The organism is Citrobacter sp. CK191, from assembly GCF_030333435.1.
GTDB classification, from domain to species: Bacteria; Pseudomonadota; Gammaproteobacteria; order Enterobacterales; family Enterobacteriaceae; genus Citrobacter_B; species Citrobacter_B koseri.
Genome location: NZ_JAOWFX010000032.1, coordinates 57,672 through 115,342, shown reverse-complemented (window position 1 = coordinate 115,342; position 57,671 = coordinate 57,672). Strand labels below are relative to the sequence as shown.

The 57,671-nt window shown below is 53.8% G+C and carries 52 protein-coding genes and 2 pseudogenes (2 of these 54 cut by a window edge); 26 read left to right on the top strand and 28 right to left on the bottom strand.

Annotation, left to right across the window (positions count from 1 at the left end):
- Positions 1 to 189, top strand: the end of a protein-coding gene (gene hemN, locus OGV82_RS17250; RefSeq protein ID WP_101744345.1) for an oxygen-independent coproporphyrinogen III oxidase. The gene continues 1,185 nt to the left of window position 1, outside the view; 189 of the gene's 1,374 nt are visible here — the last part of the coding sequence; its start codon lies beyond the left edge, outside the window; it ends in the stop codon at positions 187 to 189.
- A 90-nt stretch (positions 190 to 279) separates the two neighbouring features.
- Here the strand turns inward: hemN and OGV82_RS17245 are convergent, their stop codons facing one another.
- The 4 genes from OGV82_RS17245 to glnA form a co-directional block, all read right to left on the bottom strand.
- Positions 280 to 390 carry a YshB family small membrane protein gene (locus OGV82_RS17245; RefSeq protein WP_096753919.1) on the bottom strand — a complete coding sequence of 37 codons (111 nt, stop codon included), beginning with the start codon at positions 388 to 390 and terminating at the stop codon, positions 280 to 282.
- Positions 391 to 501: 111 nt separating this feature from the next.
- Positions 502 to 1,911 (bottom strand): nitrogen regulation protein NR(I), encoded by a 1,410-nt coding sequence (gene glnG, locus OGV82_RS17240; RefSeq protein ID WP_101744347.1) that lies wholly within the window; start codon positions 1,909 to 1,911, stop codon positions 502 to 504.
- 11 nt (positions 1,912 to 1,922) lie between these two features.
- Positions 1,923 to 2,972: a nitrogen regulation protein NR(II) gene (glnL, locus tag OGV82_RS17235; protein ID WP_047459914.1), complete on the bottom strand. Its 1,050-nt coding sequence runs from the start codon at positions 2,970 to 2,972 to the stop codon at positions 1,923 to 1,925.
- A gap of 279 nt (positions 2,973 to 3,251) precedes the next feature.
- Entirely contained in the window at positions 3,252 to 4,661 is a 1,410-nt protein-coding gene (gene glnA / locus OGV82_RS17230) for a glutamate--ammonia ligase (RefSeq protein WP_024130676.1), read from the bottom strand.
- A 377-nt stretch (positions 4,662 to 5,038) separates the two neighbouring features.
- Here glnA and typA point away from each other — a divergent pair, with 377 nt between their 5' ends.
- Entirely contained in the window at positions 5,039 to 6,862 is a 1,824-nt protein-coding gene (gene typA, locus OGV82_RS17225) for a ribosome-dependent GTPase TypA (RefSeq protein WP_012133937.1), read from the top strand.
- A gap of 111 nt (positions 6,863 to 6,973) precedes the next feature.
- On the opposite strand, the gene ompL is transcribed toward typA, so the two are convergent.
- From ompL to yihU, 7 genes are all read right to left on the bottom strand, one after another.
- A complete protein-coding gene (gene ompL / locus OGV82_RS17220; RefSeq protein ID WP_024130675.1) occupies positions 6,974 to 7,666 on the bottom strand; it encodes a porin OmpL in 693 nt (230 codons plus the stop codon).
- Between the two features lie 88 nt (positions 7,667 to 7,754).
- A complete protein-coding gene (locus OGV82_RS17215; RefSeq protein ID WP_047459910.1) occupies positions 7,755 to 9,149 on the bottom strand; it encodes an MFS transporter in 1,395 nt (464 codons plus the stop codon).
- 45 nt (positions 9,150 to 9,194) lie between these two features.
- Positions 9,195 to 10,577: an MFS transporter gene (locus OGV82_RS17210; RefSeq protein ID WP_047459908.1), complete on the bottom strand. Its 1,383-nt coding sequence runs from the start codon at positions 10,575 to 10,577 to the stop codon at positions 9,195 to 9,197.
- Between the two features lie 45 nt (positions 10,578 to 10,622).
- Positions 10,623 to 12,647 (bottom strand): alpha-glucosidase, encoded by a 2,025-nt coding sequence (locus OGV82_RS17205; protein WP_047459907.1) that lies wholly within the window; start codon positions 12,645 to 12,647, stop codon positions 10,623 to 10,625.
- Positions 12,648 to 12,757: 110 nt separating this feature from the next.
- A complete protein-coding gene (yihS, locus tag OGV82_RS17200; RefSeq protein WP_047459905.1) occupies positions 12,758 to 13,999 on the bottom strand; it encodes a sulfoquinovose isomerase in 1,242 nt (413 codons plus the stop codon).
- A gap of 15 nt (positions 14,000 to 14,014) precedes the next feature.
- Positions 14,015 to 14,893: a sulfofructosephosphate aldolase gene (yihT, locus tag OGV82_RS17195; protein ID WP_047459903.1), complete on the bottom strand. Its 879-nt coding sequence runs from the start codon at positions 14,891 to 14,893 to the stop codon at positions 14,015 to 14,017.
- Between the two features lie 22 nt (positions 14,894 to 14,915).
- Entirely contained in the window at positions 14,916 to 15,812 is an 897-nt protein-coding gene (gene yihU / locus OGV82_RS17190) for a sulfolactaldehyde 3-reductase (RefSeq protein ID WP_047459898.1), read from the bottom strand.
- 166 nt (positions 15,813 to 15,978) lie between these two features.
- Here yihU and OGV82_RS17185 point away from each other — a divergent pair, with 166 nt between their 5' ends.
- From OGV82_RS17185 to fabY, 7 genes and pseudogenes are all read left to right on the top strand, one after another.
- Positions 15,979 to 16,875: a sugar kinase gene (locus tag OGV82_RS17185; protein WP_047459895.1), complete on the top strand. Its 897-nt coding sequence runs from the start codon at positions 15,979 to 15,981 to the stop codon at positions 16,873 to 16,875.
- Between the two features lie 32 nt (positions 16,876 to 16,907).
- Entirely contained in the window at positions 16,908 to 17,711 is an 804-nt protein-coding gene (locus tag OGV82_RS17180; protein ID WP_047459893.1) for a DeoR/GlpR family DNA-binding transcription regulator, read from the top strand.
- 436 nt (positions 17,712 to 18,147) lie between these two features.
- Complete coding sequence (locus OGV82_RS17175) at positions 18,148 to 20,886, top strand: autotransporter outer membrane beta-barrel domain-containing protein (RefSeq protein WP_101744344.1); 2,739 nt, start codon at positions 18,148 to 18,150, stop codon at positions 20,884 to 20,886.
- A 437-nt stretch (positions 20,887 to 21,323) separates the two neighbouring features.
- Positions 21,324 to 21,923: a glucose-1-phosphatase gene (gene yihX, locus OGV82_RS17170; RefSeq protein ID WP_047459890.1), complete on the top strand. Its 600-nt coding sequence runs from the start codon at positions 21,324 to 21,326 to the stop codon at positions 21,921 to 21,923.
- A complete protein-coding gene (locus OGV82_RS17165) occupies positions 21,917 to 22,789 on the top strand; it encodes a virulence factor BrkB family protein (RefSeq protein WP_012133924.1) in 873 nt (290 codons plus the stop codon). The genes yihX and OGV82_RS17165 overlap by 7 nt, the downstream gene beginning before the upstream one ends.
- Positions 22,786 to 23,223: pseudogene (gene dtd / locus OGV82_RS17160) on the top strand (D-aminoacyl-tRNA deacylase). Before OGV82_RS17165 ends, dtd begins: the two are co-directional and overlap by 4 nt.
- A 44-nt stretch (positions 23,224 to 23,267) precedes the next feature.
- Positions 23,268 to 24,209, top strand: a complete 942-nt coding sequence (gene fabY / locus OGV82_RS17155) for a fatty acid biosynthesis protein FabY (RefSeq protein WP_024130670.1) — start codon at positions 23,268 to 23,270, stop codon at positions 24,207 to 24,209.
- A gap of 19 nt (positions 24,210 to 24,228) precedes the next feature.
- Here fabY and OGV82_RS17150 read toward each other — a convergent pair.
- A pseudogene (locus OGV82_RS17150) lies at positions 24,229 to 24,436 on the bottom strand (helix-turn-helix domain-containing protein); the annotation flags it as partial.
- A gap of 29 nt (positions 24,437 to 24,465) precedes the next feature.
- The gene (locus OGV82_RS17145; protein WP_101744343.1) at positions 24,466 to 25,377 is read right to left on the bottom strand and encodes an alpha/beta hydrolase; all 912 of its coding nucleotides are present in this window, start codon (positions 25,375 to 25,377) and stop codon (positions 24,466 to 24,468) included.
- A 204-nt stretch (positions 25,378 to 25,581) separates the two neighbouring features.
- On the opposite strand from OGV82_RS17145, the gene OGV82_RS17140 reads away from it, so the two are divergent.
- Together OGV82_RS17140 and OGV82_RS17135 are read left to right on the top strand one after the other, a co-directional pair.
- Positions 25,582 to 25,827 carry a ribbon-helix-helix domain-containing protein gene (locus OGV82_RS17140; protein ID WP_162790489.1) on the top strand — a complete coding sequence of 82 codons (246 nt, stop codon included), beginning with the start codon at positions 25,582 to 25,584 and terminating at the stop codon, positions 25,825 to 25,827.
- Positions 25,824 to 26,198: a type II toxin-antitoxin system VapC family toxin gene (locus OGV82_RS17135; protein ID WP_047459878.1), complete on the top strand. Its 375-nt coding sequence runs from the start codon at positions 25,824 to 25,826 to the stop codon at positions 26,196 to 26,198. The genes OGV82_RS17140 and OGV82_RS17135 overlap by 4 nt, the downstream gene beginning before the upstream one ends.
- 36 nt (positions 26,199 to 26,234) lie before the next feature.
- On the opposite strand, the gene fdhE is transcribed toward OGV82_RS17135, so the two are convergent.
- The 4 genes from fdhE to fdnG are packed head-to-tail and all read right to left on the bottom strand — an operon-like array spanning position 26,235 to position 31,758.
- Positions 26,235 to 27,164, bottom strand: coding sequence for a formate dehydrogenase accessory protein FdhE (gene fdhE / locus OGV82_RS17130; protein WP_047459875.1), 930 nt, complete (start codon positions 27,162 to 27,164; stop codon positions 26,235 to 26,237).
- On the bottom strand, positions 27,161 to 27,796 hold the full coding sequence (fdoI, locus tag OGV82_RS17125) for a formate dehydrogenase cytochrome b556 subunit (protein WP_012133917.1): 636 nt from the start codon (positions 27,794 to 27,796) through the stop codon (positions 27,161 to 27,163). The genes fdhE and fdoI overlap by 4 nt, the downstream gene beginning before the upstream one ends.
- Positions 27,793 to 28,695, bottom strand: a complete 903-nt coding sequence (fdoH, locus tag OGV82_RS17120) for a formate dehydrogenase O subunit beta (protein WP_012133916.1) — start codon at positions 28,693 to 28,695, stop codon at positions 27,793 to 27,795. The genes fdoI and fdoH overlap by 4 nt, the downstream gene beginning before the upstream one ends.
- Positions 28,696 to 28,707: 12 nt before the next feature.
- Entirely contained in the window at positions 28,708 to 31,758 is a 3,051-nt protein-coding gene (gene fdnG / locus OGV82_RS17115; protein ID WP_081353215.1) for a formate dehydrogenase-N subunit alpha, read from the bottom strand.
- A 642-nt stretch (positions 31,759 to 32,400) separates the two neighbouring features.
- Here fdnG and OGV82_RS17110 point away from each other — a divergent pair.
- The 6 genes from OGV82_RS17110 (at position 32,401) to OGV82_RS17085 (ending at position 38,246) form a co-directional block, all read left to right on the top strand.
- The gene (locus OGV82_RS17110) at positions 32,401 to 33,108 is read left to right on the top strand and encodes a DUF1120 domain-containing protein (RefSeq protein ID WP_047459869.1); all 708 of its coding nucleotides are present in this window, start codon (positions 32,401 to 32,403) and stop codon (positions 33,106 to 33,108) included.
- Between the two features lie 73 nt (positions 33,109 to 33,181).
- Positions 33,182 to 33,865, top strand: coding sequence for a fimbria/pilus chaperone family protein (locus OGV82_RS17105; RefSeq protein ID WP_047459866.1), 684 nt, complete (start codon positions 33,182 to 33,184; stop codon positions 33,863 to 33,865).
- Between the two features lie 36 nt (positions 33,866 to 33,901).
- The gene (locus OGV82_RS17100) at positions 33,902 to 36,325 is read left to right on the top strand and encodes a fimbrial biogenesis outer membrane usher protein (RefSeq protein WP_047459861.1); all 2,424 of its coding nucleotides are present in this window, start codon (positions 33,902 to 33,904) and stop codon (positions 36,323 to 36,325) included.
- A complete protein-coding gene (locus tag OGV82_RS17095; RefSeq protein ID WP_012133910.1) occupies positions 36,325 to 36,936 on the top strand; it encodes a DUF1120 domain-containing protein in 612 nt (203 codons plus the stop codon). Before OGV82_RS17100 ends, OGV82_RS17095 begins: the two co-directional genes overlap by 1 nt.
- 216 nt (positions 36,937 to 37,152) lie before the next feature.
- Positions 37,153 to 37,935 (top strand): formate dehydrogenase accessory sulfurtransferase FdhD, encoded by a 783-nt coding sequence (fdhD, locus tag OGV82_RS17090; RefSeq protein ID WP_320337724.1) that lies wholly within the window; start codon positions 37,153 to 37,155, stop codon positions 37,933 to 37,935.
- 98 nt (positions 37,936 to 38,033) lie between these two features.
- Positions 38,034 to 38,246: a YdgH/BhsA/McbA-like domain containing protein gene (locus OGV82_RS17085; RefSeq protein ID WP_012133908.1), complete on the top strand. Its 213-nt coding sequence runs from the start codon at positions 38,034 to 38,036 to the stop codon at positions 38,244 to 38,246.
- A gap of 88 nt (positions 38,247 to 38,334) precedes the next feature.
- Here the strand turns inward: OGV82_RS17085 and OGV82_RS17080 are convergent, their stop codons facing one another.
- Positions 38,335 to 38,658 (bottom strand): AzlD domain-containing protein, encoded by a 324-nt coding sequence (locus tag OGV82_RS17080; RefSeq protein ID WP_012133907.1) that lies wholly within the window; start codon positions 38,656 to 38,658, stop codon positions 38,335 to 38,337.
- Positions 38,658 to 39,317, bottom strand: coding sequence for an AzlC family ABC transporter permease (locus OGV82_RS17075; RefSeq protein ID WP_047459858.1), 660 nt, complete (start codon positions 39,315 to 39,317; stop codon positions 38,658 to 38,660). Before OGV82_RS17075 ends, OGV82_RS17080 begins: the two co-directional genes overlap by 1 nt.
- Positions 39,318 to 39,418: 101 nt before the next feature.
- Here OGV82_RS17075 and OGV82_RS17070 point away from each other — a divergent pair, with 101 nt between their 5' ends.
- Positions 39,419 to 39,967: a helix-turn-helix domain-containing protein gene (locus tag OGV82_RS17070; RefSeq protein WP_012133905.1), complete on the top strand. Its 549-nt coding sequence runs from the start codon at positions 39,419 to 39,421 to the stop codon at positions 39,965 to 39,967.
- 138 nt (positions 39,968 to 40,105) lie between these two features.
- Here OGV82_RS17070 and rhaM read toward each other — a convergent pair whose 3' ends face one another.
- From rhaM to rhaB, 5 genes are all read right to left on the bottom strand, one after another.
- Positions 40,106 to 40,420, bottom strand: coding sequence for an L-rhamnose mutarotase (gene rhaM / locus OGV82_RS17065; RefSeq protein ID WP_012133904.1), 315 nt, complete (start codon positions 40,418 to 40,420; stop codon positions 40,106 to 40,108).
- The gene (gene fucO / locus OGV82_RS17060) at positions 40,417 to 41,565 is read right to left on the bottom strand and encodes a lactaldehyde reductase (RefSeq protein WP_047459853.1); all 1,149 of its coding nucleotides are present in this window, start codon (positions 41,563 to 41,565) and stop codon (positions 40,417 to 40,419) included. Before fucO ends, rhaM begins: the two co-directional genes overlap by 4 nt.
- A 118-nt stretch (positions 41,566 to 41,683) precedes the next feature.
- Positions 41,684 to 42,511 carry a rhamnulose-1-phosphate aldolase gene (rhaD, locus tag OGV82_RS17055; RefSeq protein WP_012133901.1) on the bottom strand — a complete coding sequence of 276 codons (828 nt, stop codon included), beginning with the start codon at positions 42,509 to 42,511 and terminating at the stop codon, positions 41,684 to 41,686.
- Positions 42,512 to 42,654: 143 nt separating this feature from the next.
- Entirely contained in the window at positions 42,655 to 43,914 is a 1,260-nt protein-coding gene (gene rhaA, locus OGV82_RS17050) for an L-rhamnose isomerase (protein WP_012133900.1), read from the bottom strand.
- A complete protein-coding gene (rhaB, locus tag OGV82_RS17045; protein ID WP_047459849.1) occupies positions 43,911 to 45,380 on the bottom strand; it encodes a rhamnulokinase in 1,470 nt (489 codons plus the stop codon). Before rhaB ends, rhaA begins: the two co-directional genes overlap by 4 nt.
- Positions 45,381 to 45,680: 300 nt before the next feature.
- Here rhaB and rhaS point away from each other — a divergent pair, with 300 nt between their 5' ends.
- Positions 45,681 to 46,517: an HTH-type transcriptional activator RhaS gene (gene rhaS, locus OGV82_RS17040; RefSeq protein ID WP_012133897.1), complete on the top strand. Its 837-nt coding sequence runs from the start codon at positions 45,681 to 45,683 to the stop codon at positions 46,515 to 46,517.
- 153 nt (positions 46,518 to 46,670) lie between these two features.
- Positions 46,671 to 47,519 (top strand): HTH-type transcriptional activator RhaR, encoded by an 849-nt coding sequence (rhaR, locus tag OGV82_RS17035; RefSeq protein WP_047459845.1) that lies wholly within the window; start codon positions 46,671 to 46,673, stop codon positions 47,517 to 47,519.
- Here rhaR and rhaT read toward each other — a convergent pair.
- The gene (rhaT, locus tag OGV82_RS17030; protein ID WP_012133892.1) at positions 47,516 to 48,550 is read right to left on the bottom strand and encodes an L-rhamnose/proton symporter RhaT; all 1,035 of its coding nucleotides are present in this window, start codon (positions 48,548 to 48,550) and stop codon (positions 47,516 to 47,518) included. The two genes, rhaR and rhaT, sit on opposite strands and share 4 nt — an antisense overlap.
- Before the next feature lie 288 nt (positions 48,551 to 48,838).
- On the opposite strand from rhaT, the gene sodA reads away from it, so the two are divergent.
- Complete coding sequence (gene sodA, locus OGV82_RS17025) at positions 48,839 to 49,459, top strand: superoxide dismutase [Mn] (protein WP_024130664.1); 621 nt, start codon at positions 48,839 to 48,841, stop codon at positions 49,457 to 49,459.
- Between the two features lie 389 nt (positions 49,460 to 49,848).
- Entirely contained in the window at positions 49,849 to 50,832 is a 984-nt protein-coding gene (gene kdgT / locus OGV82_RS17020; RefSeq protein WP_012133890.1) for a 2-keto-3-deoxygluconate transporter, read from the top strand.
- Positions 50,833 to 50,884: 52 nt separating this feature from the next.
- Here the strand turns inward: kdgT and OGV82_RS17015 are convergent, their stop codons facing one another.
- Positions 50,885 to 51,775, bottom strand: coding sequence for a dihydrodipicolinate synthase family protein (locus tag OGV82_RS17015; protein WP_286462744.1), 891 nt, complete (start codon positions 51,773 to 51,775; stop codon positions 50,885 to 50,887).
- A gap of 153 nt (positions 51,776 to 51,928) precedes the next feature.
- Here OGV82_RS17015 and yiiM point away from each other — a divergent pair, with 153 nt between their 5' ends.
- Entirely contained in the window at positions 51,929 to 52,600 is a 672-nt protein-coding gene (gene yiiM, locus OGV82_RS17010) for a 6-hydroxyaminopurine reductase (RefSeq protein ID WP_047459839.1), read from the top strand.
- A gap of 268 nt (positions 52,601 to 52,868) precedes the next feature.
- Here the strand turns inward: yiiM and cpxA are convergent, their stop codons facing one another.
- Complete coding sequence (cpxA, locus tag OGV82_RS17005; RefSeq protein ID WP_012133887.1) at positions 52,869 to 54,242, bottom strand: envelope stress sensor histidine kinase CpxA; 1,374 nt, start codon at positions 54,240 to 54,242, stop codon at positions 52,869 to 52,871.
- A complete protein-coding gene (gene cpxR / locus OGV82_RS17000) occupies positions 54,239 to 54,937 on the bottom strand; it encodes an envelope stress response regulator transcription factor CpxR (RefSeq protein ID WP_012133886.1) in 699 nt (232 codons plus the stop codon). The genes cpxA and cpxR overlap by 4 nt, the downstream gene beginning before the upstream one ends.
- 150 nt (positions 54,938 to 55,087) lie before the next feature.
- Between cpxR and cpxP the strand changes: the two genes are divergently transcribed.
- The 3 genes from cpxP to pfkA all read left to right on the top strand — a co-directional run.
- The gene (gene cpxP / locus OGV82_RS16995; RefSeq protein WP_012133885.1) at positions 55,088 to 55,588 is read left to right on the top strand and encodes a cell-envelope stress modulator CpxP; all 501 of its coding nucleotides are present in this window, start codon (positions 55,088 to 55,090) and stop codon (positions 55,586 to 55,588) included.
- A 148-nt stretch (positions 55,589 to 55,736) separates the two neighbouring features.
- Positions 55,737 to 56,639 carry a CDF family cation-efflux transporter FieF gene (gene fieF, locus OGV82_RS16990; protein WP_012133884.1) on the top strand — a complete coding sequence of 301 codons (903 nt, stop codon included), beginning with the start codon at positions 55,737 to 55,739 and terminating at the stop codon, positions 56,637 to 56,639.
- A gap of 190 nt (positions 56,640 to 56,829) precedes the next feature.
- Positions 56,830 to 57,671, top strand: partial view of a 6-phosphofructokinase gene (gene pfkA, locus OGV82_RS16985; protein WP_012133883.1) — the 5' portion only. 121 nt of this gene lie beyond the right edge of the window; 842 of the gene's 963 nt are visible here — the first part of the coding sequence; it begins with the start codon at positions 56,830 to 56,832; its stop codon lies off the right edge, out of view.

Genomic DNA, 57,671 nt, shown 5'->3' with positions numbered 1-57,671 from the left:
TTTGCGGCGTACTTTGCGGAAGATTTAGCGCTGTTGGCGCCGCTGGCGAAAGATGGGCTGGTGGATGTGGATGATAAGGGGATTCAGGTTACGCCGAAAGGCCGTCTGCTGATCCGTAACATCTGTATGTGCTTTGATGCTTATCTGCGCCAGAAAGCGCGGATGCAGCAGTTCTCACGGGTGATTTAGTGGCGTTGCCCGGTGGCGCTACCGCTTACCGGGCCTACAAGTTAACATCAACCGTAGGTCGGATAAGCGGTAGCGCCATCCGGCACGCATTTAGCTAAACAGCCCAACCAGCGCTGCACACAGCACTGCGGCAACCGCAGTTTGTGGCGTGTGGCTGTCGACCGCTCCGCTCGATACCAGATTAATTAATGATTCCAGCATGATGATTCCCCCTGTTTGCCGGGCATGATCATACTCAACTCATCGGAACAGTAAAGCGCAAAATAACGGCAATTTGCGCTTAAATATTAATCTTTACACAACGACGAATCGTCACTCCATACCCAGCTCTTTTAGCTTGCGAGTCAGGGTGTTACGACCCCATCCCAGCAGCCGAGCCGCTTCCTGTTTGTGCCCCTGGGTATGACGCAGCGCGGTGGTTAACAGCGTACGCTCCAGCTCAGGCTGCGCTTCAGAAAGCAGGTTTTGATGACCGGAACGCAACGCGCGATCCGCCCACTGTGCCAGCAATGTGGCCCAACTGTCTGACTGTATGTGCGACTGGCTGTCTGGCACCGTGGCTTCAAACAGCTCGCCGGGTAAGTCCTGAATCAGAACCTCCTGTCCGGCGGCCATCACCGTTAACCAACGGCAGGTATTCTCCAGTTGACGCACGTTGCCAGGCCAGGCCAGACGCGTCAGCGCCGCTTCGGTTTCCGGGTGGAGCAATTTGGCTTCGACGCCCAGCTCGCGGGCAGCCACTTGCAGGAAATGCCGCGCCAGGCGTGGAATATCTTCCCGGCGCTCGCGCAGCGGCGGTAAATGTACGCGAATCACGTTCAGGCGGTGGAACAGATCTTCACGGAACTTACCTTCCTGTACGCGTAATTCCAGGTTCTGATGGGTGGCGGCGATAATCCGCACATCAACCTTCACCGGCGCATAGCCACCAACGCGGTAAAACTGTCCATCGGCTAAGACGCGTAGCAAACGCGTCTGCACATCCAGCGGCATATCGCCGATCTCATCGAGAAACAGCGTGCCGCCGTCGGCCTGCTCAAAGCGCCCCTGACGAATGGTATTCGCCCCGGTGAACGCCCCTTTTTCATGACCAAACAGTTCGGACTCGATCAAATCCTTCGGAATAGCCGCCATATTCAGGGCGATAAAGGGAGCTTTTACGCGTGGGCTATGGCGATGCAGCGCATGGGCGACCAGCTCCTTACCGGTCCCGGACTCGCCGTTGATCAGCACGCTGATAGACGAGCGTGAGAGGCGGCCAATAATGCGAAAGACATCCTGCATCGCGGGCGCTTCGCCGATGATATCGGTTGTCGGGCCGTTGCTCTGGACATTGCGTGGCTGTTGCTGCTCCTGATAATGGCTGATCGCGCGTTCAACCAGCGCGACCGCTTCGTCAATATCAAAAGGCTTTGGCAGATAATCAAACGCGCCTTGTTGATAAGCGCTGACGGCGGCATCAAGATCGGAATGCGCCGTCATTATGATGACCGGAAGCATGGGGTGACGCTGTTTGATCTGTTTTAACAGCGCCAGTCCGTCCATTCCCGGCATACGGATATCCGACAGCAGGACATCCGGCGTTTTACTCGCCAGCGCGTCCAGCACTTCGTTGCCGTTTTCAAATGTGGTGCAATGTAATCCCGCCCCGGCGAGCGCACGTTCAAGCACCCAACGGATGGAACTATCGTCATCGACTACCCAGACTATCCCTCGTTGCATAAACGTCACCTTTATTTCCTGATAGGCAGGTAAACCGAGAACTCGGTATGACCCGGCCAACTGGTAAATTCAATTTTGCCGGAATGCTGATCAATCAAATTACGGGCAATGGATAAGCCCAGCCCGGTGCCGCCTTCGCGACCGCTGACCATCGGGTAAAACAGCGTGTCCTGTAAATGGGACGGAATACCCGGCCCGTTGTCCTCAACGTCGATGCGCGCCGCCAGGCGATAACGCACGCCATGCAGCGTCAGCTGGAATGCGGTACGGGTACGCAGAATGATTTCACCGCCTTCCGGCCCTAACGCCTGTAAAGCGTTACGCACGATGTTCAGCAGGACCTGTTCAATCTGGTCCGGGTCGTGAGGCAGTTCCGGCAGACTGGGGTCGTAATCACGAATCAGCGTGACGTTCTCCGGCAGCTCCATCGACACCAGTGCGACGACGCGTTCTGCGACTTTGTGGATACTCTCCGTGACGTGCATACCCGGCTGTTGCGGCCCCAGCAGTCGGTCAACCAGATTACGCAGCCTGTCGGCCTGCTCAATAATGACTTTGGTGTACTCCAGCAACGCCGGGTCAGGCAGGGCTTTACTGAGCAGCTGGGCCGCGCCGCGTAAACCACCAAGCGGGTTTTTGATCTCATGCGCCAGACCGCGCACCAGGTCGCGGGCGGCGATTTGCTGGGCATGCTGAAGCTGTTCCTGGCTCAGGCGACGCTGGTTATCCATCGGCGCCATTTCCAGCAGGATGAAGTTATCCGGCAGGCGCTGGGCGGTTAGCGAGAGAATATGAGAGCGTCCGTCGATCACCAGCGTGACTTCGTTGTCCGTAAATCCCTGACCCGCTTCCAGGCTTTCGCGCATCAGCCCAATATTTAATGAAAAATAGCTCAACAGCTCAGGCAGCGGAGTACCAAACAGCTTGCGGGCGCTTTGGGCGAGCAGCTGTTGTGCGGCCGGGTTGGCGTAATGCACCGCCAGCTCGTCGTCAACCAGTAAAATGCTGTTGATTAAAGAATTGAGGATCTGCCCAGCATCGGGCTGCGTGCCTGTTGCCATTTAGCAGTCTCCTGGAATAGTTTGCACCAATTTAGTGCATTATAGCTTTTTACGTGTAAAAAGCGCGTGGGATCAGAACGTTGGTGGAGAAAAAAGCCCATCGTGTGATGGGCTACAGATGAGTGGCAAACGTTGTGCCGGATGGCGGCTTTGCCTTATCCGGCCTACAAGGTGATGTTACCGGTAGGCCTGATAAGCTTGCGCCATCAGGCGTCTTATCATTCGCCATCAATCTCAAACCTGCCTGAACAGGCTAAAAGTTCCACGGCAACTCAACGATTAAACGCTGTAGTACAGCTCAAACTCTACCGGGTGCGGCGTCATGCGCACGCGGTCATTTTCTTCAATGCGCAGGGCGATGTACGCGTCGATCGCTTCATCAGTGAACACGCCGCCTGCTTTCAGGAATTCGCGGTCAATATCCAGCTCGTTGAGCGCTTCTTCCAGAGAGCCTGCAACCTGTGGGATCTCTTTCGCTTCTTCCGGCGGCAGGTCATACAGGTTTTTGTCCATCGCTTCGCCTGGGTGGATCTTGTTCTTAATACCGTCAAGACCCGCCATCAGCAGAGCGGCAAAGCACAGGTACGGGTTCGCAGCCGGGTCCGGGAAGCGCACTTCGATACGACGCGCTTTCGGAGAGGCAACAACCGGAATACGGATAGAGGCAGAACGGTTACGGGCGGAGTAGGCCAGCATGACCGGTGCTTCATAACCCGGAACCAGACGTTTGTAGGAGTTAGTGGTCGGGTTCGCCAGGGCGTTGATCGCTTTCGCGTGTTTGATTACGCCGCCGATGTAGTACAGCGCCTGCTCAGACAGACCCGCATATTTGTCGCCGGAGAACAGGTTAGTCCCGTTTTTGGACAGGGACATGTGGCAGTGCATACCGGAACCGTTATCGCCGAACATCGGTTTTGGCATAAAGGTCGCAGTTTTACCGAAACGGTGAGCGACGTTGTGCACAACGTATTTGTAGATCTGAATTTCGTCCGCTTTTTTGGTCATGGTGTTGAAGCGGGTTGCCACTTCGTTCTGACCTGCGGTTGCCACTTCGTGGTGGTGTGCTTCTACAACCAGACCCATTTGCTCCATAACGGAACACATTTCAGAACGGATGTCCTGAGAAGAGTCTACCGGCGGAACCGGGAAGTAACCGCCTTTTACTGCCGGACGGTGACCTTTGTTGCCACCTTCGTACTGGGTGGAGGAGTTCCATGCGCCTTCGATATCGTCGATAGCGACGTGGGAACCGGAGATAGAAGAACCGAAGCGGATATCGTCAAACAGGAAGAACTCTGGCTCTGGCCCGAACAGAACGGTGTCTGCGATGCCGGTAGAGCGCAGGTACTCTTCCGCGCGCTTGGCGATGGAACGCGGGTCGCGATCGTAACCTTGCAGGGTGCCTGGCTCCAGGATGTCGCAACGAATAATCAGCGTAGAATCAGCGTAGAACGGGTCAATGACCGCAGTGGATGCGTCCGGCATCAGAACCATGTCGGATTCGTTGATACCTTTCCAGCCACCGATCGAGGAGCCGTCAAACATTTTGCCTTCTTCAAAGAATTCGGCATTCACCTGATGAGCAGGAATCGTGACGTGCTGTTCTTTACCTTTGGTATCGGTGAAGCGCAAATCAACAAACTTCACTTCATGCTCATTCAGCATCGTCAAAACGTGTTCAGCGGACATACTTAACTCTCCCGGATTGGTCATTGTCGTCGTGGTAACGAAGTCTTCAATTCTGCAAAAATTGGCCGTGTCGCCGTAAAAAATACAAAGCGAAATCTGTGCCAACTTTTAAATTGCCCCTAAAAGGCGTTATCATGCGCACCATCGTGCAAAAGGGCCGCACCATAGTGGATATGTTGCACCAATATAGTGCTTTAATGTGAACATTAAGCACTATATTGGTGCAATGGACAGTGAGTGACCCTTTTAACGCTCCGTGAAAGCGATCACAAAGAAACTCTGCAATACTTGTTTGCGGAGGATCTCTGTGATCCTGTTTTGTAGTGCGATTAATCCGTGTACAATAACGCGCTATTTCTAATGCCTGAGGCAAAGTTGTGATCGAAAATTTGCGTAACATCGCCATCATCGCGCACGTTGACCACGGTAAAACTACCCTGGTCGATAAGCTGCTACAGCAATCCGGTACGTTTGATGCGCGTGCCGAAACTCAAGAGCGTGTGATGGACTCCAACGATTTGGAGAAAGAGCGTGGGATTACCATCCTCGCTAAAAACACTGCTATCAAATGGAATGATTACCGTATCAACATCGTTGATACCCCAGGACACGCCGACTTCGGTGGTGAAGTTGAACGTGTAATGTCCATGGTAGACTCCGTGCTGCTGGTGGTTGACGCATTTGACGGCCCGATGCCGCAGACGCGCTTCGTGACCAAAAAAGCCTTTGCTCATGGCCTGAAGCCGATTGTTGTTATCAACAAAGTTGACCGTCCTGGCGCGCGCCCTGACTGGGTTGTAGACCAGGTATTCGACCTGTTCGTTAACCTCGACGCGACCGACGAACAGCTGGACTTCCCGATCATCTACGCTTCGGCGCTGAACGGTATCGCAGGTCTGGATCACGAAGATATGGCGGAAGACATGACCCCGCTGTATCAGGCGATCGTTGACCACGTACCGGCACCGGACGTTGACCTGGACGGCCCGCTCCAGATGCAGATCTCTCAGCTGGACTACAACAACTATGTTGGCGTTATCGGCATTGGTCGTATCAAGCGCGGTAAAGTGAAGCCGAACCAGCAGATCACTATCATCGATAGCGAAGGCAAAACCCGTAACGGTAAAGTGGGCAAAGTGCTGACTCACCTGGGTCTGGAACGTATTGATAGCGACCTGGCGGAAGCGGGCGATATCATTGCAATCACCGGTCTGGGCGAGCTGAACATCTCCGACACCATCTGCGATCCGCAGAATGTTGAAGCGCTGCCAGCGCTGTCTGTTGATGAGCCGACCGTTTCTATGTTCTTCTGCGTAAACACTTCTCCGTTCTGCGGTAAAGAAGGTAAATACGTGACCTCTCGTCAGATCCTTGAGCGTCTGAACAAAGAACTGGTACACAACGTTGCGCTGCGCGTTGAAGAAACCGAAGATGCGGACGCGTTCCGTGTATCCGGTCGTGGTGAACTGCACCTGTCCGTTCTGATTGAAAACATGCGTCGTGAAGGTTTCGAGATGGCGGTTTCCCGTCCGAAAGTTATCTTCCGCGAAATCGACGGCCGTAAACAAGAGCCGTACGAAAACGTCACGCTGGACGTCGAAGAGCAGCACCAGGGTTCTGTGATGCAGGCGCTGGGCGAGCGTAAAGGCGACCTGAAAAACATGAATCCAGATGGCAAAGGCCGCGTACGTCTTGACTACGTGATCCCAAGCCGAGGTCTGATCGGTTTCCGTTCAGAGTTCATGACCATGACCTCCGGTACGGGTCTGCTGTACTCCACCTTCAGCCACTACGACGATATCCGTCCGGGCGAAGTGGGCCAGCGTCAGAACGGCGTACTGATCTCCAACGGTCAGGGTAAAGCGGTTGCGTTCGCACTGTTCGGTTTGCAGGATCGCGGTAAGCTGTTCCTGGGTCACGGCGCGGAAGTTTACGAAGGCCAGATCATCGGTATTCACAGCCGTTCTAACGACCTGACCGTAAACTGCCTGACCGGTAAGAAACTGACCAACATGCGTGCGTCTGGTACTGACGAAGCAACGGTTCTGGTTCCGCCGATCAAGATGACCCTGGAGCAGGCTCTGGAGTTCATCGATGACGACGAACTGGTAGAAGTGACTCCAACCTCTATCCGTATTCGTAAACGTCACCTGACGGAAAACGATCGTCGTCGTGCAATGCGCGGCGCGAAAGAAGAGTAATACGGGCTTACAAAATCGGCCTGATAACTCCGATTCGTAGGCCGGATAAGGCGTTAGCCGCCATCCGGCAACAAAAAGCCGCTGATTTCAGCGGCTTTTTTATTATCCTGTTCAGAAGAAATATTTTACCCCGACACGAATCTGGTTTTGCTCTCGATGGTAGGGCTCCACATTGCGATCCAACCAACGTAACTCTAAGTACGGCAGCCAGTTCTGGTTAATCCGGTATCTGAAAGTATTGGTAATTTCCCAGTGGTGTTTGGTTCCGTTGCTGCTGTTAAAATCATTCACATTATAAAAATAGTGTGGCTCAAAGGTATAAGAAAATTTATCAGTAATGATGAAATTCCAGTAGTTGCCGATTTCATAGCTATCGTTATTATCTAATTCACCATTTAAATCAGTAGAACTGTAGTTATTATGGTTGTAACGATTACGAACCGTCAGGTTAAACCACGGCGTGAATTTATAATTGACGTCCAGATAAACAGCGCCGCCAGAACCGATGCTTTTATCGTTTATCAGACCACCGGGTTGAATGGTTAACCGGTCCGTCGGTTTAAATAACGGATACCAACCCTCAATTTCATTATAGCCATGCTTTAATTCATCATCACGCTGTAGCGTATAGGTGTTGGTCAACATAATTCCAGCCCCCATATCGGAGTTGTAGCCAACGCGCAGCATGAATTCCATTTGATCGGATGCCAGATTATAGGCCTCGCGGTTTTCCACATACGCGCCCGCAAAAACAGAAGTGGAGATAACAGAGGATAACAGCATTATTGTGTTCAACGTTTTCATAGTAAATCCATTTTTTAAGCGTAGGGAGCCGCTATCCATCGAAATGGATAGAGCGGCAATTATTTTATTTAATTAGAACAGAGGTTTTTTAATGGCTTACAACGCCGGTTTGTATCGATTGTTTCTTTCGTTGGCTAATTTCCTCAATAATAAAAGCAAAACGTTTTTCATTGAGCTTATAAAAAAAGCCCATTGTGAGAGCGGCGATAATCGCCAGGCCGCATGGCCAGAGAAATATCAGCTGACGCAGGCCAAGTAACGTCTCCGCGCTTTGCGCTATGTTCGGCACGTAGCCAATTTGCGTCAGCATAATGCCGGGCAAGAAACCCGCCAGCGCCGCAGAAATTTTTCGTGAGAAGGTATAACCGGTATAGACCGACCCTTCCGCACGAATGCCTGTTTTCCATTCGCCGTAATCGACCGTATCAGGAACCAGCGCCCAGTTCAGGCTGTTAACGAACGCGGTGCCGAAAAACGCCATGCAGGAGAAGATCACGAACAGGAAAGAGGTTCCTCCCCAGAGAAAGTTCAGCACATCGCCGATAGCCCACAGCGTCAGGCCGCCGAGATAGACCTGCTTTTTCCCAAACCGTTTTACGGTTACGGGCACCAGCAGTACGCCGACCAGAATGCACCCCATACTGAAAAATCCCATCCATGACAGCAAATGGATGTCGTTCAGCACGTACTGGGTGTAATAGACCTGAATCGCCAGTTTGATGTTAAACGCGGCCAGCGTACATAAGTTGGCTACGCAGAGCACCAGCAGCGGCGGATTGCGGAAAATCGCACAGAAGGATTTAAGAATGCTGGGCTTATGGTGTGCCGGAACGATATCGATATACCGTTCTTTCACCCCGCTGAAACACCACCACATACTGAACAGGCCGCAAACGGAGAAAATCAGCGCGGCTACCAGATAACCCAGAGAAGATGACTGGGTGAAGAGCGCCTGAATTGGCATAAAGCCAACGGTACACAGCAACAGACCGAGCGTTGCGCCGCCCTGACGCCATGCTGCGAGTTGGGCGCGCTCATGCGGGTTTCTGGTGATAGCGGGCACCATCGCCCCGTATGAGCAATTCATCAGGCTGTAAAACAGGCCAAACAGCATGAACAGTACGGTTGCCAGCGCTGTTTTGACCGTCAGTGTAAAATCGGTGGCGAGAAACTGCGCGCTGGCAACCAGCGCGACAGGAAATGATGCATACAGAATGAAAGGGCGAAACTTACCTTTAGCGCCAATATGACGACGGGAATCCAGCAGCACCCCCGTCAACATATCGGTGAACGCGGTAAAGAACTTCGCCACCAGAAAGATAATCCCACCGTAATATGCGGGCATTTCCAGTTCATCGGTATAAAACTTAAGCAGATACAGCGTACCGATACACAGCATCAAATTTGAGCCGAAGTCACCCATGCCATAGGCATATTTTTCCCGTAGGCTCAGTTTTAGCGTCAGCGGATCATGGTCAGACATAATCGCTCCTCAATAACGCCCCGAAGGGCGCCTTTATTATCATTGTTAAGCCGTTTGTTTACGGGCTTCTATCTCTTCAACGATGCGGACATACATCTTCTCGTTGAGGTTGTAGAAACATCCCATTGCGATGATGGTTATCACCGCCAGCGCGCACGGATAAATGAAGATCAGCTGCCGCAAACCTTCGACAGTGCCTGCCGATTGCACCACATTGGGCACGTAGCCGATTTGGGTCAGCATCCAGCCGGGGAAGAAGCCCGCCAGCGCCTGAGACACCTTACGGAAGAAGGTAAAACCGGTGTATACCGTTCCTTCTGAACGCACGCCGGTGCGCCATTCACCGTATTCCACCGTGTCGGAGACCAGCGCCCAGTTCAGGCTGTTCACAAACGCTGAACCGAAAAACGCCAGGCAGGAAAACGCGACAAAACTGACCGAGCCGCCGCCAAAGAAGTAGTTGAGAAGATCGCCGATAACCCAAACCAGCAGGCCGCCGATGTAGACCTTTTTCTTGCCGAAGCGTCTTACCGTGCCGGGCATTAAAAAGACGCCAATAAAAATGCAGCCCATGCTGAAAAAGCCCATCCAGGAGAGAAGGATCGGGTCATTCAGTACGTACTGGGTGTAATACACCTGGATCGCCAGCTTAACGTTGAAAGCGCCCAGGGTGCAGAGATTCGCGATACATAAAATGAACAGCGGACGGTTCCCGGCAATGGCGCGAAACGACTGGAGCAGCCCCGGTTTTTCGGTCGCTTCAACCGGTTTTACCTCCACATAGCGCTCTTTGACGCCTGCGTAGCAGAGCCACATAAACAGCAGGCCAAACAGTGAGAACAGCGTGGCGGCGAAAATATAGCTTAGCTGTGCGTTCCCTTCGATCAGATTCATCACCGGAACAAAACCGACGGTGCACAGCAGCAGGCCGAGCGTGGCGCCGCCCTGACGCCAGGCGGCAAGCGAGGCGCGCTCATCCGGGTTTTTGGTAATGGCGGGCACCATCGCGCCATACGAACAGTTCATCATGCTGAAGAACAGGCCGTACAGCATAAACAGCACCGTCGCCATCACCGTCTTACCGGTGATTTCAAACGGCGTGCCAACAAAGTTGGCGATGGCCAGCAGGGTCACAGGAAACGCGGCATAGAGCACGAACGGACGGAACTTGCCTTTCGGGCCGATTTTACGCCGCGAGTCGAGCATAATCCCGGTGCCCATATCGGTGAAGGCGGTAAAGAATTTGGCGATCAGGAAAATAATACCGCCATACGTGCCCGGTAGACCCAGCACATCGGTATAAAACTTAAGTAAATAAAGCGTACCAATATCCAGCAGGATATTGGAGCCTAAATCACCCATCCCATAGGCAAGTTTTTCTTTAAACGGCAAGCGTAGGGTCGCCGGATTTGATGACGTTTGACTCATTATTTTTCTCCATATGCCCGTGAGTTTCCCCACGGGCGAGCCGTATTAGATAGTGCGTAAAGAGGCAAACAGAGATGCCCACTCGCTCTCTGCACGGTAAAAGACCGGAGGCTTGCCGAGCGGCGCGTCCACGGTAATCTCGCCGCCGCGAAGCGTTTCGCCCGTCCACGCGTTGATCCAGTTATCCTCAGGCAGATATAGCGTCCAGTCGCGGCGTCCTTGTTCGTGGACCGGCGCAACCAGCAGGTCGCGACCCAGCAGATACTGGTACTTCAGGGTGTAGGTCTGCGTATCGTCCTCGTAGTGCAGGAACAGCGGGCGCATGACCGGCAGACCGGTTCTGGCGTTCTGCGCCACCGCCTGTTTGAGATACGGTTTCAGGGTGGTAAAGACGGTTGTCATACGGGCAAAGTGGGCGATAGTTTCCGCGTCGCCATCAAACTGCCAGTTATCGCCGGGGCGGTTCCCTTCGTGGGTACGCATCATCGGGGTGAAGGCGCTGAAGTCACACCAGCGCAGCAGCAGCTCTTTGCTACGCTTCATGTCGAACAGGGTGGTATAACCGCCAATATCGCTGTGATGCAGACCGTGACCCGTCATCGCCAGCGACAATGCGGCAGGCACCACGGAGGCGAGACCGTCGTCCAGACTCCAGTCGACGTTCTGATCGCCCGCCCACATCATGGTGGAGTATTTCTGGCTGCCGGTATAACCCGCACGCATAAAGAACAGGATCTCGCCCAGCTTGCCGGTCTCTTGTAGCGCTTCGTAGTTACATTTCGCCCACAGCGCCGGCCAGGCGTTATGCATAATTTCCGCGCTGACGCCGTTATGCAGGTAAGTGTCGGTTGGCAGGTATTCCCCGAAATCCGCCATCCAGCCGCCGCAACCCAGCTCAATCATGTTTTTCTTGATGACATTCTTGAACCAGTCATAGGCTTCAGGATTGGTCAAATCCACGACGCCGCCATAAAACTCGCCGAACTCAACCAGATAGTCATCGCCCGCAGCGTCTTTTGCCAGATAACCGTGTCTGGCTGCTTCGGTGCAAAGATCTTTATCGCTGGCGACGTAAGGATTGATGTAGGAGAGGAACTGCACGCCTTCTTCTTGCCACTGCTTGATACGGGTATCCAGCTGCGGATAGTTGTCGCTGTTCCACTTCCAGTTCCACATCACGCGTTTGCCGAAAGAGGTCATGCGGATGCCGGACCAGTCCTGCGCCCAGATGCCATTCACCTTCACGCCTGCGTTGCGCATGGTGTCCAGCTTCTGCTGGCAGACGTCGGTGCCGCCCTGAATGCCGAGCGTCACGCCGTCGTAAACCCAGTCCGGCAACACCGGCTGGCGGCCTAACAGCGCCGTCAATTTTTCCAGCAGGGCGATGTAGTTGTCGGCGCATTCAAAACGCAGGGTGGCATTGTCTTCCCATAGCGCCAGCTCATGGTATTCCGGCGCGCTAAAGTCGAAATTCATGTAGCAGCTGTTATCGACGTGGCAGTAGTACTTTTGCGTGCTGACAAAAGTGGGCTGTGGGAAAAAGGTCCAGTAGTAATCCCCGCCCGCGTTTTCTTTGCAGTCCGCCTGCCAGGTGACATAGCTGTTTTTGTTGCGCCCGACGCCTTGTTCGCTGGTCCAGAGCGGGAAAGGCTTGCCGCGCAAATCGAAATAAGAGAACTGTTCGCCGCAGCCATAGATGTGATCTTCTGGTTGGGCGGCCAGGCGTAACCAGATGCGGTTATGGGTAAGATCGCTGTTTTGCAGTTTCAGCGTCAGGCGGCCCGCCTCATCGGTGGCGATGTGTAACGCCGCGCTGATGGCATCGCCGCGATTGAAATGGATCAACCAGCCATCCGGGGACTGGCTTATCGTTGCGTCAGTCAGCGCGATTTTCTCATTCAGCTTATCTTTTATGCTGAAATTACCGCGAAACATGTCGATATCGGCGACGCCGGCGCCGATCCACAGGCAGGGATTTTCTGCGCTGTGGGATAGCAGCAGACGATCTTGCCAGCTCAGGGTGAAGCCGCCATCGGTTGTTGTCAGGGTGATATTGTGTAGGGTATGCATAAGTTTTCTATCCTCAATGTTGCCGGACGGCAGCGCTCTTGCCTACGGTTAGCATGTCGCTCGTCGGCCGGATAAGACGCCTTAACGTCGCCATCCGGCATGTCATATTGTTATTTCGCGTTGCTATCCAGCAGGCCCGCAGCAACGGCGGGCGCCAGCCCCGGCGCCAGCGGCAGGCGCGGGATCACCAGGCAATGCAGCAGGTGGTAAATATCCTGCTTGCCGTCCCACACTTTGGTGGTCACCTGGTTATTGGTATCCAGCTCCTGCCACCACGAACCGTTCTCGTAGTCCATCAGATAAGTGATGCAGTAATCCCACCACTTCTGATACCAGGCTTCGTATTGGCTATCGCCGGTGAGGGTATACAGGGCGTAAGCGGTGCCCATTGCTTCCACAATCGGCCAGCGCACTCTTTCACGTACAATCGGTTTGCCGTCCCAGTCCACGGAGTAGACGAAGCCGTCTGCGCCATCGGGCGCCCAGGCGTCGCGAAGGGTGGCGTGGAATAACCCTTTGGCATCTTCCAGCAGCCAGGCGGGCGGAGTTTCAAAACGCGCTTCCAGGGCCGCATGCAGGTGCAGCATCAGGCGACCCCACTCGATCCAATGCCCCGGCGTGCCGCCGTAAGCGCGGAAACGGTGGGCAGGGTTATCTTTGTTGTAATCGCGAATGGGGTTCCACTGCGCATCGAAGTGCTCGTTGACGCGGTAGTCGCCGTTGCGGGCCACATCGTGAATAATGACAGAGGCGATGCGCAGCGCGCGGTCGAGCCATTTACGATCGTGGGTCACGTCGTACACGATCAAAAAAGCCTCTACGGCATGCATGTTGGCGTTGCCGCCACGGTAATCTTCGGTCTGGCTGAAGGCTTCGTCCCAGGACTCCAGGCACATCTGCTCCTCTTCGCTCCAGAAGTATTTTTCGATGACCTCGATCGCGTCATCCAGCAGTTTTCTGGCCTGTGGATGGCCCGTGGTGACGGCGCTTGCCGCCCCTAACAGGACGAAGAAATGCTGATATCCCTGTTTGGAGGCGTCCATCACGCCTTCATCGTTCACACAGGCATACCAGCCGCCGTAGCGCCGATCGCGTAACGCGCCGTTCAGCGCGTTAATACCATGGTCGACTAACTGATATGCGCCCGGACGGCCCATTGATGCAGCAACGGAATAAACGTGCAGCATACGGGCGGTAATCCACAGGTGCGTACCCATCTCCGCTCTGATCTGCCCCTGGTTTCCCAGCCAGCCGAAACCGGTAGGTACTGCGGATTTTTTCCCAAAGTCAAAAATGCGATCGGTTTCTTGCTCCAGCCAGCGGTTGTGGCTCAACGTGTTAAACCATTTCATGCTTTCATCCTCACATTAACGACGGCGGGCCATCATTTCGTCGACGATCTCACCCAAACGCTGCAACTTAGGCACAGAAATATCACGCAGCATCAGTTCGGTATCCGGCAGGCCAATCACCGATGACCAGACGGCGCGACCCGCCAGAAAACCAGATGCGCCTGCGGTCATTGCGACTCTGACCGCCCGAGGGAACAATTTTTCATCAATACCGGAAGAGAGGATGACCCACGGCATATTGATATGCTCGTTCAGGCGCTGTGACGCGGCGAGAAGGTCGTGCTGCGCGCCTTTGCCGTACAGCGGCATTTCAACTTTGTAGAGATCCGCGCCGCTGTCGCCCAACTCTTTCGCGGCATCAATGATGGCCTGTTCACGGTCGAACTTATCGCCACGGCGAGGTGGGCGCACAACCGGTTCGATAATGCTCACCAGACCATTGCTGTGGCACATCTCATTAAATTCTTTGACCATATCAAGACGCTGTTGGGCATCTTCATCGCTGCGCCAGAGCACCAGCAGTTTTAGCGCTTTACCGCCGTCTTGCTTTATCGCTTGTGGATTGATCTTTTTATCAATGACGACGCTATCGACAGGAATGCCATTGCCGGGAATGAACGCATCGGCGGCGACGATCATGGCGCAGTTTTTTGCAATCGCGTTTTGCTCCACCACCTGGCGGTAACAGAACTGTTGGTCAATCAGAATGGCGGAGGCATAAGGAGACAGCGCTTTTGCGGCATTCACTTTGAAATCCGTCAGTACGCTGTCGGCAACAGGAGACTTCGCACCAGCAGCTGCAAACATTAAGCGCATCGCTTCACGCTGATCGACCGCCAGCATGGCAAAGCCGCCGGATGCGCGCGTAATGTCTTTGATGGTGTAGTTGTTCATTCAGTTTTCCTTTATTCAGTCGTTACATTTTGAATTTGTTCGGTAATCCGGCGCTGTTACGCACCTGTTCGAGAATGGCTGTCCAGTCTTCCCGGCCACGACCGGCGGCGCGAGCCTGGTTATAAACTTCACGGGATGCGGCGCCGAGCGGCATCGGCACATGCAGTTGGTTGGCAACATCCAGCGCAATCCCCAGGTCTTTGTGCGCCAGATCGATCATGAAGGAGGGAGAAAGGTCGCCTTTCAGCACTTTGTTCGGCCAGGAGGTGGTGAAGTGGCCTTTGCCTGCCGGGGTTCCGCTCATCACTTTTAACGCGACGTCGAAGGAGAGGCCCAGCGCTTCGCATAACGCGGCGGCTTCGGCAGAAAGCGCATTCAGCGCGATGCTCATATAGTTATTGATAAGCTTTACGCGAATCCCCATGCCGGGGCCGCCAGCGTTAATCAACTCATTGCCCATCGCCATCAGTACCGGCGTTGCGCGCTCCACCTGTTCTGCGCTGCCGCCTGCCAGTAATAGCAACGTCCCCGCAATGGCGTGATCGGATGTTCGACCGACCGGGACATCCATCATGCTGAACCCTCTGGCGCGCATATCTGCGATAAGTTTGTCCGTCTGTAGCGGATGGATGGTGGACATATCGATCACCAGCGCGTCCTGCGACAAGCCTTCGCAAACGCCTTGATCGCCGAATAACACGCTGCGAACGAGATCACCATTAGGCAGCATTGTGATGACAAACTCGGCCTCTTTCGCCGCCTGCGCCGGGCTGCTGGCAGGACGAGCGCCTTTTTCCACCAGGGTCTGTATGGCGTCGGAGTTCACATCAAAGACGCTGAGCTGATGGCCCTGCTTGAGCAAATTACTCGCCATGGGCGAACCCATCTGGCCTAATCCGACAAATGCAATCACTGCCATATCGTTCTCCTGAAACGTGAATGTCATTTTTTGTCACTTGTGTGACGCTGATTTTGTCTGTTTTTGATCGTATTTGTAATTTATGGTCAAAAAATTGACAGCCGTCACTTTTTAAACATTTTGCGAAATTAAAATAATCGCATCCCGAAATGCTTAAGGAATGACCATGATTCGTGTTGCTTGTGTGGGTATCACCGTGATGGATCGCATCTATTACGTTGAAGGTTTACCGACTGAAGGAGGTAAATATGTGGCGAAACGTTATACGGAAGTGGGCGGCGGGCCTGCTGCAACTGCCGCAGTGGCTGCGGCGAAACTGGGGGCGCAGGTGGACTTTATTGGGCGTGTGGGAGATGACGACACCGGAAGCAGCCTGCTGGCGGAGCTGGAATCCCTGGGGGTAAATACCCGCTATACCCGGCGTTACGCGGGGGCGAAGTCCTCACAGTCTGCGGTCATCGTCGATGTGAAAGGGGAGCGGATTATCGTCAATTATCCCAGCCCGGATTTATTGCATGACGCTGACTGGCTTAATGAGATCGACTTTTCTCAATGGGATGTGGTGCTGGCGGATGTTCGCTGGCATGAAGGGGCGAAACGGGCATTCACGCTGGCGCGCCGGGCCGGAGTCATGACGGTTCTGGATGGCGATGTGACGCCACAGGACATCAGCGAGCTGGTGGCGTTAAGCGATCATGCCGCCTTCTCTGAACCGGGTCTGACGCGCCTGACGGGAATACAGGATACCGTAAGCGCGTTAAAAAAATCACAAATGCTCACAAATGGACATGTCTATGTCACGCGCGGCGGTGAAGGATGCGACTGGTTAGACGATAATGTCTTTCGGCATCAACCCGGATTCCCGGTAGAGGTGGTCGACACCACCGGCGCGGGGGATGTTTTTCACGGTGCGCTCGCCTTTAGCCTCGCGGGTGGAACGCCGGTCGAAGAGGCCGTCAGGTTTGCCAGCGGCGTGGCCGCACTGAAATGCACCCGACCTGGCGGGCGTGCCGGAATCCCTGACTGTGATCAAACCCGATCTTTTCTGTCACTTTTTGTATAAAATGTAAGGCAATGGTTTTTCGAGGAATTTGCATGAGTCTTACTGAACTGACCGGTAACCCACGGCATGATCAGTTGCTGGCGCTGATTGGCGAGCGCGGTTACATGAATATTGACGAACTGGCTGGCCTGCTGGATGTGTCCACGCAGACCGTGCGTCGCGATATCCGCAAACTGAGCGATCAGGGATTGATTACGCGTCATCACGGTGGCGCGGGACGGGCTTCCAGCGTTGTGAATACCGCCTTTGAGCAGCGAGAAGTCTCCTGGACGGAAGAGAAAAAAGCCATCGCGGAAGCGGTGGCGGACTATATTCCAGACGGCTCCACGGTATTTATCACCATTGGTACGACCGTTGAGCAGGTAGCGCGGGCGCTGTTAAACCACAATCATCTGCGCATTATCACTAACAGCCTGCGTGTGGCGCATATTCTGTACAATAATCCGCGTTTTGAAGTGATGGTGCCCGGCGGAACGCTTCGCCCGCATAACAGCGGCATTATCGGCCCTTCTGCGACGGCGTTTGTGGCGGGGTTTCGTGCGGACTATCTTGTCACCAGCGTCGGCGCGATAGAAAGCGATGGCGCGTTGCTGGAGTTTGACGTCAATGAAGCCAGCGTGGTGAAAACCATGATGGCTCACTCCCGGCATATTCTCCTTGCTGCCGATCATACGAAATACCATGCTTCCGCAGCGGTAGAGATTGGCAACGTGTCGCAGGTAACGGCGCTGTTTACTGATGAGTACCCTGGCCCGGCATTGCATAACCTGCTTCAGTCACAGCAGGTTGAGATTGTCCAGGTTAGCCCAGACCAGGATGACGCAACGTCAGTCTGAAGGGGTTATAAAAAGAACCGTCTTTTTAGACGGTTCTTTTTCACCTTTTTGCTAAATATATAATCATCCTGGTGGTGATATAAAAATCTTAAAATAAAAGCCACCTGCTTATTGTTACCCTGATAGCTGTTGTTTTATAAGACGTTTATTCTCCTGCCGGAGATACTTTTATTTTATAAAAATAGTTATTAAGAATAATGCCAATAAATAAGGTGCATTTTATTTACTGTTATCTCATGAGCCCCTGCCGTACATTGACAGATTAAATGAATACTTGTATTTATTCTGCTAAGGTGACAATTCATTACGCCTTTGAACTCTGACTCTTTAACTATTTAAAGATGAGCGGATGGATTTCGCCTTTTATAAATATCTTATGTACGCGTCTTTGATGCTTTTATCCGAATAAAAAAGCCTTACGGAAAAGGTGGCTCTCATGAAATCTTCTCGTCTTATTCAAAAAACGCCGATCCCGGCAAAGCTTGCGCTCTGTATCGCCAGTGCGCTGGCGTTGAGCGGGTTGAGTGGACACGTTCTGGCAGCAGGATGTAGCCAATCCTCCAGTACGCAATTTTTCTGCGATGATACGACGATCTATTATTTTGGTAATCCTCTGAATGGTGGTTCTCGTGATTACACCACGTTTGATGAAGTATTAATTAATACCAGCCAGAATGGTATAACCACACCGCTTCAGGGGTGGGGAGTCTATCTTGATTCAACGGGGTACAAATTTAAAGACCTGGTAATTAACACCACGGGATCTGAAGCTGACGGTATTCACTCCAAAAACGCAGGGGGGAGGCTGGAAGCGGAAAATATCAAGATTACCACGACCGGAACCAGTTCTGATGGGATTAATCTGGGACGCGAACTTAACAGCGCTTACTCAATTGTTGAAGTCAGCGGTAATGTTTCTGTCGATGCTTCTGACGGCATGGGACTACGCGCAAATATCTCCAGAGTAAATACGAGTGCGAAATCTTCTATTATTATTCATGGGAATGCTGATGTTGTAACCCGAGGTAATGGTGGTGCAAATTCTGGCTATGGTATTTATGCTGGTAAAGATCCTGGAGATTTATTTGGTAGCGCGGCAGGCGTTGCGGATGTCACGATCAATGGGACTGCAAAAATCACCACTTCTGGTTCGAATGCTCATGGGGTTTATGCGGGACGAAAAGGTGAGATTAACCTTAATAACACTGATATCACGACAACCGGGAACGGGGCGAATGGTATCTATGCTTACGCCAACAGTGACTTTTCCAGAGTAAATCTGGGTGGGAATACAACCATTAAAGTGACAGGCAATAATGCCTATGCGATGTATGCCTACCAAAGTAAAGGTTTAATCCGCTCCTGGGATGCCGCAACGGATACCGCAAGCTCTGGTATCTATGATATTGAGGGCAATTTGTATGCGCGTTCGAGTGGCATTATTGACCTTACAATGGATGATGGCAGCCAGTTTGTCGGTATAGCCAACTCATCACAATTGGAAAATACAACATCGCTTCGTGCCACAATAAATCTCAACATGAACGGTGCAAACAGCGAATGGACGATGACCGGGAACTCTGTGGTCTCTACTCTGACGCTGAACCAGGCCACATTGCGTTATAGCGCAGATGGCGTGTCCCGCGATGACGAAAGTACCTTTAAAACCCTGACCGTGATGGGCAACTACACCGGCACAGATGCGTTACTGGTGTTGAACACCGTGCTTGAAGGCGATGACTCTTTTACCGATAAACTGATCGTCAAAGGGGATACCTCCGGCAATACCAACGTAGGCATCAATAACATCGGCGGTGTGGGCGATCTGACCCTTAACGGCATTGGGATTGTGGACGTTGAGGGCGTTTCCGACGGAACGTTCACCAAAGCCGGACGTATTGTGGCGGGCGGCTATGACTATGACGTGGTGAAAAATGCCAGTAACTGGTATCTCACCAGCCAGCTAAGCCCGGTGGAGCCAGAACCAGAACCTGAGCCGGAACCGGAACCGGAGCCGGAACCAGAAAACCCGGACCCGGTCGATCCACCAACACCGCCGGGACCGGTTGACCCGGTGGATCCGCCAGCACCACCAGGGCCGGTTGATCCCGTGGAACCACCAACGCCGCCAGGACCGGTCGATCCTGTTGATCCCCCTGCGCCACCAGAGCCACCGCTGCCGCCAGCGCCTGAACCTGGTGAACATCAATACCGCCCTGAGTTTGGTAGCTATCTGGCGAACAACTATGCCGCCAATACGCTGTTTATCACCCGTCTGCACGATCGCCTGGGTGAAACCCAGTACACCGACATGTTAACGGGCGAGCAGAAAGTGACCAGCATGTGGATGCGTAACGTAGGTGGTCATATGCGCTTTACTGATGGCAGCAAACAGCTGAAAACGCAGGCTAATCGCTATGTATTGCAGATTGGCGGCGACCTGGCGCAGTGGAGCAGCGATGGTCTCGACCGCTGGCATCTGGGGGTGATGGCAGGTTATGCCAATCAGAAAAGTAAAACGCATAACACCCATAATGGCTACGCTTCACGCGGTCATGTGAACGGCTACAGCGCGGGGGTGTATGCGACGTGGTATGCGAATGAAGCGGATAAAACCGGGACGTATCTGGATAGCTGGGTGCTCTATAACTGGTTTGATAACACCGTGCAGGGTGACCATCTTGCCAGTGAAAAATACAAATCTGACGGTATCACGGCGTCTATCGAAGGGGGATACACCTTCCTGATAGGCGAAAGCGAGCGTACGAGTTACTGGCTCCAGCCAAAAGCCCAGGTGATCTGGATGGACGTGCAGGCCGACTCGCACCGTGAAAGCAACGGCACCCAGGTGAAAGACAAAACTGACGGCAACCTGATGACCCGACTCGGTGTGCGCGCATACCTGAAAGGCCATAACGCCATTGATGACGGCAAAGACCGTGAGTTCCAGCCGTTTGTTGAAGCAAACTGGCTCCACAATACCCATAACCAGAGCGTCCAGATGGGGGCGATCCGGGATGAAATCAGCGGCACCAAAAATATTGGTGAGCTGAAAGTTGGTGTGGAAGGGCAAATTAACCCGCGTTTGCAGGTGTGGGGGAATGTAGCTCAGCAGGTAGGCGACAACAGTTATAGCGATACAGCAGCGATGTTGGGGGTGAAATACAGCTTCTGAACCATAACGGCGGATAGCTTACCGGGCCTACGGACTATTTTGTAGGCCGGATAAGGCACAGCCGCCATCCGGCAGGCGCCCGGTGGCGCTACCGCTTACCGGGCCTACGGGCTATTTTGTAGGCCGGATAAGGCAAAGCCGCCATCCGGCAGGCGCCCGGTGGCGCTACCGCTTACCGGGCCTACGGGCTATTTTGTAGGCCGGATAAGGCAAAGCCGCCATCCGGCAGGCGCCCGGTGGCGCTACCGCTTACCGGGCCTACGGGCTGTTTTGTAGGCCGGATAAGGCATAGCCGCCATCCGGCGAAAAGTGTTAAGGCGATGCATTGCATCGCCTTTTTTCCGGTTGCGTTAGTCGATTTTTTCCCTGTCCGGCGCATAGTCAAACTCCTGCTTTCCCGCTACAGTTATTCATCCACGGCTTGCAAGGAGAGGATCATGCTCTATATCTTTGATTTAGGTAATGTGATTGTCGATATCGACTTCAACCGCGTGTTAGGTGCATGGAGTGACCTGAGCCGTGTCCCGCTGGCTTCGTTGAAGCAAAGTTTTACGATGGGAGAGGCGTTTCATCAGCATGAGCGGGGGGAGATCACTGATGAAGCCTTCGCAGAAGCATTGTGCCATGAGATGGCGTTGCCGCTGAGCTATGAGCAATTTTCCCACGGCTGGCAGGCGGTATTTGTCGCATTACGGCCCGAGGTTATCGACATCATGCATAAGCTTCGCGAGCAGGGGCATCGTGTCGTCGTATTGTCTAATACCAACCGTCTGCATACGACCTTCTGGCCGGATGAATACCCTGAAGTTCGCCAGGCTGCCGATCATATTTATCTGTCCCAGGAATTGGGCATGCGTAAACCTGAGGTGCGGATTTACCAGCATGTTTTGCAGACAGAAGGTTTTTCTGCCGCCGATACGGTCTTTTTTGACGACAACGCCGATAATATAGAAGGGGCTAACCAGTTGGGGATCACCAGTATTCTGGTGACGGATAAAACGACCATCCCGGACTATTTCGCGAAGTTGTTATGCTAAAAAACGTGCATCAAAAAGCCAGGCATCATACGCGTCCAGTCAGGGCCTGGCTTAAACTGTTGTGGCAGCGCATTGACGAGGACAATATGACCACCCTCGCGGGGAACCTGGCCTATGTCTCGTTGCTCTCGTTAGTGCCGTTGATCGCCGTCGTTTTTGCGCTTTTCGCCGCCTTTCCCATGTTTTCCGACGTCAGCCTCCAGTTACGCCATTTTATTTTTGCTAACTTCATCCCGGCGACGGGAGATGTTATTCAGCGTTATATTGAGCAGTTCGTCGCAAATTCCAACAAAATGACGGCGGTAGGCGCTTGTGGACTGATCGTCACGGCGCTGTTGCTGATGTATGCCATCGACAGCGCCCTGAACACCATCTGGCGTAGCAAACGCACGCGTCCAAAAGTGTATTCTTTCGCCGTTTACTGGATGATCCTGACCCTGGGGCCACTGCTGGCGGGCGCCAGCCTGGCGATCAGCTCCTATCTGCTTTCTCTGCGCTGGGCCAGCGAGCTCAACACGGTTATCGATAACGTCCTGAGGGTATTCCCTCTGATTCTCTCCTGGATTTCGTTCTGGCTGCTGTACAGCATTGTGCCGACCACGCGCGTACCAAACCGCGATGCTGTTGTCGGCGCTTTTGTCGCAGCGGTACTGTTCGAAGCAGGAAAGAAAGGATTCGCGCTTTATATCACCATGTTCCCGTCATATCAGTTGATTTACGGCGTGCTGGCGGTTATCCCCATTTTGTTTGTCTGGGTGTACTGGACATGGTGTATCGTCTTGCTTGGTGCCGAAATAACTGTCACTCTCGGGGAATACCGCAAACTCAAACAAGCCGCAGAACAAGAAGAAGCAGACCAATCATGATTGCATTAATTTAGCGCGTAACCCGTGCCAGCGTCACCGTGGAGGGCGAGGTGACGGGTGAAATCGGCCAGGGACTTTTAGTGTTATTAGGTGTCGAAAGGGATGATGACGAACAGAAAGCGAATCGCCTGTGCGAGCGCGTGCTCGGTTATCGAATTTTTAGCGATGCCGAAGGCAAGATGAATCTCAACGTGCAACAGGCGGGGGGAAGCGTGCTGGTGGTGTCGCAATTTACGCTGGCTGCCGATACCGAACGCGGTATGCGACCGGGCTTCTCAAGAGGCGCCGCGCCGGATCGCGCTGAAGCGCTGTATGAATACTTTGTTGAGCGCTGCCGCCAACAGGAAATGAACACGCAAACCGGACGTTTCGCTGCTGATATGCAGGTCTCGCTGGTCAATGATGGCCCCGTAACGTTCTGGCTACAGGTATGAGCCAGCTTCCGGCGTGGCCGCGGGTAACAAGAGAGAGTACAGCTATGTATCACCTTCGAGTACCGCAAACAGAAGAAGAATTAGCACGTTACTACCAGTTTCGCTGGGAAATGCTGCGCAAACCGCTCCACCAGCCGAAAGGCTCCGAACGCGATGCCTGGGATGCGATGGCGCATCATCAAATGGTGGTGGATGAAGAGGGGAACCTGGTTGCGGTAGGGCGTTTGTATATCAATGCGGATAACGAAGCTTCTATTCGTTTCATGGCCGTTGAACCGTCTGTTCAGGATAAAGGGCTGGGAACGTTGATGGCGATGACCCTGGAGTCCGTGGCGCGCCAGGAAGGGGTAAAACGCGTCACCTGTAGCGCCCGTGAAGATGCGGTAGCGTTCTTCGCCAAACTTGGCTTTGTGAATCAAGGGGAAATCACGACCCCGCAAACCACGCCGGTTCGCCATTTTCTGATGATTAAACCGGTCGCGACGCTGGATGACATTCTGCACCGTGGCGACTGGTGTGGGCAGCTTCAGCAGGCTTGGTATGAGCACATCCCGTTAAGTGAAAAAATGGGGGTGCGCATTCAGCAGTACACTGGTCAGAAATTTATTACGACCATGCCTGAAACGGGCAATCAGAATCCGCACCACACGTTGTTTGCCGGGAGTTTGTTTTCACTGGCAACGCTTACCGGCTGGGGGCTGATCTGGCTCATGCTGCGCGAGCGTCATCTGGGCGGTACGATTATTCTCGCCGATGCGCATATTCGCTACAGCAGGCCCATCAGCGGCAAACCCAGCGCAATTGCCGATCTGGGGTCGTTGAGCGGCGATCTGGACAGGTTGGCGCGAGGCCGTAAAGCACGCGTGCAACTGCAAGTGGAGTTGTTTGGCGACGAGACGTCAGGCGCAGTTTTTGAAGGTATTTATATCGTATTGCCGGCAAAACCGTTTGGCCCTTATGAAGAGGGCGGCAACGAGGAAGAGTAGGATAAAGGGGGTACCTCCTTTATTCGATAAAGGCTTCAGCAGGAAGTTTAAAGCGCTCAGAGAGCGCTTTTATATGAGCGACGGTCATCCAGGCATTGATTGAGTGCTCTGAACTCTGGCGCGTGCTTTTCGTAATCACGGATGCGGGCAGATAGCAGCTCAAACAACGGGTTTTCCAGATCGTTGCGGTCAACCAGAAACTCTATCAACGACAATGTCCTACGGTATGTTTTCAAGATGAAAACAAAAGTGGATATTAATAAATCGTCCCTGTAGATGGGTTTCCAATACGCCAGGCGATATCCCGCATTACATTTCGTGCGGCATGGCTAACGCCGCCCAACTGGAAAAATCCATGAATCACGCCGAGGTAGCGTTGGCAGGTACAATCAACGCCCTGTTCCGTGAGCCGTTGATAAAGTGCTTCACCCTCATCGCAAAGTGGGTCAAATTCTGCCGTAATAATATGTACTGGCGGCAGAGTGCTGAAATCATCCCGCCAGAGAGGACTAACTTCAGGATGTTGACGGTCAGTCTGCTGTAAGTACATCTCATAGCCGGAAAGCAGCGTATCTCGGGTGATGATGTAATCCAGACCATGACGGGTGTAGCTGTTAAACCCTGCGGTTGCGTCAAGCATGGGGTAGATAAGCACAAGCTGTACGGGTTGCCAGTGATTTGCCTGCTTCAGGCGTAATGCGGTGACAGCGCTGTCGCCAGCAAGGGTAATACGCTTGCGATCGATGCCAAGCTCTTCAGCATGATTCCAGATAATGTTTGCCCCTTTTTCAGCATCGTCATGCGCGGCCGGGAAAGTATGCTCAGGGGCAAGGCGATACTGTACCGCAATAATCCGGCAACCGCTGTGGTACGCCAGTTGTCGCAGTTGGTTATCATGTGTAGCAAACCCGCCGCTGATGAAGCAGCCGCCATGATAGTAGATAACGCAGGGCAGCGTTTCAGAAGAGGCCAGTGGCGAAACCACGCGAAATGTCATTGCATCAATTTCAATATCGTCAACCTGTACACGCGTTTCTGTCTCTCCGGCAAGTACTGTACTGGCGATATAGCCAGCCCTCCGATCATCAATATTTTGCTCCCGTGAAGAGGGGCGACCCGCAGCGATAAACGCCTCAACCAGCTGTGCAATACCGCTTTCCAGTGCCATTTTTACTCCCTTAATCTGTATGGATATACAGCGTTATAACCTGGTTTTTAGCGAAAAGGAACGGGGAGTGTTGACGAGGTTGCAATTCTGGAAAGCGGCTCGTAAAAGCAAAAATCGCGCTCATAAAGTCTTTTTTCTGGTCTTTCATCGGTGTATGTTGTTTGAAAATTAATCGCCAATGATATACTGGAGGTATATATGAGTATGATGGCTGGGATGGAAATGGGCAGAATATTACTTGATTTATCAGATGAGGTTATCAAGCGGCTTGATGACCTCAAACAACAGCGTAATCTTCCGCGAGCAGAGCTATTACGCGAAGCAGTTGAACAATACCTGGAAAGGCAGGGACAAGCCGAAACCACTATTTCCGATGCGCTGGGGCTCTGGCAAGGTTGCGAAGAAGATGGCGTTGAATACGAAAGGAAGCTCCGCGAGGAGTGGCAATGATTAAAGGTCCGGTGTTGTTTGACACCAATATTCTCATTGATTTATTTAGCGGGCGTGATGAAGCGAAGAAGGCGCTCGAAGCTTACTCACCCCAGAATGCCATTAGTCTCATTACCTGGATGGAAGTGATGGTAGGGGCAAAAAAGTACCATCAGGAATCCCGCACACGTATAGCATTGAGCGCTTTTAACGTTATTGGCGTTTCACAGGATATTGCCGAAAGAAGTGTCAGTCTCAGGCAGGAATACGGGATGAAGTTGCCGGATGCGGTCATTCTGGCTACAGCGCACATTCATCGTTTTGCGCTCGTGACGCGCAATACAAAGGACTTTGCGGGGATTCCGGGAGTCATTACGCCTTACCATTTATAAGCCGGGCGGCACGCGCCACCCGACCTGACGTCAGAATTACTCCCCTTCGCCCGGGAACAGGAACGGGTTGATGGAGCTGCGGGCAAAGCCCTCTTGCTCCATGCGCGCGTCCAGCACCAGTGAGGCGAGATCGTCGGCGACGGCTTCCACTTTCGGGTCTTTTTCCTGATACAGAATTTTCAGGTAAGTACCGCAGTCACCACAGCTTTCTGCTTTAATCGACGCCTGTTCGTTATCCAGCGACCAGTAGTGCAGATCGCGACTCTGCTCGCAGTTACTGCATTTGACGCGCACTACATGCCACTCGGTTTCGCACAGGTTGCAGTGCAGGTAACGCAGACCCTGCGTGGTGCCGATTTGCACCATGCTGGAAACCGGCATTGAGCCGCACACCGGGCAATACTGACGCTGCTCGCCGTACTCCGCACGGGCTTTACCGGGGATCAGGCTAGCCATTTGCGCCCAATAGAGCGACAGCGCCGCCCAGATAAACGGGGCTTTATCACTGCTGACGGAGGCGAAATCGGATTCAAACAGCGCGCTCGCCATTTGCTCCAGTTCCTGTTCCGAAGCCTTCTCCAGATTTTCGATTACCGCCAGCGCGGGGCCGCTCATCTCCGGTTTCAGCTCAGCAATCAGCGAATGCAGCAGTTTCTGCCAGTGCTTATCGCGCGGTAAAACGTGAATGTCCAGCGGCGGTTTGCCCTGCGCGTTCGCTTCTTTGATGCGCGCGGTCAGATCCATCTCCAGCGGATGGTCGTACAGCACCACTTCCTGGGCATGTGCGATCAGCGCGGCAAAGCGCAGATAATCGCCAAGCGGGTTGTTTTCGGCCAGCTCGCGCAGACGCTCGGCGCGGCGGTTATACAAATTTTTGAGCCGGGGGAACAATAACGGCGGAATCATATCCGCCGTACGTTTCTCGCTCTTCTCCAGCTCATCTTGCGGGATTATGCGAATACTCATTCAGATGACTTTTCCTGTTTCTGGCGGACTTCACGGTACCAGCGCGGGTGATGTTTCTTCGCCCATGACCGGGTTACCCATCCCTCCACCATCGCGGTAATGGTGCCTTTCACCCAGAGGGCGGCGTAAATGTGCACCATGATAACCACAATTAACGCTACTGCGGCAAATGAATGCAGCATTAACGCGAATCGGATCACCGGGATTGAGAAAGCAGGCGCAAAATACGGACGCCAGATGATCACTCCGCTGACCAGCAACAGGACCAGGAAAATAATCGCCGCCCAGAATACGCATTTCTGGCCGAAGTTATAACGTCCGGTGTCGCCGACTTCCTCGTTGACGACGATCTTACGAATATTCTTCGCCCAAAAGATATCATCCCGATTGATTAGATTGTGGTGCCAGTAACGGAAAAACATGATGATGAATGAGGCGAACATGATCACGCCCACGAACGGGTGCACAATGCGCGCCAGCTGTGGGGTGCCCATGATATGCATCAGCCAGTTGAAGGACGGGAACAAAAAGCCCAGTCCGCTCACCGCCGCCAGTACGAAACAGAAGGCGGTGATCCAGTGGTTGATGCGTTCCGGCGCCGTATAGCGCACGATGGTGTCACGTCGTTTCATTTGCGCACCTCGTCTTTCTCTTCATGCAGATTGTCTTCTTCCTCATCTGCACGGTTCGGGCCGACACCGACATAGTGGAAGATGCTGGCCGCAAAGGTCGCAGCAAAGCCGACCGCTGCGAGAGGTTTCCAGATGCCTTTCCAGAATTTCACCGTCGCGCTGATTTCCGGGTTTTCCGGCAGACCGTGGTACAGATTCGGTTTGTCGGCATGGTGCAGCACGTACATGACGTGAGTACCGCCGACGCCCGCCGGATCGTACAGACCTGCATTGTCGTAACCACGGGTTTTCAGCTCAGCCACACGTTCGCCTGCCAGCGTTTTCATCGCCTCTTTGGAACCAAAGTGGATAGCGCCAGTCGGGCAGGTCTTCACGCAGGCCGGTTCTTGCCCCACCACCACACGGTCAACGCACAGCGTACATTTATAAACGCGGTTGTCGTCCGGGTTGAGGCGCGGCACATCGAACGGACAACCGGCGATGCAGTAGCCGCAGCCGATGCACTGTTCAGACTGGAAGTCGACAATGCCGTTGGCATACTGAATGATAGCCCCTTCTGCCGGACATGCCTTCAGGCAGCCCGGATCGGCGCAGTGCATACAGCCATCCTTACGGATAAGCCATTCCAGTTTGTCGTCTTGCTCCACTTCCGAGAAGCGCATCACCGTCCAGGATTTTGCGGTCAGATCAGCCGGGTTGTCGTACACCCCGATGTTGCTGCCCACTTCATCACGGATGTCGTTCCATTCCGAACAGGCCACCTGACAGGCTTTACAGCCAATACAGGTGGTGACGTCGATAAGCTTCGCCACCTCTTGCTGGTGATCCCGCGCCTGTGGCGCGGGAGTGAAACCGTTAGTCGCGGAACGACGAATGATGTCTTGCGATTGATAAGCCATAGGTCGTCTCCGTTACACCTTTTCCACATTCACCAGGAAGGACTTGAACTCCGGCGTCTGCGTGTTCGCATCACCGACGAATGGCGTGAGCGTATTGGCGATAAAGCCTTTTTTCGCCACCCCTTCGTAGCCCCAATGAATAGGAATACCGATGGTATCGATATCCTTGCCGTCTGCTTTCAGCGTGCGAATGCGCTTGGTCACTACCGCCTTGGCTTTGATATAGCCACGGTTGGAGGAGACTTTTACGGTATCGCCATGCGCGATGCCGAGCTTGTTCGCCAGCTTCTCGCCGATCTCCACAAACTGTTCCGGCTGCGCGATAGCGTTAAGCAGCGCGTGTTTGGTCCAGTAGTGGAAGTGCTCGGTCAGACGGTAAGTTGTTCCGACGTAAGGGAACTTATCGGCTTTACCCAACGCCTCTGCGTCGCCTTTAAAGATACGGGCGGCAGGGTTGGAGATAACGTTCGGGTGCAGCGGGTTCGTCCCCAGCGGCGTTTCAAACGGCTCGTAGTGTTCCGGGAACGGCCCTTCCGCCATCTTGTCGAGCGCGAACAGGCGACCCATCCCTTCCGGCTGCATGATGAACGGCCCGACGTTGCTACCCGGCGCAGCGGCGCTGTAGTCCGGGATATCCATCCCGCCCCATTTCGCGCCGTCCCATTTCAGGATTTGGCGCTTCGGATCCCACGGGTTGCCCTGTGGATCGGCGGAGGCGCGGTTATACAGAATGCGGCGGTTCAGCGGCCATGCCCATGCCCACCCCAGCGTATTGCCGAGGCCTGACGGATCGGAGTTATCGCGGCGCGCCATCTGGTTGCCTTCCGGCGTCCAGCTACCGGCGAAAATCCAGCATCCGCTGGAAGTTGTGCCATCGTCACGCAATTGGGCGAACGAGCTGAGCTGTTGGCCTTTCTTCACGATCACCGCACCCGTTGCCGGGTCGATAAGATCGGCCAGCGCTTTACCGTTACTTTCCATCGCCACTTCTTCCGAAGACGGTTCATGCGGCGTGGAGTAGTTCCAGGTCATATTCAGCACCTGTTCCGGGTTCGCGCCGCCTTGCTCGGCGTACATCTTACGCAGGCGTAAGAAGATACCGGCCAGGATCTCGCCGTCGGTTACGGCGTCGCCGGGGGCGTCCGCGCCTTTCCAGTGCCATTGCAGCCAGCGGCCGGAGTTGACGATAGAGCCGTTCTCTTCGGCGAAGCAGGTTGACGGCAGACGGAACACTTCGGTCTGGATTTTCGACGGATCAACATCGTTCGACTCACCGTGGTTTTGCCAGAAGGTGGACGTTTCGGTATTGAGCGGGTCGATAGTCACCAGGAACTTCAGTTTAGAGAGTGACGCAACCACTTTGTTTTTGTTCGGGAATGAGGCGACCGGGTTAAAGCCCTGGCAGAGATAGCCATTGACCTTGCCTTCGTTCATCATCTCGAAGTATTGCAGGACGTCGTACCCTTTGTCCCACTTCGGCAACCAGTCGAAGCCCCAGTCATTGTCCTTCGTCGCGTTATCGCCAAAGAAGGCTTTCATCATAGAAACGAAGAATTTCGGGTAGTTGCTCCAGTAGTTGACCTGACCTTCCAGCAGCGGTTTTGGCGTGTTGGCGGCAAGGTAGGTTTGCAGGTCGGTCTGTTTTTCGCTGGGCAGCGTCATGTAACCCGTCAGGCTTTGCGACAGCAACCCTAAGTCAGTCAGCCCCTGAATGTTGGAGTGACCGCGCAGCGCGTTGACGCCGCCGCCAGCCATCCCCATGTTGCCGAGCAACAGTTGGATCATCGCCATCGTGCGGATGTTTTGCGCGCCGATGGAGTGCTGCGTCCAGCCGAGGGCATACAGGAACGACGCGGTTTTATCTTTGACGCTGGTTTCCGCAATGTATTCGCATACTTTCAGGAAATCGGCTTTCGGCGTGCCGCAGATATTTTCCACCACCTCCGGCGTATAGCGGGAAACGTGCTGCTTGAGCAGGTTCCACACGCAGCGAGGATGTTGCAGCGTGGTATCGCGTTTAGCGAAGCCATTTTCATCCAGTTCGTAGGCCCAACTGGTTTTGTCGTACTTGCGTTTATCCGCGTCATAGCCCGTAAACAGGCCATCTTCGAAGCCAAAATCTTCACGCACGATCAGGCTGGCGTTGGTATAGGCTTCGGTGTATTCGCGGTTGTATTTTTCATTGTTCAGCAGGTACAGCAGTACGCCTGACAGGAAGGCAATGTCAGTACCGGAACGGATAGGGGCATAGAAATCGGCCACCGACGCCGTACGCGTGAAGCGAGGATCAATCACAATCAGCTTCGCGCCGTTGTGAATTTTAGCTTCCATCGCCCAACGGAACCCTACCGGGTGGGCTTCAGCGGCGTTACCGCCCATCACCACGATGAGGTTGGCGTTCTTCATGTCGACCCAGTGGTTGGTCATCGCACCGCGACCAAATGTTGGAGCAAGACTTGCTACCGTTGGTCCGTGTCAGACACGCGCCTGGTTGTCGACCGCGAGCATACCGAGCGCGCGGGAGAATTTTTGCGTTAAATAGCCGGTTTCGTTACTGGATGCGGAAGCGCACAGCATCCCGGTGGAGAGCCAGCGGTTAACGGTCACGCCTTCGGCGTTCTGCGCAACGTAGTTGGCGTCGCGGTCTTCTTTCATCAGTTTAGCGATGCGGTCGAATGCCTCATCCCAACTGATTTGCTGCCATTTATCTGAACCTGGCGCGCGGTATTCCGGGTATTTCAGGCGGCTTTCGGAGTGAATGAAGTCCACCAGACCGGCCCCTTTCGGGCAAAGCGCGCCACGGCTGACCGGATGATCCGGATCGCCCTCGATGTGGAAGATAGATGCTTTGGCGTTTTTTGCACCGTCGCCGAGGCTGTACATTAACAGCCCACAACCAACGGAACAGTAAGTGCAGGTGTTACGGGTTTCGCGGGTGCGCAGCAATTTATATTGCCGTGTTTCCGCTAGCGCTACGCTGGGTGCGAAACCCAGTGCCGCCGCCGTGGTGCCTGCCATACCGCCAGCGCAGATCTTAAAGAACTGCCTTCTGCTGACCTGCATGGTTTGCTCCTTGTTTCGACATTGCTATGTAGTTTTACTTTGCGGACCACCATGAAACCGGCCGCAAAGGGAAGAATTTGCGCATTCCCTCAGTTCCGGGAGGGATATAACTCAGGATACCATAATGTTGGTAGGTGTGTTCTGTTGCGGTTAAATAAAAGTGAATGAGTTTTCATGATGGCAACATGAAAATGTGATGTTTATCACATTGATGCATAATGACTGACGATCTTTGCAACCGAAAAAGCAGGAACTAATACTTTGGAGTTAATAAATTTCGCTGCGTAATCATCACTATGTTAAATAATTGTGTTGTTGTTCGAAAAGAGATGAGGTATCAGCATTCTTTATCGGTAGTTCTGGATGGATCGACTTTTCTGGCGGTAGATAATATTTATTATTTATACAATAACGGGATTTAATCTTTTATATGAATCTTTATATATGTCTGGTGAATGTATATAAGGATTTCCTTTGAGGATTTTCCTGGAATAAATTCTTAAAAATAATCTTTCGATTGTATGGTTTTTTGACAAATGATAAATTTCGCCAACCAATATTGTATGTTGGTGTCATGTCAATTTTTTGAAATATGCAGAGGTCATCATTATATAAAGTGGCTTCTTTTATAAGGAAATAAAAATGAATGTTTTTTTTAAAAAAAGCCTGATGGTGTCTGTGCTGGCGCTGACGGCTTCTTCCGTTATGGCGGCACCGAGCGTTGATATTAAAGTATCAGGGAAAATTGTTCCTGCTTCCTGTATTCCGTCATTCCCAAGCGGCGGCGGTATCGCTGATTTTGGCACCATCAAAGTGGCGTCATTAAATTCAACTGCGCCAACCGCACTGCCTGACATTAAAACCGTGCCAGTCGCCATTACCTGTGAAGAAGATACGCGTGTCGGCGTTTCTTTTACTGATATGCATAGCGCTTCTGTACCGACCACCGGTTATGCCATTAATTTCGCATCGACTGATTTCATTTCTTCTGCTAATTATCTTTTTGGCCTGGGGCTGTACGGTAGCCAGAAAATTGGGGCATATGCGCTGGGTATTCAGATTGATTCAGGAACGCTGACTAACGGCAATGGCGATAACCTGATTGCCTATTTCTCAGCAAATGACGGCACTACCTGGGGAACAAAAGCAGGCAACAGCTATATGCAGATTATAAATAATAACAGCGAGGTTTACAGCTTTGGTAAAAGCTCGGCTGATGCGCCAGAACCGCAAACAAAAGTCAACTTTAACGTCGGTGTGTCCGCGATTATCAACCCGACAGACGATCTGCAAATTACCGATGAAGCGACGCTTGACGGCTTAACCACCGTAGAGCTGGTATATCTGTAATTACACTGCACGTATCGTAGATGCTCCCCATATTACTATGGGGAGCAGTTATGAATATTAATGGACTAATATTATGCTTTCCTTCAAGAAAACATTAATCTGCGCCTGTTTATTGGCGTCATTTAACTGTCTGGCTGCCGGGATGGTGCCCGACACGTCGCTGCTGCTGATTAATGAAGAAGAGCAAGGCGGCAGTATGGATGTTAAAAACACCGATGCTGATGCCCAGCTCTTGTATACCAAAATCGTCAATCTTCCAGACGATCCTCAGCCTGGCCTGATTGTCACGCAACCCGTTACGCGTGTTGATGCCGGTAAGACGCAACGTGTGCGATTCGTTCTTAAAAATAGCGCGGAGCCGTTAAAAGTTGAGCATTTGAAGCGCGTTATTTTTACGACCATCCCGCAACGGGATAAAAACAAAGTTAAAGTGGTCTTTAGCCAAAACCTTCCCGTCATTATTCATCCTTCGGGTTTAGACGTGAATATGGAGCCGTGGAAAGATCTCCAGTGGCATATGCGCGGCGGAAAACTCAGCGTGGAAAATAAAACGCCTTATGTTATCCGTCTGGAGCAGAAATTAAAATTATTGCCATCAGGCGCGCACGCTGATTTACCAAAGGCTTATATTCTGCCGGGTGAAACAATAAGTGCCCATGCCTCGACCACATTATCCGCACTGGATAAAAATATCGAAATGTATCCTGCTACGCGCTATGGCTATAAGGCGAAGAGTTTTGTCGCAGAAATAAAATAATTAATCTCAGTTTATTGTAAAACACATGGAGTGGTTATGATTCGCGGTTCCGCTAAAAAAGGAATTATTGTGTTTTGTCTGACGGCAATCGCTTTCAGTATACGAGCGGAAATAATGCCGACCTCTACTGGAACGATGGAGTTGGCGAGAGCGGTATTTGATACTGATGCATTAGAATCTAATGGTCTCGATCCTGTGATTGCTGATTATTATTCCTTAGCGTCCCGGTTCACTCCTGGTGTCCATAATGTGACCGTTATTATTAATGGCAAGAAACACAGTGTCATGTCGGTTAAGTTTAATGAGGAAGGGCAACCCTGTATTGATAAAGCATTTCTGGAAAGCGCAGGACTCATCACGAAAATAAAAAGAGAAACCTGCCCGCTGATCCATCAATACTGGTCTACGGCAACCGTTAGCGCTACGCCTGAAACAGAAGAAATGTCGCTGGTTGTTCCGCAGGAAGCGATTGATCCAGATAATAACCGACAGGTCGCGGACGTTCGCGGTGGTCATGCCGCAATGCTGAATTACTCCATGTTTGGCACGCATTATAAATATGACGGCGATAATTCAGACCGCTTTCAGTCAACGTTTGAACTTGGTTTTAATGCGGGTGACTGGATTGTGCGCAGCACGCAATTCGTCAGCGACGGCAGCGACCAGGAATTAGAGACCGACTCGTATTATACCTACGCGCAACGCACTTTCGCCGACTATGGCGTGATGGTGCAGGGCGGGCAAATCAACATTGCCAACAGCCGCTTTAGTATTCCATCGGTCTACGGTGTGCAAGTCATGCCGGATAATACCCTGTTACCGAACGAGGGGAGCGGCGTCGAGGTGACGGGGATCGCCAGATATTCTCAGGCGCGCGTGGATATTCGCCAGGGTGGGCAGATCATCTATTCAACGCTTGTTCCCGCTGGCCCCTTTACCTTAACCGATGTGCCCATTGCTAACCTCAACACCGACCTGAATATCACGGTGACGGAGACCGATGGAAGCGAAAGCCATTTTACCGTATCGGCGAGCACGTTTCGTAGCAACCATGTCGGCAGGGCGCCGGGCTTTTCTCTGGCCGTGGGGCGTGCGGAAGATATGGACACGAATTTTGAGCAACCCTGGATTGTGTCGGCGTCCGATGGCTGGTCAGTGAATAATCGCATGAATCTCATGGCCGGAATGGTGATGGCGGATAACCACTATTACGGTTTCTCTGCCAATGTGGATACCGTTCCCGTACAGAATTTATATGCCTCGCTCGGGTTTCTTGGGTCGATCGATAACCGTAGCCAGACTGATGGGCACAAAACCACGCTGGATCTTGGGTATTCCTTGCCCTGGGGGATGGGGATTTCGCTGGGCGGCAGCTACGGCACGGCGGACTATCGCGAAATGCAGGAACTGTATAGCGACGACGATGATTACTCCCCAACGAAATACGATACGAACGTCGCGGTCAGTTGGTCGGATACGCTTCTGGGGCGTTTTTCGCTCGGCTACTACCGTAATGAGGCCTGGGACAGCGACTATAATAGCCGCCGCATTATCTCTTCCTGGTCGCAAACCTATAAATATTTCAGCGTCAGCGTGAACTGGGAATCGGATATCAGTCGTGGGGATGAGAGCGATCACGATATGTTCTACGTGAACGTTTCTGTTCCGTTAGGCCGTACCGGTGTTTCAACGAACTCGTGGTATCGCGAGAGTGAAGGAAGAAGCTCTTATGGCACGCGGGCGATGGGGTCGCTGAATGACGACAACCAATACACGGTCGGCGTGTCTCGCGATCAGGACGAAAGTGTTACCGACTGGGATAGCTCGCTCAACAGCAATCTTCACTATACCACGCTGTCCGTGGCGGCTGGCGGCGATAACGACAGCAATACGAACTACTCTGCCGCATTGAGTGGCGGCATTGTGGCGCATGACGATGGCGTGACCTTCTCACCGTATCCGGTCGCGGACACGTATGCCATTACCCAACTGGACAAGCCTGTTGCCGGTATCGAAATTGTGACGTCGCGCGGGCCCGTCTGGACCGATAAATGGGGCCAGGCCGTCGTCCCGTCATTGACGCCGTTCCATGAAAGTACGCTGGAACTCAATACCCAAAGTCTTCCGGGCAATCTTGACGTCAATAATGGCCGGACGGCGATTAAAGCATCGCACGGGGCGGTCGCGAAATGGCAATTCACCACGCTGAGTCAGCGGCGCGTGCTGCTCTCTGTCATGCGTGCAGACGGTACTCCGTTGCCGAAAGGCGTCTCCATTGTCAACGACGCCGGGGAATACATCACTTCCGCGCCAGAGGACGGTTTGATCTTCCTGAATGATATATCAGCAAGCCATCAGCTGTATGCGAAGGTGGACGGTGGACGATGCAAACTGAACTACACCCTGCCGGAAGCCGATCCGCAGAAATTCTACGAGGAGATAAAAGGGAAATGTCTCTAATGAAACAGGGAGCTGGCTCCATGAAACACCTTAGCGTTTTTATGCCTGTATTACTGGCGGGTTTCTTGTGTGGGAATGTGCCATCCGCGCTGGCGGAAGAAGGCGACTGTCAGATTTTATCTTCGACAAAACAGGTCGACTATGGGCGGTTCCGCAGGGAGGATATGAGGGAGGGGAGCACCGAATACGCCGGGAATATGTATCACGGTTATGCCTCCGTCACCCGGGAGTTACAGGTCTCCGTCATCTGTACTGATGAACATAAAATTCGGCTCTTTGTGGATGGCCCCGCCCGGCAGGGGCAGGCCTGGCGGTTTTCTGACAACGGCGCGATGTCGATTAAAATGAAAAATGCCAGAGTCGATAACGCTCCCGTTCAGTTGGCTTCGGTTCCCCGGGGCGCGGCGCAGGTATCGGGCGGCGCTGCGGAAATGACGCTGTTGCCGGATATGTCCGCTGCTGCGGTAAACGGCCAGGAAGTGGCAGGAAAACAGTGGGTTGCAACACTGATGATCACCACTTATCTTGCCGATAAAGCTTTCCAGACCAGCAATACGCAGGATCTGGAAGAAACCTACACCGTGTCGTTTGACGCTCTCGCGGCTAACTAGCGTTCTCATCCTGCCGACCGGGGCGGTTTTGCCCCGGTTTTGACCTCACAAAAATAATGGAGGACAATAACCGCAGTTAAATGCGCAAAGGCGCTCTCATCCTGCCTGAACGCAATCTCTCTTATCGTGAGTCCATACCAGGAAGCTGCTTTGTCTGACCATCAAAATTCATCCCCGGAGGGCGCTGTTTCTCATGCCGTCTGGACGCGCGGGTGCCTGACGCAATCAAAACCGGATATGCTGGCGACGGAAGTTCCTGTCGCGCTGGTCTATAACGGCATTTCCCATGTGGTGATGATGACCACGCCGAAAGATCTGGAGCAATTCGCGATCGGTTTTTCACTGTCGGAAGGCATTATTGAATGTCCGCAGGATATTTATGGCATGGACGTCGTTCCTTCCTGCAACGGCCTTGAAGTGCAGATTGAGCTTTCCAGCCGCCGTTTTATGGGGCTGAAAGAACGTCGTCGCGCCCTGGCCGGGCGTACCGGCTGCGGCGTTTGCGGCGTGGAGCAGCTGAATGACATCGGCAAACCCATTACGCCGCTCCCGTTTACCCAAACCTTTAGCCTGGCGAATCTTGATCGCGCGCTGAAGCATCTGTCTGATTTTCAACCGGTTGGTCAGCTTACCGGCTGTACTCATGCGGCGGCGTGGGTGATGCCGTCCGGTGAATTAGCGGGCGGGCATGAAGATGTCGGTCGCCATGTCGCGCTGGATAAACTGCTGGGGCGCCGGGCGACGGAAGGCGAAAGCTGGCAGCAGGGCGCGGTGCTGGTCTCCAGTCGCGCCAGCTATGAAATGGTGCAGAAATCGGCGATGTGCGGCGTTGAAATTCTGTTTGCCGTCTCCGCTGCCACCACGTTAGCGGTTGACGTGGCTGAGCGCTGTAACCTGACGCTGGTGGGTTTTTGCAAGCCGGGCAAGGCGACAATTTATACGCATCCACGGCGTTTGATGACAGGTGGAGTTTTATTCAGTAAATTTGAAAAAGAATAGCAAATCCTTCCGCTTTTAGTTGTTCGAATACCGGCCTATTATTTATCACATCAAGGCACGGTGCCTTACTCAAACAACTAAGTTAAAGGGTTTATATCATGAAAAGCATCAAAACTTTTGTCGCAGTTATCGCTCTCGCTACTTCTTTCGGTTCTTTCGCCGCTCAGTCTGTTACCGCGACGGGCTCTACTCTGGAAAGCGCAGAAGCAAAAATCGCCGCTCAGGCTCAGCAGGCTGGCGCCAGTGATTACAAAATCACTTCCGCATACTCCGGTAACCGCGTGCATATGACCGCTGAACTTCTGAAATAAGTGATTCAAAACTGTCGAAAGAGCGCCTTCAGGGCGCTTTTTTCGTTTCTGCGTTTACTGTTTTACTATTCCGATAAATGCCTCATATTTAGTGCATACCCGCCAGCCTTAGCAGTGCTGTCACCACCGCCGCAGCGATAATCACCACAATCAGCGGCATTTTGCGCCACGCCAGGAAAACAGCGAACGCGACGCCCAGTACCCGCGCCATTCCGGCAAAATGTTCGCCTTCATAAAACGTGGTTGCCAGCGCCACTGAAAACAGCAATACCGTTGCCGCATCCGACAATAGCGCCTGAGAACGTTCGGAGAGCGCCAGCCGGTTGCCGAGCTTTGCTCCGCCAAGACGCATCAGATAGGTGCCTGCCGATAACACAGCAATACCGACGATAAACAGCGTCATGTTGCCCATTATTTTTTCCTCGTCAGTAAGCCAAGCAGAGAGAGCAGTACCGGCAACCCGACCGGTGCGAAGGGGACAGCGGCAAGCGACAGCCCGGCGCCGCTACAGGCGCGGATCAGCGTGGTGCGATTCCTGAACGCCGGGATCACTAACGCCAATAAAATGGCGGGAAATACCGCATCCAGACCGATGGTTTCCGGTGCCGGGAGCAGTTTGCCGACCATCGCGCCAAGCAGTGCGCCCAGCGGCCAAAAAATTGCGACGCCCGCGCCGCACAGCCAGTAGGCGGCTTTGCGCTGTTGCCGTGTTTTTTGCGACAGACCAAAGACGACGCTTTCATCATTCATGATATGGCAGCCCAGAAAGCTGGCGGCGCGGGTGCCTACCAGTTCACGTACCGTTACGCCGAATGGAATATGGCGGGCATTCACCAGCAAACCGGCAGCGGCGGCGGCCAGTGGGTTCCCGCCGCTGGCGACAATGCCGATAAACATAAATTCGGACGCCCCCGCCAGGACAAAAATGGAGAGTACAAACGGCACCCAAATCGGGAAGCCGTAGGCCATCGCCAGCGATCCGTAGGACATCCCGACGACGCCAACGGCCAGACACACTAAAAATATCGCTTTTATCGTGTCTCCGCTGAGACATGAGAGGTGATGTTTCATACTATTTTAGCCATATCGAACGAATTTCCATTATAATGAACGCAACAGAATTGATTTACAAGTCGAACGATTCGTTCGATATAAAGAACGCGGAGTCGTGAATGACACAGCCCATTAGCGTGATCGCGAAAAGCCTGGTGCGCGAACGTCAGCGTACCGGCCTGTCGCTGGCGGAAATCGCCCGGCGTGCGGGGATTGCGAAATCTACCCTGTCGCAACTGGAAGCGGGCAATGGAAATCCTAGCCTGGAAACGCTCTGGGCGCTTTGCGTGGCCCTGGATATTCCCTTTGCACGTCTGCTGGAGCCGCAGGCGCAAAAAACGCAGGTGATTCGTCGCGGAGAAGGGACAAAAGTGGTGGCGGAACAGGCCCACTATCAGGCTATTTTACTGGCTGCCTGTCCGCCAGGGGCGCGGCGCGATATCTACCTGCTGCTGACGCAGCCGGGGGCGGATCGTATTTCACATCCACATCCGCCGGGATCGGTGGAGCATATTATTGTGACGCAGGGGAAAGCGCTTGTCGGGCTGACAGAGGCGCCGGAAGAGTTAGGCGAGGGCGATTATATTTGTTATCCCGCCGATCAGGAGCACATTTTTAAAGCGCTGGAAGCGGATACGCAGGCGATCCTGGTGGCCGAGCAAAATTAATTCCGCGCGATGAGGTTTATGACGCCGGATGGCACTGGCGCTTATCCGGCCTACAATTTTGTGCCGTTTGCTACCTGTAGGCCGGATAAGACGCGTTAGCGTCGCCATCCGGCGTTGAGTCATCCGGTTTCAGACAGCCTACGCCAGGTAAAACACTTCTTTTAACTCTGCGCTCACCGGGCTGTTATCCGGGTTGGCAGGCATCACGTCGCGCATATGCTTCCACCAACGCTGGCACACGTCGGTACTGGCGATGGCATTCCAGCGCTCTTCCGATTCAATCTCGACGGTCGCGAACAACAGGTTGCGTTCTTTATCGAGGTAAATCGCATAGTGATGCGCGCCATGCGCTTTCAATACGCTTTCCAGCTCCGGCCAGATGGGATTATGGCGACGCTGATACTCCTCGTGTGCGTCGGCATTCACCTGCATCACAAACGCTTTGCGGATCATAGCGCCTCCAGATACAACTCGCGGACGTCATCGCGGCTGGCGGTGCGTGGATTGCACGGCGCACACGGATCTGCCAGCGCTTTGTCCAGCCAGCCTTCAATATCGTCTTTCGTGACGCCCAGTGTGCTGAAACCTTCAGGAATGCCGACGCGTTTGCTCAATGCGCGGATTGCATTGATCGCTTCCATACTCGCCGCCTCAATGCTCATACCTTGAGTATCGACGCCCATCGCCTGGGCGACGCGGGCAAAACGCGTGACCGCGTTCGGGCGGTTAAAGTTCTCAATGATCGGCAGCAGGATGGCGTTACAGACGCCGTGCGGCAGGTTGTGTGTGGCGCCCGGCTGATGCGCCAGCGCGTGTACCAGACCAAGGCCAGCGCTGTTGAACGCCATACCCGCCAGATACTGGCCAAACGCCATCTGCTCACGCGCTTCGAGGTTGTGGCCGTCATCAACCGCTTTCGGCAACCATAGGTTAATCAGCCGAATGGCTTCCAGCGCATTGGCGTCGGTAAGCGGATGCGCGCCAACCGAGACATAGGCCTCAATGGCGTGGGTCAGCGCATCCATGCCGGTGGCGGCAGTGACGGATGGCGGGATGTCCAGCATAACGCTGGCGTCGTCCACCGCGATATCAGGGATGATATTCGGGTCGATGATGACCTCTTTGACCTGGCGCGCGGAGTCGATAATGACGGCATTGCTGGTCATTTCCGCTGCCGTACCGGCGGTGGTATTAATCGCCACCAGCGGAACGCCCGCGTTTTTGACTTTGCCGACGCCAGAATAGGCGGTAGAGGGGCCAGGGTTCGCCGTCAGAATTTTGACCGCTTTGGCGGTATCGATCGGGCTGCCGCCGCCGAAGGCGATGATGTAATCACACTGCGCGTCCTGATATGCCGCATACCCTTTTTGCACCAGTTCTTCAGTGGGGTTCGGGAAAACCTCGTCGAAAAGGTGGTATGACATCTGATGCGCGTCAAGCGCGGCAAACAGGCTGTCCAGCAGGCCCAGTTTTACCAGTTGCCCGTCAGTGACGACCAGCGCTTTACCCCATTGCTTATTCGCGACGAGGTTAACCATATCGCCGATTGCGCCTGCGCCATGCAGGCTAATTTTGGGAAGTGCCAACATGAAGCTCATGAATATTCTCCTTAAGATTGACGCGTTACCCTATTGCCCGATGACGCTGCGCTTATCGGGCCTACGGCATAGGCCGGATAAGGCGAAGCCGCCATCCGGCATTGGATTGCGGGAAGAATCAGTACAACGCTAATGCGCTGGCAAGCGGAGTCACGCCAAAGCGTTTGCCAAGCGCTACCAGTTCTTCACGCGTGATGGTTTGCTTCATACCGCCCATTGAATAGATTTTGACCAGCACCTCCGCAGACTTCTCGGCGGTATCGATCAGGCCGAATGTTTCATCCAGCGTCGGGCCGCTGCCGAACACGCCGTGGAAGGGCCACAGCACCAGCGAATGCTTCTGCATTTCCTGCGCGGTGGCCTGACCGATCTCATCGGTGCCCGGCACCATCCACGGCAGAATGCCGACGCCGTCCGGGAACACCACCAGGCACTCGGTGCTGCCTTCCCACAGTTTGCGGGTGAAAAGCGGCGTGTTGTTTTCCAGCACGTAGGTCAGCGCGATCAGGTTGGTGGCGTGGCAATGCATAATCACGCGGTCTTTGCCATCGGTGGCGTTAATGCGCTCGCAGTGGGAGAGGAAGTGAGCCGGCAGCTCGGAGGTTGGAACCGCCTCATGATTCAGCCCCCACAGAATGTGGTAGCCCGCGCCGTCGCTGTCCACTTTCACCACGCCTAAATTCGCTGCCGGATCGAGCTGTACGTTGCGGAAGAATTTGCCGGAGCCAGTGACGATAAACGGCGTGTTCGCCAGCAGCGGCATTGGCTGACTCAGCGCGATATAGCGCGGCTCCTGGTGGAAATCATCGGTAAACGGCGCGATATCCGCCTCATCCAGACGCAGCGTCAGGTTGCCGCCGTTGCGTTCGTCCCAGCCCTTCAGCCAGGCGTCGGAGGTGGCTTTGATCATTCCCTGGACAAACCAGGAGTGGGTAATGTTCTGCATGTTCGGTGTTCCCATTTATTGCCCGAACGTTATCGGGTCTTACGTAGGCCGGATAAGCGCAGCGCCATCCGGCAATCGTGTTTCATTTATTGCCGGATGGCGACGCGGAACGTCTTATCCGGCCTACAAGTCAGGCGTCGCGGTTAGCTACGTTTGCTCAGAATCTCTTTTTCATAGGCACGGACGCTTTCCAGCCACTGGCTGCCGGCTGGCGTGTCGTGACGCTGGCAATACATTTCCCAGACGGCTTGCCACGGCAGGGATTTCTGCTCTTCCAGCAGCGCCAGGCGGGCGGTGTAATCGCCGCTGGCTTCTAACTGACGCAGCTGCCCGGTTGGTTCCAGCAGCGCGCGCAGCAGCGCTTTCTTCATATTGCGCGTGCCGATAACCCACGCGGCGATACGGTTGATGGAGGCATCGAAGAAATCGAGGCCGATATGCACGCGGTCAAACAGGTTATGACGCACGATTTCGCTGGCAATTGCCTGGGTTTCATCATCCAGTAGCACGACGTGGTCGCTGTCCCAGCGTACCGGGCGGCTGACGTGCAGCAGTAGGCGCGGCACATACAGCATGGCGGCGGAAATCTTGTCGGAAATCACTTCGGTCGGATGGAAGTGGCCCGCGTCGAGGCACAGCGCGGTCTGGCGGCTGGTGGCGTAGCCCATGTAGAACTCGTTGGAGCCGACGGTATAGCTTTCCGCGCCAATACCGAACAGTTTGCTTTCCACGGCGTCGATGTGATGCGCTGGATTCAGTTTTTCGCTGATCACCTCGTCCAGCGCCTCCAGCAGGCGTTGGCGCGGCGCTAAGCGGTCAACGGTGATGTCTTTCATGCCATCCGGGACCCAGATGTTCATCACCGACGGCGTGCCCAGTTGCTCACCGAAGTACGCGGATACGCGGCGGCTGGCCTTGCAGTGGTCAATCCAGAACTGGCGAATGTTGTCGTCCGCGTGCGCCAGGGTAAAGCCGTCAGCGCTCAGTGGGTGAGAAAAGCAGGAGGGGTTGAAGTCCAGCCCTAACTGGTTCGCTTTTGCCCATTCCACCCAGTTTTTGAAGTGCTCCGGCTTGATCTGGTCGCGGGACACCGGCGTGTCAGACTCCAGATAGATTGCGTGTAAGTTCAGGCGTTTTGGCCCCGGGATCAGGCTTAGCGCCTGTTCCAGGTCGGCGCGCAGCTCGCTGGCGCTGCGCGCTTTACCGGGATAGTTACCGGTGGCCTGAATACCGCCGGTGAGCGATCCTTCCGGGTTTTCGAATCCGGCGACGTCGTCGCCCTGCCAGCAGTGCATTGATACCGGCAGACGATCGAGCTGGCGTAACGCCTCCTCGACATCAATACCTACCGCAGCAAAACGTTGTTTCGCCAGTTCCCAGGCTTGTTCAAGTTGAGTGGTCATGCGCAAAGCTCCTTTGTCTGTCGTTTTGATTGAAACTGCGCAACGTGGCGGGCAATTTCACTGTCAGGATTTGGGGTAAAGGTCGTCAGGTCGTAGTTGGTTCTCACCACCTGACGGAAGTCGTCAACGTTGTTCAGTTCGTCCAGCGTCATGAGCTGGATGCCGATATTGCCGAGGGTGGAAGCCTCAATCGGCCCGGCCATCACGCGAATGCCGCAAGCATCCGCGCACAGCTGGTTCAGCAGGGCGTTCTGGCAACCTCCGCCGACGATGTGCAGCTGGCTAAAGGCTTCACCACGCAGGTTCGCCAGCTCCTGCAACACATCGGCATACAGCAGCGCCAGACTGTCGAAAATGCAGCGTGCCAGTTCGGCGTTACGGGTGGGTTCCGGCTGGCCGGATTCACGGCAGGCCGCCTGAATCTCCGCGCTCATATCGGCGGGGTTGATAAAGCGATCGTCATTCGGGTTTATCAGGAAACGGCAGGCCGGAAGCGACTGGGTCTCGGCGATCAGCGCGGGCAGGTCGGTAATCTGGTGCTCTTTCAGTACGCGCTGAAGCAGCCAAAGCCCCATGATGTTTTTCAGCACCCGGTAGCGGCCTTCTGCGCCGCCTTCATTGGTGATGTTCGCCGCCAGCGCCGCGTCATCGGTGTAAGGCGTTCTGCTCTCGAAGCCCATCAACGACCAGGTGCCGGAAGAGAGATAAGCGCTGTTTTTATCGGCCAGTGGAGAGGCGATCACCGCGCTGGCGGTGTCGTGACTGGCGACGGCGACCACCGGAATCTGATTTTTCTGTGGGCAGATCCAGTAGCCGATCACGTTGCCCGGATGGGTAGGTCTGCCAAACCAGGCTTTGTTGGCGCCGGTCCAGTCCAGCAGGGTATCGTCCCAGTCATCGCTGTTGATATTGACGAGCTGCGTGGTGGTGGCGTTGGTGTATTCCCAGTTCATTTCGCCCGTCAGGCGGAAACTGAAATAGTCGGGGATTAGCAGGGCATGCGCCACCTGCGGGATAAGTTCAGGCTGTTGTTCAACCAGCGCGCGGAGCTGATACAGCGTATTGAACGGCAGAAACTGAATGCCGCTGCGGCGATAGATATCATGCTTACCGAGCTGCGCCAGCGCCTGCTGCATCACCCCCGTGGTACGGTTGTCGCGATAAGATACGGGCAGACCGACGCGCTGGCCGTGCTTGTCGAGCAGCACATAGTCCACGCCCCAGGTATCAATGCCGATGCTGTCAATACGGATACCTTCATCGCAGACTTTCTCCAGTCCAAGGCGAATTTCATTTTCCAGGCTGTCGATATCCCAGGCGTCGAACCCGTCTGTTTTTTGCAAACAGTTCGCGAAACGGTGGATTTCACGCAGCGTCAGGGCGTGTTGTTCACTGTCGTAACGCGCCAGCATTACGCGCCCGCTGGATGCCCCGAGATCGACAGCGACACAATGGCGAAAAGTCATGGTGAAGTCCTTCTGAGTTTCATTGCACTCAGTCTAAGAACCCCCAGGAAGGCGTACCTTCCTGTTACTGACAGGTTAAATTGGCCGCTGGCAAGGAGGCAAAGGTGAACGTGATAGCGTTCACAATTTCCGTTTATCAGCGTGAATTGGCCGGATGTGACGGCGTCCGCATTTCCTGATCTTTCCCGTCCTTTCTTGAAAAAACGACCGGGTTTGCGCGCTTTGGCGTTAAAAATTTAAGGTGAGGGTAGTAACCCTTAATTACTATTTCTGACATGTTTCTCATATCAGGAAGCCATCATGACCGTACTGCATAGCGTGGATTTTTTTCCGTCAGGTAAAGCGCCCGTGGCCATTGAACCCCGGCTTCCTCAGTCCGCTTTTCCTGAACATCATCATGATTTTCATGAGATTGTGATTGTTGAACATGGCACTGGCATTCATGTGTTCAATGGGCAGCCCTACACCATTAGCGGCGGTACGGTCTGCTTTGTTCGCGATCATGACAGACATCTGTATGAACACACCGACAACCTGTGTCTGACGAATGTGCTCTATCGCTCGCCGGACGCGTTTCAGTTTCTGGCGGGGCTGAACCAGCTCTTGCCGCAGGAACAGGATGGGCAGTATCCGTCACACTGGCGCGTGAATCAGAGCGCGTTGCAGCAGGTGCGGCAACTGGTGGCGCAGATGGAAAACGCCGGAGACGAGATGGACACGCCTGCGGTCGCCAACCGTGAAATTCTGTTTATGCAGTTGCTGGTGCTGCTGCGTAAAAGCAGCCTGATGGAAGGGGCGGCCAATAACGATGCGCGGCTGAATCAGTTGCTGGCCTGGCTGGAGGATCATTTTGCTGAAGAGGTGTGTTGGGAATCGATAGCCGACAAGTTTTCGCTCTCGCTGCGCACGCTGCATCGTCAGCTCAAACAACAGACCGGCCTGACGCCGCAGCGCTATCTTAACCGTCTGCGGCTTATCAAGGCTCGCCACCTGCTGCGTCACAGTGATGAAAGCGTCACAGATATCGCGTATCGCTGCGGTTTTGGCGACAGTAACCATTTTTCGACGCTGTTTCGCCGGGAATTTGACTGGTCGCCCAGGGATATTCGTCAGGGGCGGGACGCATTGCTACAGTAACGCGAAAGCTATCACCGTTTTTTGTCGCCAATTTGCTGATAATCGTCCCCTTCAATGCCGGATGGCGACTTCGTCTTATCCGGCCTACGGCGGCGATCTGTAGGCCAGACAAACGTAGCGCCATCCGGCAAGCATTCAACGTGAGGTGCTGCGGTGGCAAATCAGTTAGTCCTTCTGAAAAAAGACTTTTTTGCGAATGACGGCCAGGCTGTCGCGGTTGCCGATCGCTATCCGCAAAATGTGTTCGCGGAACATACACACGAGTTTTGTGAACTGGTGTTGGTCTGGCGCGGCAACGGTTTGCATGTGCTCAACGATCGCCCTTACCGCATCACGCGCGGCGATCTGTTTTATATTCGCGCCGAGGACAGACACTCCTACACCTCCGTTAACGATTTGGTTTTGCAGAATATTATTTACTGCCCGGAGCGGTTGACCCTGAATCTTGGCTGGGAAAGCGCCATTCCGGGCTTTAACGGCAGTGAACGGCGCCCGCACTGGCGGCTGGGCAGCGTGGGGATGAATCAGGCGCGGCAGGTTATCAGCCAGCTTGAACATGAGAGCAATCAGGGCGATCCGCTGGCGAATGAGATGGCGGAACTGCTATTTGGTCAGCTGGTGATGACGCTAAAAAGACACCGCTATGCTACCGATGATCTCCCGACCAGAGCGAGCGAAACGTTGCTGGATAAATTGATTACCGCGCTGGCCGGCAGCCTGGAGCGCCCCTTTGCGTTGGATGCGTTTTGCGACCAGGAGCAGTGCAGCGAGCGGGTGCTGCGACAGCAGTTTCGCTCACAGACCGGGATGACCATCAACCAGTATCTTCGCCAGATCCGCATCTGCCATGCGCAGTATTTGCTTCAGCACAGCCGCCTGATGATCAGTGAGATTTCAATGCAGTGCGGCTTTGAGGACAGTAACTACTTTTCGGTGGTGTTTACGCGGGAAACCGGGATGACGCCCAGCCAGTGGCGTCATCACAGTACGCAAAACGATTAGCTTGCCATTCCCATGCCGACGATGTTGGCGGCAATAATAATGACCACACAACCCAGACTGAGAACGCTGACAGGACGACGACCCGCGTTTTTCCACTCTTTTAGCACCAGACCCACAATCCCACCGCACAGCACGTAGAAGCTCATGTGCAGCATCCAGCTGATGTAGTCATACTGCGGCGGAATGCGAGCGTGGCCCCAGGCGTAGAAAAAGAACTGCAAATACCACATCAGGCCACCCAGCGCGGACAGCAGGATATTGGTGATGATCATCGATTTTGCCAGCGAGAAGTCGGCTTTTATCGACAAGTTTTTCACTTTTGCCAGACGAACGAAACAGAAACCCAGGTTGATCAGCGCGCCGCCGCCCATGATGACCACGTAGCTTGGCAGAGCGACATACAGCGGATCGACGCCGAGCGCGGCAGCGGCTTCATGCATCGGTTTGGCGGCGTTCATCGCAAAGGACATCCCGGCGGAGAAAATACCGCACATCACCGCCAGCAGCAGACCTTTTTTCAGGTTGAACTCCTCGGCGGTGATCCCCATTTTGCGTTCTTTTAACTGCCCGGCGCGGGTGACGATGCCAACGCCGATCAGCGCCACCAGGACGCCCAGCAGCGTCATTCGTCCGCCTTCGGTATTGATCAGCACATCAAAGTTTCCATTGATGATGGGGGTCATCAGGGTGCCGACGATCAGCGTAATACCAATCGCGATGCCGATCCCCATCGACATGCCGAGATAGCGCATGGTCAGGCCGTAGTTAATATTACCGATGCCCCACATTGCGCCGAACAGAAATACGGGCAACAGGGTGGATAGGTTGAAGGAACTGTAATAGGCCCAGAAATCCGGGAGCAGCAGGGCGCTGATGGTCCAGGGCAGGATAAGCCAGGAGACAATCCCACCGATTGACCACATGGTTTCCCAGGACCATTGTTTAACTTGTTTGAACGGGGCATAAAAACAGGCTGCACTGGCCGCACCTATCAAATGCCAAAAGATACCCATCGTAATCGCGTTACTCATGACTTAATCCTCATCGTTTTTATTGCCGGTGTGACCCTCCCGACCTGATGAGTGTAAAAATTGCGCAGTTGATTAACCTTTTGAGGATTGCCGACATTTCTTCCTTCCTGGCAACCAGCACGTTATACGGGTGATTTGGCTCACATATTCAAGAACATAATGAAAAGTTATATCCTTATTAAAACTACGGCATTGATAAGCATTTTCAATATCATTTAATTAACTATAATGAACCAACTGCTTACGCGGCATTAACACTTCAGCCGCTCGACAATAATGGAGATGATTATGAGTTATACACTGCCATCCCTGCCGTACGCTTATGATGCGCTGGAACCGCACTTCGATAAGCAGACGATGGAAATCCACCATACCAAACACCATCAAACTTATGTCAACAACGCTAACGCGGCGCTGGAAAACCTGCCTGAATTCGCGAACCTGCCGGTTGAAGAACTGATCACCAAACTGGATCAGCTTCCGGCGGACAAAAAAACCGTACTGCGCAATAACGCGGGCGGCCACGCTAACCACAGCCTGTTCTGGAAAGGCCTGAAAAAAGGCACCGCTTTGCAGGGCGACCTGAAAGCGGCTATCGAACGTGATTTCGGTTCCGTTGATAACTTCAAAGCGGAGTTTGAAAAAGCGGCGGCAACGCGTTTCGGTTCCGGTTGGGCCTGGCTGGTGTTGCAGGGCGACAAACTGGCGGTTGTCTCTACCGCTAACCAGGACTCCCCGCTGATGGGCGAGGCCATTTCCGGCGTTTCCGGTTTCCCAATCCTGGGTCTGGACGTATGGGAACACGCTTACTACCTGAAATTCCAGAACCGTCGCCCGGACTACATCAAAGAGTTCTGGAACGTGGTGAACTGGGACGAAGCTGCTGCGCGTTTCGCGGCGAAAAAATAAGTCTTTTTGCCTGATGGCGCTGCGCTTATCAGGCCTACGAAGAGGATTTGTCGATTTGTAGGCCGGATAAGGCATTAGCCGCCATCCGGCACAGAGTTACAATTTGTAGGCCGGATAAGGCGTTAGCCGCCATCCGGCATTGAATTCAGCCCCCGCAGGCATAACCTGCGGGGGCTTTCTTTTAGGCGCTTTTGGGCTTGCCTGGTGTGACTTATGTCAAATTAAAAACGTCAATCCATAAAAAATGAAACATAGTTTTGTTATGTGGTTGGGATCACTTTTATTGTTCGAATGAATGTCTATCGTTTCTTCATCAACGCGGGTGTGCCTCAAAGTAAGGCGCATTCGCCCATAAAAATTGCCCGTTTTTATGTCTACAGGTGAAGGAAATGCAGATTAAACGCACGATAGAAAAAGTCCCGGGTGGCATGATGCTCGTTCCGTTGTTCCTCGGCGCGCTATGCCACACCTTCGCGCCCGGCGCAGGGAAATACTTCGGCTCATTCACAAACGGTATGATCACCGGTACGGTGCCGATTCTGGCGGTCTGGTTCTTTTGTATGGGCGCGTCGATCAAACTGAGCGCCACAGGCACCGTACTGCGTAAATCCGGGACGCTGGTGGTGACCAAAATTGCGGTTGCCTGGGTGGTGGCCGCTATTGCGTCACGCGTTATCCCGGAACATGGGGTGGAAGCGGGCTTCTTCGCCGGGCTGTCTACGTTGGCGCTGGTGGCTTCTATGGACATGACCAACGGCGGGCTGTACGCCTCCATCATGCAGCAGTACGGCACCAAAGAAGAGGCCGGGGCATTTGTCCTGATGTCGCTGGAGTCAGGGCCGCTGATGACGATGGTTATTCTGGGAACCGCCGGGATTGCCTCGTTTGAACCGCATGTATTTGTGGGGGCGGTATTGCCGTTCCTGATTGGTTTCGCGCTGGGGAATCTCGACCCGGAACTGCGGGAATTCTTCAGCAAAGCGGTACAGACGCTGATCCCGTTCTTCGCCTTTGCGCTGGGCAACACCATTGATTTGAGCGTGATTGCACAGACGGGCGTACTGGGGATTCTGCTGGGTGTGGCGGTCATTATTATCACCGGCATCCCGTTAATCATCGCTGACAAGTTTATCGGCGGTGGTGACGGTACGGCAGGTATTGCCGCCTCAAGTTCTGCGGGCGCCGCAGTAGCCACGCCCGTGCTGATCGCAGAGATGGTTCCGGCGTTTAAACCGATGGCGCCCGCCGCGACCTCGCTGGTTGCCACATCGGTTATCGTAACTTCGATTCTGGTGCCGATCATTACCTCAGTCTGGTCGCGGAAGGTGAAGGCCAGAGCGGCGGAAATCGATATTCGCGGTACGGTGAAATAAACCCGTTTTGCCGGATGACGGCTTATGCCTCATCCGGCGCTTCCGGTCAGAATTAACGGCCAAACACCTCATCAATTGTGCGGCGCTCGTGCTCGTTCAGTTCTCCTCCCGCATTACGCGACACGCCGGTACAATAGCCGAACTTACGCGATACCACGGTTTTAATCGTGGTTACAAAATCCTCGCCAATCGCGTAAATGGACATAAACGTGCTGATTTTCTCCTGGATATCGCGCAACGTTTGCAAATCACCCTGCTTAAACGCCTCCCGCGCGCTGACAAATAGCTCCGGCATCACGTTGTTTAAGCCGGAAATAATGCCTGCGCCGCCCGCCAGCAGGTTGGGAATGTAATACTCGTCATAGCCGGAGAGCACGGCAAAATCGTCGCGTACCGCGCGGGTGGTCTGAATCATGCTGCGGGTATGGGACTGGCAGTCGACGGTATCTTTAATCCCGGCAAAATTCGGGAATTCGGCGGCAAGGGTCGCCACCAGATCCGGCGTTAAATCGCAGCCGGTGCGTGCCGGGAAATTGTAGGCGAACCATTTGCCGCTCAGGGCGTTGCCAAGCTGGCGGAAGTAGCTCAGAAGCTGCTTCGACGTCTGCCCGTAGTAATACGGTGGCAGAATCATCACCGCATCGTACCCGACGCGGTACGCTTCCTGCGCCATAAGCAGGATGTCGCTGGTGCAGGTGGAGGAGACATTGGCAACCATCTTCAGCGAACTCATCGCGCGGGCCTCGCGGATCAGCATCAGCCGCTCTTCCAGCGTGAAAGACGCAAATTCACCAATGCTGCCCATCAGCAAAATAACATCAATGTTGGCCTCGGTAAGGCGTTTGAGATGCTGGCTCAGGCCGTTAAGATCGACTTTTCCGTCATTGTCCATCGGCGTAATGGAAGGACACCAGACGCCAGCAAACTGCGATTGTACTGTCACGTTGTTGACTCCTTATTATGAAATGGCGTTTCAAAATCACTTTAATTGATAGCACGTCTGCTGGCGCATCATGTGAACCCGGCTCTCATTTTGAGCGGCTGAGACAAAATAAATATGCTCTAATGAGGATTATTTGTCGGGAGAGGGAAGCTGATGCGATATCCGGTCGAGGTGTTTACGGGCAAAATTCAGGACTATGCGGGAAGTCGTCCCAGCGCCATTGCGAAAATCCAGGTTGATGGCGAGCTGATGCTTAGCGATCTGGGCCTTGCCGGTGATGAGCAGGCCGAGACGAAAATTCACGGCGGGCCCGATCGCGCGCTGTGCCATTATCCCCGTGAACACTATCTGCACTGGGCGCGTCAATTCCCGGCGCAGGCGGATCTGTTTGTCGCGCCCGCGTTTGGCGAAAACCTTTCGACCGACGGTCTGACTGAGCAAAATGTTTTTATCGGCGATATTTTTCAGTGGGGAGAGGCGCTGATTCAGGTGACTCAGCCACGTTCGCCGTGCTTTAAGCTCAACTTCCATTTCGGCATTAGCGATATGGCGACGCAAATGCAGAACGCCGGGAAAACCGGCTGGCTGTACAGCGTTATCGCGCCGGGGCAGGTATCGGCGGATGCGCCGCTGATTCTGGCGTCGCGCGTCAGCGATGTGAGCGTACAGGAGGCGATTGCGATAGCCTGGCATATGCCGTTCGACGACGACCAGTATCATCGTTTGCTGTCGGCGGCGGGGTTATCGAAAAGCTGGACCAGAACGATGCAGAAGCGCCGTTTGAGCGGCAAAATTGAAGATCAGTCACGACGTTTACGTGGATGATGTAACGCCCGATGGCGCTGCGCTTATCGGGCCTGCAACGTGCGGTTTCTGTAGGCCGGATAAGGCGCTTACGCCGCCATCCGGCGTAATGCCCGATGGCGCTGCGCTTATCGGGCCTACAACGTGCGGTTTTTCGTAGGCCGGATAAGGCGTTCACGCCGCCATCCGGCGTAATGCCCGATGGCGCTACGCTTATCGAGCCTGCAACGTGCGGTTTCCCGTAGGCCGGATAAGGCGTTCACGCCGCCATCCGGCACCACAGCGAGACTTAAGAACGCTTATACAACGGCAGCCAGATCACCAGCCGTAAGCCGCCCAGCGGGCTGTCTTCGGCTTTCACCCAACCGCGATGCTGCTGGATCGCGGTCTCAACGATGGCCAGCCCCAACCCTGTTCCGCCGGACTCCCGATCGCGCGCTTCATCGGTACGATAAAACGGGCGGAAGATCTGTTCACGGTCTTCAGGGCTAACGCCCGGGCCATCGTCATCAACCGTTATCGTAATGCCGTCTTTATCCACCGCGAAGCCGACTTCAATCTTCGTGTGCGAATAGCGCAGGGCGTTACGGACAATGTTCTCCAGCGCGCTTTCCAGGGTGCTAGGATTGCCGTATAACGGCCACGGCCCCGGCGGGAAGTTCACCGTTAACGATTTGCCCATCTGCTCGGCTTCGAAGGCGGCGTTATCCAGCACGTCTCCCCACAGATGATTGGCTTTCATCGTTTCGCTGACCAGCGCGTTTTTCTGTTGATTACGCGACATCACCAGCAGGTCGTTGATCATGCTGTCCAGCCGCTGCGCTTCGGTCTCGATGCGCTCCAGCTCTTTACTCTCGCCGCTACGACGACGCAGCAGCGCGGTACCCAGTTGCAGACGCGTAAGCGGAGTGCGTAGCTCGTGCGAGATATCCGACAGCAGACGCTGCTGCGTGGTCATCATACGTTCCAGCGCGGTCACCATCTGGTTAAAGCTGGCGCCAGCCGCAAGAAATTCCTGCGGGCCTGCTTCCAGTTCTGGATGTTGTCGCAGATTACCCTGAGCCACTTCGTCCGCCGCGTTTTTCAACTTACGCGCCGGTTTCGCCAGGCTCCAGGCCAGCCAAAGCAACAGAGGCGAACTGACCAGCATGGTGACGATCAGCAACAAGAGCGGGCGGTCAAACAGCAGATTAATAAAATCGGATTGGGAACTGCTGGCCGGTCGAATCAGATAAAGCTGGTAGTTATCTTCCCCGTCTCTGACAGAGAACGGGCCTACCATCTCAACGCGGCCATATTTCTTCTTCTGCGGATGATCGGCGTTATCCGCCTGACCAATAAAGTTACGAATGATCTGCATTTCGCTGCGTTCTGCGCCGATCACGCGTCCTTCAGTGGTCACAAGCAATAACCGCTGTCCTGGCGGCGCCCACTTGTCGATCGCACGGAACAGGCGACGCCACCACATTAAATCGTTGGGTGGATCGTTCGCGAGTTCAGCTTCTACATGTTGCTCAATCATCAACCCCTGGCGCTGTTCGCTGTCCAGTAGCTCGGTCATCTGGCGTGAGTCGAGCTTGGGTAACATCAATACCAACATCAGCACCAGCGCCAGCGTCAACCAGAAGATGGCAAAGATGCGCGCGGTTAAACTGCCTATCATGAAGCGGAAACCATCAAATAACCGCGACCACGCAGGGTTTTAAACCACGGATGCCCGTCTTTACGCTCCGGCAGCTTACGACGCAGGTTGGAGATATGCATGTCGATTGCGCGGTCGAACGGCGTCAGGCGTTTACCCAGCACTTCCTGGCTCAAATGTTCACGCGAAACCACCTGGCCGAGATGCTGCGCCAGCAGATAGAGCAGGGTAAATTCGGTGCCGGTTAACTCCAGGGTTTGACCATCGAAGCTGGCCTCCTGGCGACCCGGATTGAGGCTTAACGCATCCACTTCCAGCGTCGGCGAGCCGTTGTCGTTGTTCTGCTGCTGTTCGCTCCAGTGCGAGCGGCGCAGAATCGCACGGATACGCGCGACCAGTTCACGGTCGTTAAACGGTTTAGGTAAATAATCATCCGCGCCCAGCTCAAGGCCGAGTACGCGATCCAGTTCGCTGCCGCGCGCGGTCAGCATAATGACAGGGGTCTGGTGTGTCTGGCGAAGCGCTTTCAACGTATCAATACCGTTTTTCTTCGGCATCATGACATCGAGCAAAAGTAAATCAATGCTGTCGTCCAGAAGCTCAAGCGCCTGCTCCCCGTCATGGGCAACCAGCACATTGAAGCCTTCCATTTCGAGCAGCTCCTTTAACAGGGAAGTTAGCTCTCGGTCATCATCAACTAACAGGATTTTATTCATTGTTTAAGTACCTCCGAGGCAGAAATTACGTCATCAGGCGTCGCTAATCCATGACTTTACGTTGTTTTACACCCCCTGACGCATGTTTGCAGCCCGAATCGTAAACTGTCTCTCGTTGAATCGCGACAGAAAAGATTTTGGGAGCAAGTGATGCGCAAAGTTACCGCTGCCGTCATGGCCTCAACGCTGGCACTCAGTCCTTTAAGCCACGCTGCTGAAGTCGTTACAGGCGATAACTGGCATCAAGGTGAAGGACTTACGCAGCGCAGTACGCAGAGCCATATGTTCGACGGCATAAGTTTAACCGAACATCAGCGTCAACAGATGCGAGATCTGATGCAGCAGGCAAGACACGAACAGCCTCCTGTTAATGTTAGCGAAATGGAGACAATGCATCGCCTTGTCATCGCAGAAAAATTTGATGAAAACGCTGTGCGCGCTCAGGCAGAAAAAATGGCGCAAGAACAGGTTGCCCGTCAGGTCGAAATGGCCAGGGTTCGCAACCAGATGTATCGCCTGTTAACGCCGGAGCAGCAAGCGGTTTTAAATGAGAAGCATCAACAACGAATGGAGCAACTGCGCGATGTGGCGCAATGGCAAAACGGCTCCTCGTTGAAGTTATTGAGTAGTAGCAACTCACGTTCCCAGTAACAAACCCTGTTTTCCTTGCCATAGACACCATCCCTGTCTTCCCCTCCATGATGGAGGGGTTTTTTTTGTCCAAAATTTGTCATCCGGTTATTGCCTTACTGTTTTACTCCATCCGTTATACTACCGGCATGGAAAGGCAGGAGTGTTTATGAATCAAACCTATGGGCGACTGGTCAGCCGGGCGGCAATTGCCGCGACAGTGATGGCGTCACTGTTACTTTTGATCAAAATTTTTGCGTGGTGGTACACCGGGTCGGTGAGTATTCTGGCTGCGTTAGTTGACTCGCTGGTGGATATTGCCGCGTCGCTGACTAACCTGTTAGTGGTGCGCTATTCGCTGCAACCGGCGGATGATGAACACACCTTTGGACACGGCAAAGCGGAGTCGCTGGCGGCGCTGGCGCAGAGCATGTTTATTTCCGGCTCGGCGCTGTTTCTGTTTTTGACCGGTATTCAGCATCTGATTACCCCTACGCCAATGAACGAACCGGGCGTCGGGATCGTGGTGACGCTTATCGCCCTGGTTTGTACGATCATTCTGGTCACGTTTCAGCGTTGGGTTGTGCGCAAGACGCAAAGTCAGGCTGTACGGGCAGATATGCTTCATTATCAGTCTGATGTTATGATGAACGGAGCGATTCTCGTTGCGCTTGGGCTGGCCTGGTATGGCTGGCATCGCGCGGACGCCTTGTTTGCGTTGGGAATCGGCATCTATATTCTATACAGCGCACTACGTATGGGGTATGAGGCAGTGCAGTCGTTACTGGATCGCGCGCTGCCCGATGAGGAACGTCAGGAAATTATTGATATCGTGACATCGTGGCCTGGCGTCAACGGTGCTCACGATCTTCGCACGCGGCAGTCAGGGCCGACCCGCTTTATTCAGATTCATTTGGAAATGGAAGATAATCTGCCGCTCGTTCAGGCGCATCTGGTGGCTGAACAGGTAGAGCAGGCGATTTTGCGGCGTTTTCCGGGTTCGGATGTCATTATCCACCAGGACCCCTGTTCAGTCGTACCCAGGGAAGGCAAGAGGTTTGAGCTTTCGTAATTCGTTGTAAAAAAGTGAGCAAGGCCAGCATTTTGTGTATAAATTACCGCCGTTTGGCCTGACCTGAATCAATTCAGCAGGAAGCGGTTGTTATACTATCTGCATATTCGTTGGATCGTCCCGATGTGCAGTAACAGTATCGGCTTCCGGCAACAGATTTCATTTTGCATTCCAAAGTTCAGAGGTAGTCATGATTAAGAAAATCGGTGTGTTGACAAGCGGCGGTGATGCGCCTGGCATGAACGCAGCAATCCGTGGTGTTGTACGCGCAGCGTTGACGGAAGGACTGGAAGTAATGGGTATTTATGATGGCTACCTGGGTCTGTATGAAGACCGTATGGTTCAGCTCGACCGTTACAGCGTGTCCGACATGATCAACCGTGGCGGTACTTTCCTCGGCTCCGCGCGCTTCCCGGAATTCCGCGATGAAAATGTTCGCGCAGTGGCTATCGAAAACCTGAAAAAACGTGGCATCGACGCGCTGGTTGTTATCGGCGGTGACGGTTCCTATATGGGTGCAAAACGTCTGACTGAAATGGGCTTCCCGTGCATCGGTCTGCCGGGCACGATCGACAACGACATCAAAGGCACTGACTACACCATCGGTTATTTCACCGCGCTGGGTACGGTAGTGGAAGCGATTGACCGTCTGCGTGACACCTCTTCCTCTCACCAGCGTATTTCCATCGTTGAAGTGATGGGGCGTTACTGCGGCGACCTGACCCTGGCGGCGGCTATCGCTGGGGGCTGTGAGTTTGTTGTGGTGCCGGAAGTGGAATTCAGCCGTGACGATCTGGTTGCGGAAATCAAAGCGGGCATCGCGAAAGGTAAAAAACACGCGATTGTCGCGATCACCGAACATATGTGTGACGTTGATGAACTGGCGCACTACATCGAGAAAGAGACTGGCCGTGAAACGCGTGCGACCGTACTGGGTCACATCCAGCGTGGCGGCTCTCCGGTGCCTTACGACCGTATTCTGGCTTCCCGTATGGGCTCATATGCCATTGAACTGCTGCTGGAAGGCTTTGG

Bases quoted from the DNA above. Each gene is read 5' to 3' on its own strand.
- ompL (WP_024130675.1), bottom strand. From the start codon at position 7,666: ATGAAAACGTTGAACACAATAATGCTGTTATCCTCTGTTATCTCCACT.
- fdhE (WP_047459875.1), bottom strand. From the start codon at position 27,164: ATGAGTATTCGCATAATCCCGCAAGATGAGCTGGAGAAGAGCGAGAAA.
- rhaB (WP_047459849.1), bottom strand. From the start codon at position 45,380: ATGACTTTTCGCCATTGTGTCGCTGTCGATCTCGGGGCATCCAGCGGG.
- fabY (WP_024130670.1), top strand. From the start codon at position 23,268: ATGTATCACCTTCGAGTACCGCAAACAGAAGAAGAATTAGCACGTTAC.
- OGV82_RS17210 (WP_047459908.1), bottom strand. From the start codon at position 10,577: ATGAGTCAAACGTCATCAAATCCGGCGACCCTACGCTTGCCGTTTAAA.
- rhaD (WP_012133901.1), bottom strand. From the start codon at position 42,511: ATGCAGAACATTACCCACTCCTGGTTTGTCCAGGGAATGATCAAAGCC.
- OGV82_RS17245 (WP_096753919.1), bottom strand. From the start codon at position 390: ATGCTGGAATCATTAATTAATCTGGTATCGAGCGGAGCGGTCGACAGC.
- OGV82_RS17185 (WP_047459895.1), top strand. From the start codon at position 15,979: ATGATTCGTGTTGCTTGTGTGGGTATCACCGTGATGGATCGCATCTAT.
- OGV82_RS17145 (WP_101744343.1), bottom strand. From the start codon at position 25,377: ATGGCACTGGAAAGCGGTATTGCACAGCTGGTTGAGGCGTTTATCGCT.
- OGV82_RS17205 (WP_047459907.1), bottom strand. From the start codon at position 12,647: ATGCATACCCTACACAATATCACCCTGACAACAACCGATGGCGGCTTC.
- fdoI (WP_012133917.1), bottom strand. From the start codon at position 27,796: ATGAAACGACGTGACACCATCGTGCGCTATACGGCGCCGGAACGCATC.
- OGV82_RS17105 (WP_047459866.1), top strand. From the start codon at position 33,182: ATGCTTTCCTTCAAGAAAACATTAATCTGCGCCTGTTTATTGGCGTCA.
- cpxA (WP_012133887.1), bottom strand. From the start codon at position 54,242: ATGATAGGCAGTTTAACCGCGCGCATCTTTGCCATCTTCTGGTTGACG.
- sodA (WP_024130664.1), top strand. From the start codon at position 48,839: ATGAGTTATACACTGCCATCCCTGCCGTACGCTTATGATGCGCTGGAA.
- OGV82_RS17165 (WP_012133924.1), top strand. From the start codon at position 21,917: ATGCTAAAAAACGTGCATCAAAAAGCCAGGCATCATACGCGTCCAGTC.
- yihU (WP_047459898.1), bottom strand. From the start codon at position 15,812: ATGGCAGTGATTGCATTTGTCGGATTAGGCCAGATGGGTTCGCCCATG.
- glnA (WP_024130676.1), bottom strand. From the start codon at position 4,661: ATGTCCGCTGAACACGTTTTGACGATGCTGAATGAGCATGAAGTGAAG.
- rhaA (WP_012133900.1), bottom strand. From the start codon at position 43,914: ATGACCACTCAACTTGAACAAGCCTGGGAACTGGCGAAACAACGTTTT.
- OGV82_RS17095 (WP_012133910.1), top strand. From the start codon at position 36,325: ATGAAACAGGGAGCTGGCTCCATGAAACACCTTAGCGTTTTTATGCCT.
- OGV82_RS17135 (WP_047459878.1), top strand. From the start codon at position 25,824: ATGATTAAAGGTCCGGTGTTGTTTGACACCAATATTCTCATTGATTTA.
- OGV82_RS17140 (WP_162790489.1), top strand. From the start codon at position 25,582: ATGATGGCTGGGATGGAAATGGGCAGAATATTACTTGATTTATCAGAT.
- OGV82_RS17080 (WP_012133907.1), bottom strand. From the start codon at position 38,658: ATGGGCAACATGACGCTGTTTATCGTCGGTATTGCTGTGTTATCGGCA.
- OGV82_RS17070 (WP_012133905.1), top strand. From the start codon at position 39,419: ATGACACAGCCCATTAGCGTGATCGCGAAAAGCCTGGTGCGCGAACGT.
- OGV82_RS17175 (WP_101744344.1), top strand. From the start codon at position 18,148: ATGAAATCTTCTCGTCTTATTCAAAAAACGCCGATCCCGGCAAAGCTT.
- rhaS (WP_012133897.1), top strand. From the start codon at position 45,681: ATGACCGTACTGCATAGCGTGGATTTTTTTCCGTCAGGTAAAGCGCCC.
- OGV82_RS17100 (WP_047459861.1), top strand. From the start codon at position 33,902: ATGATTCGCGGTTCCGCTAAAAAAGGAATTATTGTGTTTTGTCTGACG.
- yihX (WP_047459890.1), top strand. From the start codon at position 21,324: ATGCTCTATATCTTTGATTTAGGTAATGTGATTGTCGATATCGACTTC.
- fdoH (WP_012133916.1), bottom strand. From the start codon at position 28,695: ATGGCTTATCAATCGCAAGACATCATTCGTCGTTCCGCGACTAACGGT.
- glnL (WP_047459914.1), bottom strand. From the start codon at position 2,972: ATGGCAACAGGCACGCAGCCCGATGCTGGGCAGATCCTCAATTCTTTA.
- fucO (WP_047459853.1), bottom strand. From the start codon at position 41,565: ATGAGCTTCATGTTGGCACTTCCCAAAATTAGCCTGCATGGCGCAGGC.
- kdgT (WP_012133890.1), top strand. From the start codon at position 49,849: ATGCAGATTAAACGCACGATAGAAAAAGTCCCGGGTGGCATGATGCTC.
- fieF (WP_012133884.1), top strand. From the start codon at position 55,737: ATGAATCAAACCTATGGGCGACTGGTCAGCCGGGCGGCAATTGCCGCG.
- OGV82_RS17215 (WP_047459910.1), bottom strand. From the start codon at position 9,149: ATGTCTGACCATGATCCGCTGACGCTAAAACTGAGCCTACGGGAAAAA.
- OGV82_RS17180 (WP_047459893.1), top strand. From the start codon at position 16,908: ATGAGTCTTACTGAACTGACCGGTAACCCACGGCATGATCAGTTGCTG.
- OGV82_RS17085 (WP_012133908.1), top strand. From the start codon at position 38,034: ATGAAAAGCATCAAAACTTTTGTCGCAGTTATCGCTCTCGCTACTTCT.
- yihS (WP_047459905.1), bottom strand. From the start codon at position 13,999: ATGAAATGGTTTAACACGTTGAGCCACAACCGCTGGCTGGAGCAAGAA.
- yihT (WP_047459903.1), bottom strand. From the start codon at position 14,893: ATGAACAACTACACCATCAAAGACATTACGCGCGCATCCGGCGGCTTT.
- OGV82_RS17110 (WP_047459869.1), top strand. From the start codon at position 32,401: ATGAATGTTTTTTTTAAAAAAAGCCTGATGGTGTCTGTGCTGGCGCTG.
- glnG (WP_101744347.1), bottom strand. From the start codon at position 1,911: ATGCAACGAGGGATAGTCTGGGTAGTCGATGACGATAGTTCCATCCGT.
- yiiM (WP_047459839.1), top strand. From the start codon at position 51,929: ATGCGATATCCGGTCGAGGTGTTTACGGGCAAAATTCAGGACTATGCG.
- rhaM (WP_012133904.1), bottom strand. From the start codon at position 40,420: ATGATCCGCAAAGCGTTTGTGATGCAGGTGAATGCCGACGCACACGAG.
- OGV82_RS17075 (WP_047459858.1), bottom strand. From the start codon at position 39,317: ATGAAACATCACCTCTCATGTCTCAGCGGAGACACGATAAAAGCGATA.
- cpxP (WP_012133885.1), top strand. From the start codon at position 55,088: ATGCGCAAAGTTACCGCTGCCGTCATGGCCTCAACGCTGGCACTCAGT.
- cpxR (WP_012133886.1), bottom strand. From the start codon at position 54,937: ATGAATAAAATCCTGTTAGTTGATGATGACCGAGAGCTAACTTCCCTG.
- rhaT (WP_012133892.1), bottom strand. From the start codon at position 48,550: ATGAGTAACGCGATTACGATGGGTATCTTTTGGCATTTGATAGGTGCG.